This is a genomic window from Sphingobium sp. VMM (genome assembly GCF_056790315.1).
Genome location: NZ_JBXGSI010000008.1, coordinates 110,835 through 166,037 on the forward strand (window position 1 = coordinate 110,835; position 55,203 = coordinate 166,037).

Annotated in this window: 54 protein-coding genes and 1 tRNA gene (2 of these 55 running past the window's edge); 20 read left to right on the plus strand and 35 right to left on the minus strand. The window is 64.3% G+C overall.

Features of this window, described 5'->3' with window-relative positions; all coding sequences use genetic code 11:
* From queF to ACUCV3_RS12205, 4 genes are all read left to right on the plus strand, one after another.
* On the plus strand, positions 1–435 hold the 3' portion of the coding sequence (queF, locus tag ACUCV3_RS12190) for a preQ(1) synthase (protein ID WP_004210067.1). It extends 18 nt beyond the left edge of the window; 435 of the gene's 453 nt are visible here — the last part of the coding sequence; its start codon lies beyond the left edge, outside the window; its stop codon occupies positions 433–435.
* Positions 436–462: 27 nt separating this feature from the next.
* Positions 463–750 (plus strand): hypothetical protein, encoded by a 288-nt coding sequence (locus ACUCV3_RS12195; RefSeq protein ID WP_017499051.1) that lies wholly within the window; start codon positions 463–465, stop codon positions 748–750.
* 163 nt (positions 751–913) lie between these two features.
* The gene (locus ACUCV3_RS12200) at positions 914–3,562 is read left to right on the plus strand and encodes a M1 family metallopeptidase (RefSeq protein WP_279728169.1); all 2,649 of its coding nucleotides are present in this window, start codon (positions 914–916) and stop codon (positions 3,560–3,562) included.
* A gap of 49 nt (positions 3,563–3,611) precedes the next feature.
* Positions 3,612–4,016 (plus strand): NUDIX domain-containing protein, encoded by a 405-nt coding sequence (locus tag ACUCV3_RS12205; RefSeq protein WP_279728171.1) that lies wholly within the window; start codon positions 3,612–3,614, stop codon positions 4,014–4,016.
* 40 nt (positions 4,017–4,056) lie between these two features.
* On the opposite strand, the gene ACUCV3_RS12210 is transcribed toward ACUCV3_RS12205, so the two are convergent.
* The 7 genes from ACUCV3_RS12210 to hspQ form a co-directional block, all read right to left on the minus strand.
* Entirely contained in the window at positions 4,057–5,127 is a 1,071-nt protein-coding gene (locus ACUCV3_RS12210; RefSeq protein ID WP_482240652.1) for a phytase, read from the minus strand.
* An 11-nt stretch (positions 5,128–5,138) separates the two neighbouring features.
* The gene (locus tag ACUCV3_RS12215; RefSeq protein ID WP_482240653.1) at positions 5,139–6,539 is read right to left on the minus strand and encodes a purple acid phosphatase family protein; all 1,401 of its coding nucleotides are present in this window, start codon (positions 6,537–6,539) and stop codon (positions 5,139–5,141) included.
* A 76-nt stretch (positions 6,540–6,615) separates the two neighbouring features.
* Positions 6,616–9,417, minus strand: a complete 2,802-nt coding sequence (locus ACUCV3_RS12220) for a TonB-dependent receptor (RefSeq protein WP_279728174.1) — start codon at positions 9,415–9,417, stop codon at positions 6,616–6,618.
* Positions 9,418–9,549: 132 nt separating this feature from the next.
* Positions 9,550–9,690: a hypothetical protein gene (locus tag ACUCV3_RS12225; protein WP_017499045.1), complete on the minus strand. Its 141-nt coding sequence runs from the start codon at positions 9,688–9,690 to the stop codon at positions 9,550–9,552.
* Between the two features lie 145 nt (positions 9,691–9,835).
* The gene (locus ACUCV3_RS12230; RefSeq protein ID WP_375187069.1) at positions 9,836–11,770 is read right to left on the minus strand and encodes an OPT family oligopeptide transporter; all 1,935 of its coding nucleotides are present in this window, start codon (positions 11,768–11,770) and stop codon (positions 9,836–9,838) included.
* Positions 11,771–11,890: 120 nt separating this feature from the next.
* Positions 11,891–12,679, minus strand: coding sequence for a GDSL-type esterase/lipase family protein (locus ACUCV3_RS12235; protein ID WP_279728175.1), 789 nt, complete (start codon positions 12,677–12,679; stop codon positions 11,891–11,893).
* A complete protein-coding gene (gene hspQ, locus ACUCV3_RS12240) occupies positions 12,636–13,007 on the minus strand; it encodes a heat shock protein HspQ (RefSeq protein ID WP_004210078.1) in 372 nt (123 codons plus the stop codon). The genes ACUCV3_RS12235 and hspQ overlap by 44 nt, the downstream gene beginning before the upstream one ends.
* A gap of 146 nt (positions 13,008–13,153) precedes the next feature.
* On the opposite strand from hspQ, the gene ACUCV3_RS12245 reads away from it, so the two are divergent.
* Both ACUCV3_RS12245 and ACUCV3_RS12250 read left to right on the plus strand, forming a co-directional pair.
* Positions 13,154–13,243: transfer RNA gene (locus ACUCV3_RS12245), tRNA-Ser, on the plus strand.
* 95 nt (positions 13,244–13,338) lie between these two features.
* Complete coding sequence (locus ACUCV3_RS12250; RefSeq protein WP_482240654.1) at positions 13,339–14,544, plus strand: DUF6538 domain-containing protein; 1,206 nt, start codon at positions 13,339–13,341, stop codon at positions 14,542–14,544.
* A 63-nt stretch (positions 14,545–14,607) separates the two neighbouring features.
* On the opposite strand, the gene ACUCV3_RS12255 is transcribed toward ACUCV3_RS12250, so the two are convergent.
* Genes ACUCV3_RS12255 through ACUCV3_RS12265 form a run of 3 tightly spaced genes read right to left on the minus strand, consistent with a single transcriptional unit; the run spans position 14,608 to position 17,966 of the window.
* Positions 14,608–15,501 (minus strand): plasmid partitioning protein RepB C-terminal domain-containing protein, encoded by an 894-nt coding sequence (locus ACUCV3_RS12255; RefSeq protein WP_482240655.1) that lies wholly within the window; start codon positions 15,499–15,501, stop codon positions 14,608–14,610.
* Positions 15,498–16,391: a plasmid partitioning protein RepB C-terminal domain-containing protein gene (locus ACUCV3_RS12260; protein ID WP_482240656.1), complete on the minus strand. Its 894-nt coding sequence runs from the start codon at positions 16,389–16,391 to the stop codon at positions 15,498–15,500. Before ACUCV3_RS12260 ends, ACUCV3_RS12255 begins: the two co-directional genes overlap by 4 nt.
* A gap of 3 nt (positions 16,392–16,394) precedes the next feature.
* A complete protein-coding gene (locus tag ACUCV3_RS12265) occupies positions 16,395–17,966 on the minus strand; it encodes a recombinase family protein (protein WP_482240657.1) in 1,572 nt (523 codons plus the stop codon).
* Positions 17,967–18,043: 77 nt separating this feature from the next.
* Between ACUCV3_RS12265 and ACUCV3_RS12270 the strand changes: the two genes are divergently transcribed.
* Entirely contained in the window at positions 18,044–18,394 is a 351-nt protein-coding gene (locus tag ACUCV3_RS12270; RefSeq protein WP_482240658.1) for a hypothetical protein, read from the plus strand.
* 349 nt (positions 18,395–18,743) lie between these two features.
* Here ACUCV3_RS12270 and ACUCV3_RS12275 read toward each other — a convergent pair whose 3' ends face one another.
* Positions 18,744–18,956 carry a hypothetical protein gene (locus tag ACUCV3_RS12275; RefSeq protein WP_048936326.1) on the minus strand — a complete coding sequence of 71 codons (213 nt, stop codon included), beginning with the start codon at positions 18,954–18,956 and terminating at the stop codon, positions 18,744–18,746.
* On the opposite strand from ACUCV3_RS12275, the gene ACUCV3_RS12280 reads away from it, so the two are divergent.
* A complete protein-coding gene (locus ACUCV3_RS12280) occupies positions 18,957–19,145 on the plus strand; it encodes a hypothetical protein (protein ID WP_048936327.1) in 189 nt (62 codons plus the stop codon).
* 306 nt (positions 19,146–19,451) lie between these two features.
* Here the strand turns inward: ACUCV3_RS12280 and ACUCV3_RS12285 are convergent, their stop codons facing one another.
* The 13 genes from ACUCV3_RS12285 to ACUCV3_RS12345 all read right to left on the minus strand — a co-directional run bounded on the left by ACUCV3_RS12285 (position 19,452) and on the right by ACUCV3_RS12345 (position 30,633).
* A complete protein-coding gene (locus ACUCV3_RS12285) occupies positions 19,452–20,282 on the minus strand; it encodes a 23S rRNA (adenine(2030)-N(6))-methyltransferase RlmJ (protein ID WP_048936328.1) in 831 nt (276 codons plus the stop codon).
* A 311-nt stretch (positions 20,283–20,593) separates the two neighbouring features.
* The gene (locus ACUCV3_RS12290) at positions 20,594–21,844 is read right to left on the minus strand and encodes an NAD(P)/FAD-dependent oxidoreductase (protein WP_279727714.1); all 1,251 of its coding nucleotides are present in this window, start codon (positions 21,842–21,844) and stop codon (positions 20,594–20,596) included.
* A gap of 5 nt (positions 21,845–21,849) precedes the next feature.
* Positions 21,850–23,052, minus strand: coding sequence for a 3-oxoadipyl-CoA thiolase (gene pcaF, locus ACUCV3_RS12295; RefSeq protein ID WP_279727631.1), 1,203 nt, complete (start codon positions 23,050–23,052; stop codon positions 21,850–21,852).
* Between the two features lie 5 nt (positions 23,053–23,057).
* Positions 23,058–23,828: a 3-oxoadipate enol-lactonase gene (gene pcaD / locus ACUCV3_RS12300; RefSeq protein WP_279727632.1), complete on the minus strand. Its 771-nt coding sequence runs from the start codon at positions 23,826–23,828 to the stop codon at positions 23,058–23,060.
* Positions 23,829–23,830: 2 nt separating this feature from the next.
* On the minus strand, positions 23,831–24,148 hold the full coding sequence (locus tag ACUCV3_RS12305) for a 2Fe-2S iron-sulfur cluster-binding protein (RefSeq protein ID WP_279727633.1): 318 nt from the start codon (positions 24,146–24,148) through the stop codon (positions 23,831–23,833).
* 14 nt (positions 24,149–24,162) lie between these two features.
* Positions 24,163–24,810, minus strand: a complete 648-nt coding sequence (locus tag ACUCV3_RS12310) for a 3-oxoacid CoA-transferase subunit B (RefSeq protein WP_279727634.1) — start codon at positions 24,808–24,810, stop codon at positions 24,163–24,165.
* Positions 24,810–25,517: a CoA transferase subunit A gene (locus ACUCV3_RS12315; protein WP_279727635.1), complete on the minus strand. Its 708-nt coding sequence runs from the start codon at positions 25,515–25,517 to the stop codon at positions 24,810–24,812. Before ACUCV3_RS12315 ends, ACUCV3_RS12310 begins: the two co-directional genes overlap by 1 nt.
* A 13-nt stretch (positions 25,518–25,530) precedes the next feature.
* Positions 25,531–26,316 carry a benzoate diol dehydrogenase BenD gene (gene benD, locus ACUCV3_RS12320; protein ID WP_279727636.1) on the minus strand — a complete coding sequence of 262 codons (786 nt, stop codon included), beginning with the start codon at positions 26,314–26,316 and terminating at the stop codon, positions 25,531–25,533.
* A 10-nt stretch (positions 26,317–26,326) separates the two neighbouring features.
* Positions 26,327–26,842 (minus strand): benzoate 1,2-dioxygenase small subunit, encoded by a 516-nt coding sequence (gene benB / locus ACUCV3_RS12325; RefSeq protein WP_069336840.1) that lies wholly within the window; start codon positions 26,840–26,842, stop codon positions 26,327–26,329.
* Positions 26,839–28,188: an SRPBCC family protein gene (locus ACUCV3_RS12330; RefSeq protein ID WP_125985755.1), complete on the minus strand. Its 1,350-nt coding sequence runs from the start codon at positions 28,186–28,188 to the stop codon at positions 26,839–26,841. Before ACUCV3_RS12330 ends, benB begins: the two co-directional genes overlap by 4 nt.
* Before the next feature lie 26 nt (positions 28,189–28,214).
* On the minus strand, positions 28,215–29,141 hold the full coding sequence (locus tag ACUCV3_RS12335) for a dioxygenase family protein (protein ID WP_279727637.1): 927 nt from the start codon (positions 29,139–29,141) through the stop codon (positions 28,215–28,217).
* Between the two features lie 38 nt (positions 29,142–29,179).
* A complete protein-coding gene (gene catC / locus ACUCV3_RS12340) occupies positions 29,180–29,470 on the minus strand; it encodes a muconolactone Delta-isomerase (RefSeq protein ID WP_017499294.1) in 291 nt (96 codons plus the stop codon).
* A gap of 5 nt (positions 29,471–29,475) precedes the next feature.
* Positions 29,476–30,633 carry a muconate/chloromuconate family cycloisomerase gene (locus tag ACUCV3_RS12345; protein WP_279727638.1) on the minus strand — a complete coding sequence of 386 codons (1,158 nt, stop codon included), beginning with the start codon at positions 30,631–30,633 and terminating at the stop codon, positions 29,476–29,478.
* 111 nt (positions 30,634–30,744) lie between these two features.
* Between ACUCV3_RS12345 and ACUCV3_RS12350 the strand changes: the two genes are divergently transcribed.
* The 3 genes from ACUCV3_RS12350 to ACUCV3_RS12360 all read left to right on the plus strand — a co-directional run bounded on the left by ACUCV3_RS12350 (position 30,745) and on the right by ACUCV3_RS12360 (position 35,793).
* Positions 30,745–31,668, plus strand: a complete 924-nt coding sequence (locus tag ACUCV3_RS12350; RefSeq protein WP_010339175.1) for a LysR family transcriptional regulator — start codon at positions 30,745–30,747, stop codon at positions 31,666–31,668.
* A 125-nt stretch (positions 31,669–31,793) separates the two neighbouring features.
* Entirely contained in the window at positions 31,794–33,122 is a 1,329-nt protein-coding gene (locus ACUCV3_RS12355; protein ID WP_279727639.1) for an MFS transporter, read from the plus strand.
* Positions 33,123–33,132: 10 nt separating this feature from the next.
* Positions 33,133–35,793 (plus strand): benzoate/H(+) symporter BenE family transporter, encoded by a 2,661-nt coding sequence (locus ACUCV3_RS12360; protein WP_482240659.1) that lies wholly within the window; start codon positions 33,133–33,135, stop codon positions 35,791–35,793.
* A gap of 67 nt (positions 35,794–35,860) precedes the next feature.
* Here the strand turns inward: ACUCV3_RS12360 and ACUCV3_RS12365 are convergent, their stop codons facing one another.
* The 3 genes from ACUCV3_RS12365 to ACUCV3_RS12375 are packed head-to-tail and all read right to left on the minus strand — an operon-like array spanning position 35,861 to position 37,997.
* Positions 35,861–36,016, minus strand: coding sequence for a hypothetical protein (locus ACUCV3_RS12365; RefSeq protein WP_164546039.1), 156 nt, complete (start codon positions 36,014–36,016; stop codon positions 35,861–35,863).
* 18 nt (positions 36,017–36,034) lie between these two features.
* The gene (locus ACUCV3_RS12370) at positions 36,035–36,745 is read right to left on the minus strand and encodes a hypothetical protein (RefSeq protein ID WP_278394823.1); all 711 of its coding nucleotides are present in this window, start codon (positions 36,743–36,745) and stop codon (positions 36,035–36,037) included.
* 40 nt (positions 36,746–36,785) lie between these two features.
* Positions 36,786–37,997 carry a toxic anion resistance protein gene (locus ACUCV3_RS12375; RefSeq protein WP_125985721.1) on the minus strand — a complete coding sequence of 404 codons (1,212 nt, stop codon included), beginning with the start codon at positions 37,995–37,997 and terminating at the stop codon, positions 36,786–36,788.
* 153 nt (positions 37,998–38,150) lie between these two features.
* Between ACUCV3_RS12375 and ACUCV3_RS12380 the strand changes: the two genes are divergently transcribed.
* The 3 genes from ACUCV3_RS12380 to ACUCV3_RS12390 are packed head-to-tail and all read left to right on the plus strand — an operon-like array spanning position 38,151 to position 40,932.
* Positions 38,151–38,492 carry a DUF485 domain-containing protein gene (locus ACUCV3_RS12380; protein WP_279727643.1) on the plus strand — a complete coding sequence of 114 codons (342 nt, stop codon included), beginning with the start codon at positions 38,151–38,153 and terminating at the stop codon, positions 38,490–38,492.
* A complete protein-coding gene (locus tag ACUCV3_RS12385; RefSeq protein ID WP_279727644.1) occupies positions 38,489–40,189 on the plus strand; it encodes a cation acetate symporter in 1,701 nt (566 codons plus the stop codon). Before ACUCV3_RS12380 ends, ACUCV3_RS12385 begins: the two co-directional genes overlap by 4 nt.
* 44 nt (positions 40,190–40,233) lie before the next feature.
* Positions 40,234–40,932, plus strand: coding sequence for a DUF899 family protein (locus ACUCV3_RS12390; protein WP_279727645.1), 699 nt, complete (start codon positions 40,234–40,236; stop codon positions 40,930–40,932).
* A 110-nt stretch (positions 40,933–41,042) separates the two neighbouring features.
* On the opposite strand, the gene ACUCV3_RS12395 is transcribed toward ACUCV3_RS12390, so the two are convergent.
* Positions 41,043–42,602, minus strand: a complete 1,560-nt coding sequence (locus ACUCV3_RS12395) for a S10 family peptidase (RefSeq protein WP_482240660.1) — start codon at positions 42,600–42,602, stop codon at positions 41,043–41,045.
* Between the two features lie 221 nt (positions 42,603–42,823).
* Here ACUCV3_RS12395 and typA point away from each other — a divergent pair, with 221 nt between their 5' ends.
* From typA to ACUCV3_RS12410, 3 genes are all read left to right on the plus strand, one after another.
* Entirely contained in the window at positions 42,824–44,641 is a 1,818-nt protein-coding gene (typA, locus tag ACUCV3_RS12400) for a translational GTPase TypA (protein WP_004210140.1), read from the plus strand.
* 107 nt (positions 44,642–44,748) lie between these two features.
* A complete protein-coding gene (locus ACUCV3_RS12405) occupies positions 44,749–44,919 on the plus strand; it encodes a hypothetical protein (protein WP_004210141.1) in 171 nt (56 codons plus the stop codon).
* Positions 44,920–45,026: 107 nt separating this feature from the next.
* A complete protein-coding gene (locus ACUCV3_RS12410) occupies positions 45,027–46,202 on the plus strand; it encodes a hypothetical protein (RefSeq protein WP_279727646.1) in 1,176 nt (391 codons plus the stop codon).
* Here ACUCV3_RS12410 and ACUCV3_RS12415 read toward each other — a convergent pair.
* From ACUCV3_RS12415 to ACUCV3_RS12430, 4 genes are all read right to left on the minus strand, one after another.
* Complete coding sequence (locus ACUCV3_RS12415; protein ID WP_279776184.1) at positions 46,199–47,551, minus strand: sensor histidine kinase; 1,353 nt, start codon at positions 47,549–47,551, stop codon at positions 46,199–46,201. The genes ACUCV3_RS12410 and ACUCV3_RS12415 overlap by 4 nt on opposite strands.
* An 8-nt stretch (positions 47,552–47,559) precedes the next feature.
* Entirely contained in the window at positions 47,560–48,321 is a 762-nt protein-coding gene (locus ACUCV3_RS12420; protein WP_004210145.1) for a response regulator, read from the minus strand.
* A 14-nt stretch (positions 48,322–48,335) separates the two neighbouring features.
* The gene (locus tag ACUCV3_RS12425) at positions 48,336–49,238 is read right to left on the minus strand and encodes a dioxygenase family protein (protein WP_069336854.1); all 903 of its coding nucleotides are present in this window, start codon (positions 49,236–49,238) and stop codon (positions 48,336–48,338) included.
* Positions 49,239–49,352: 114 nt separating this feature from the next.
* Positions 49,353–50,633 carry an MFS transporter gene (locus tag ACUCV3_RS12430; protein WP_279727648.1) on the minus strand — a complete coding sequence of 427 codons (1,281 nt, stop codon included), beginning with the start codon at positions 50,631–50,633 and terminating at the stop codon, positions 49,353–49,355.
* Positions 50,634–50,761: 128 nt separating this feature from the next.
* Here ACUCV3_RS12430 and ACUCV3_RS12435 point away from each other — a divergent pair, with 128 nt between their 5' ends.
* The 3 genes from ACUCV3_RS12435 (at position 50,762) to ACUCV3_RS12445 (ending at position 53,991) form a co-directional block, all read left to right on the plus strand.
* Complete coding sequence (locus ACUCV3_RS12435; protein ID WP_004210148.1) at positions 50,762–52,075, plus strand: NupC/NupG family nucleoside CNT transporter; 1,314 nt, start codon at positions 50,762–50,764, stop codon at positions 52,073–52,075.
* A 66-nt stretch (positions 52,076–52,141) separates the two neighbouring features.
* The gene (locus tag ACUCV3_RS12440; protein ID WP_482240661.1) at positions 52,142–53,197 is read left to right on the plus strand and encodes a DUF1176 domain-containing protein; all 1,056 of its coding nucleotides are present in this window, start codon (positions 52,142–52,144) and stop codon (positions 53,195–53,197) included.
* A gap of 83 nt (positions 53,198–53,280) precedes the next feature.
* Positions 53,281–53,991, plus strand: coding sequence for an HAD family hydrolase (locus tag ACUCV3_RS12445; protein ID WP_010339284.1), 711 nt, complete (start codon positions 53,281–53,283; stop codon positions 53,989–53,991).
* Positions 53,992–54,008: 17 nt separating this feature from the next.
* Here the strand turns inward: ACUCV3_RS12445 and ACUCV3_RS12450 are convergent, their stop codons facing one another.
* The 3 genes from ACUCV3_RS12450 to egtD form a co-directional block, all read right to left on the minus strand.
* Complete coding sequence (locus tag ACUCV3_RS12450; protein WP_482240662.1) at positions 54,009–54,314, minus strand: type II toxin-antitoxin system RelE/ParE family toxin; 306 nt, start codon at positions 54,312–54,314, stop codon at positions 54,009–54,011.
* Positions 54,311–54,559, minus strand: coding sequence for a ribbon-helix-helix domain-containing protein (locus tag ACUCV3_RS12455; RefSeq protein ID WP_099231618.1), 249 nt, complete (start codon positions 54,557–54,559; stop codon positions 54,311–54,313). The genes ACUCV3_RS12450 and ACUCV3_RS12455 overlap by 4 nt, the downstream gene beginning before the upstream one ends.
* A gap of 347 nt (positions 54,560–54,906) precedes the next feature.
* Positions 54,907–55,203, minus strand: partial view of an L-histidine N(alpha)-methyltransferase gene (gene egtD, locus ACUCV3_RS12460; RefSeq protein WP_279727651.1) — the final stretch only. The gene runs 660 nt beyond the window's last position; 297 of the gene's 957 nt are visible here — the last part of the coding sequence; its start codon lies off the right edge, out of view; its stop codon occupies positions 54,907–54,909.

A 55,203-nucleotide genomic window follows, 5' to 3' on the forward strand; every position in this document is an offset into this window, starting at 1 on the left:
CATCTCGGCCGCGCCAGCACCCTGCCGCAGCGGCCCGAGGACGCCGTCCTCGACTATGTCCCCAATCCCCGTCCGGGCAAGCCCTATCTGGTGCGCTTCACGGCGCCGGAATTCACCTCGCTCTGCCCGGTGACCGGCCAGCCCGACTTCGCCCATCTGGTGATCGACTATGCGCCCGGCGCGACGATCGTCGAATCCAAGGCGCTCAAGCTGTTCCTGGGCAGCTTCCGCAACCATGCCGGCTTCCACGAGGATTGCACCGTCGGCATCGGCGAGCGGCTGTTCACCGAAATGCAGCCGATCTGGCTGCGCATCGGCGGTTACTGGTATCCGCGCGGCGGCATCCCGATCGACGTCTTCTGGCAGTCGGGCGAACCGCCCGCCGGCCTGTGGCTGCCGCCGCAGGACGTGCCGGGCTATCGCGGCCGCGGCTGAATATCTGATCCATAGGCTGCGCCGATCATGCAGGATGCCGCAAGCCTCATGGCTTTTTATCGCAATCGTCGGGCGGAACTGGACCCGTCCGACGGTTCGCGCTGGCATTTGCTGATCAAGGAAATTCGCCTGCGCGAAGCATGCGGCATAGAAGAAGCCTATGCCATCGCATTGACTGATCCCATTTGGCGGCGTTGGTTCGAGCGCCAGATCAATAGCGATCCTACCTGCCGGAAGGCCGCATTGCGGCACATGCGCGATAACGGCGATCGCTCGCTCATCGCCCAGCGAGACGGAAGGCTTTTCGTCCGATAGCCACTCTGCCCTTGTTGGACGAACGCGCAACAGGCTTCGACCAACGACATTCTCTTGCGTATAGTTCACTTGACCCTCCGCGGGAAAGGGCCGATCCGGTTTGCATGTTGCGCGTGACTATGTCTCATTGCGCCATCCAAGCCGTATCGGAGTTCCTTCCCCCATGCCCTTGTCGAAAATCCTGCCGTTCCTGATGGCGGCCGCGCCGCTGGCGATCGCCGCGCCCGCGCTGGCCCAGACCGCGCCTGCCGGCCCCGCCGCCGGCGTCACCACCCAGCTGCCCCGTGGCGCCGCACCCAGCCATTATGCGATCGAAGTGACGCCCGATGCGGCGAACCTCAAATTCACCGGCAAGGTGACGATCGACGTCACTGTCGCCACCGCCATGCCGGCGCTGGTGCTCAACGCTGCCGACCTGACCGTCTCCAGCGTCACCCTGACCCCAGCCAAGGGCAAGGCGATCACTGGCACTGCCAAGGTCGATGCCGATGCCCAGACCGTCAGCCTCGACTTCGGTAAGCCGGTCCAGCCGGGCAGCTACAAGCTGACCATGGTCTATGCCGGCATCATCAATCAGCAGGCTAATGGCCTGTTCGCGCTCGACTATACCGACAATGCCGGCGCCGCGAAGCGCGCGCTCTTCACCCAGTTCGAGGCGCCCGACGCCCGCCGTTTCGTGCCGAGCTTCGACGAGCCGAGCTACAAGGCGACCTTCGACCTGTCCGCCGCGGTCCCGGCGGACCAGCTGGCGGTCGGCAACATGCCGGTCAAGGCGACCAAGGATATTGGCGGCGGCAAGAAGCTGGTGACCTTCGGCACCAGCCCCAAAATGTCGTCCTACCTGCTCTTCTTCGGCCTGGGCGAACTGGACCGCGCGACCAAGATGGCGGGCAATACCGAAGTCGGCGTCATCACCGGCCGGGGCAATACCGCCAAGGCGCAGCTGGCGCTCGACGCGTCGGCGGCGATCCTGCCTTATTATAACGACTATTTCGGCGTGCCCTTCCCGCTGCCCAAGCTCGACAATGTCGCGGGTCCGGGCCAGAGCCAGTTCTTCAGCGCGATGGAGAATTGGGGCGCGATCTTCACCTTCGAGCGCACTCTGCTGGTCGATCCGCGCTTCACCTCCGAAGAGACCAAGCGCGCCATCTATGAAGTGGCCGCGCATGAAATGGCGCATCAGTGGTTCGGCGATCTCGTCACCATGGCCTGGTGGGACGATCTCTGGCTGAACGAGGGTTTTGCGAGCTGGATGGCGACCAAGGTCACCGACAAGCTGAACCCGGAATGGGAAGCCCTGCTGTCGCGCGTCGATGGCCGCGAGCGGGCGATGAGCCTCGACGCGCTCAAGACCACCCACCCGGTCGTGCAGAAGATCACCACCGTCGATCAGGTGAATCAGGCCTTCGACGCCATCACCTATCAGAAGGGCGAAGCGGTCATCACCATGCTTGAAGGCTATGCCGGCGAGGATGCGTGGAAGGCGGGCATCCAGTCCTACATGAAGCAACATGCCTATGGGAACACCGTCACCGACGATCTTTGGAAGGCGGTCGAGGGCGCGGGTGCCAAGGGCCTGGTCAGCATTGCGCATGATTTCACCAGCCAGCCGGGCATCCCGCTGGTCAAGGTGGAGAGCGCCCAGTGCCAGGGCGGCAACACCATCCTGACGCTGAGCCAGGGCGAGTTCAGCCGCGACGCCAAGGACAAGGCGCCGCTCAAGTGGAATGTGCCGGTGAAGGCGCAGGTGCAGGGCGGCGAGGCGCAGCGCCTGATCCTGCAGGGCAATGGCCAGATCACGCTGCCGGGCTGCGGCGCCTATGTCATCAATGCGGGCCAGACCGGTTATTATCGTTCGCTCTATCCCGCCGCCAATATCCAGGCGCTGGCCAAGGGCTTCAGCCAGCTGTCCAGCATGGACCAGACCGGCCTGATGGCGGACAATTTCCAGCTGGCGCTGGGTGGATACCAGCCGATCGGCCTGGCGCTCGACCTGGTCGACGCGGTGCCGGTCAATGGCAGCCCGGCCGTGCTGGCGGAAGTGCCCGGCTATTTGAAGAGCAGCTATGACATGCTGGAGGGCGATGCCGCCGCCCAGGCGAAGGTCGCGGCCTATGCCTCGGCCAAGCTGACCCCGGCGCTGACGGCGATCGGCTATGATGCCAAGGCCGGCGAAGGGCCGCAGGTGCCGGTGCTGCGCACCAGCCTGGTCGCGACGCTGGGCAGCATGGGTGACAAGGGCGTGGTGGCCGAGGCCAACCGCCGCTTCGCCGCGCTGGCGACCAACCCGGCCGCGCTCGACGGGCCGCTGCGCAATGTCTGGCTGGGCATCATCGCCCAGAATGCCGATCAGGCGACCTGGGACAAGCTGCGCGTGATGGCCAAGGGTGCGCAGAGCGACCTCGAAAAGAGCACGCTCTACGCGCTGCTCGGCAAGGCGAAGGACGAGAAGCTGGGGCAGCAGGCTCTGGATCTCGCCCTAACCGATGAGCCGGGCAAGACCACCAGCGCGGCGATCATCGGCCAGGTGGGCGTCGCCCATCCGATGTTGGCGGTCGACTATGTGCTGGCGCACAAGGCGCAATATGAGGCGCTGATCGACGTGTCGGCCCGCAGTCAGGCGCTGGCCCGTCTGGGCGGCGGATCGGCCGACCCGGCGATGGTGACCAAGCTGGACGCCTATGCGACCCAGTATCTGACGCCGGAATCGCGCAAGGTGGTCGATCGCTCGATCGCCGCGATCAAGACCCGGATCGAGACGCGCAGCCGCCTCAAGGCACCGACCGCGGCCTGGTTCGCGGGCAAGAAGTAAGGGCATGGGGCGGCGGAGCGATCCGCCGCCCTTTCCAAATGGGAAGAGCATGAATCAGACGAAACCACGGGTCGGATGCGGCGCGGCGATCTTGCGCGATGGCAGGTTGCTGCTGGTGCAGCGGCGGCGCGAGCCGGAGGCGGGGCATTGGGGCCTGCCGGGCGGCAAGGTCGACCTGTTCGAGGCGATGGCGGCGGCGGCCGAGCGCGAGATTTTCGAGGAGCTGGGCCTGACGATCAGGGCGCGTGAATTGCTGTGCCTGACGGACCAGATCGATGAAGCGCGCGGCACCCATTGGGTCGCGCCAGTCTATCTGGTCGAGGACGCGCAGGGCGATCCGGTGGTGCGGGAGCCGGAGGCGCTGGCGGCATGCGGCTGGTTCGCGCTGGATGCGCTGCCGCAGCCACTGACCCTGTCGACACGGGCGGCGCTGGCCGCCTTGCAGGCGCGATAACAAGGAAGGGCGGCATCGCGGCCGCCCTTTCCGGTTTCGGTCAGTTCGGCAGGCCCAATGCCCTGGCGATGTCGTCCCAGGCGACCAGCTTGAAATTCTGCGCCGCCGCCGCGTTATGGCCATCCTGCGCAATGAACAGCCCACTGGGATAGGCCGGGCCGAAATCGCCCAGCATCAGCTCGATGCCGTCGGTTTCCTCCGACCCGCCAATGGCGCCATCGACGACGCGGAAGCGACCGACATAGGCGTCGTCGGACAGGCGATAGGCGACATAGGCATTGTCGCCCTGGCTGGAGACGAGGACATAGCCGTCCTTCGCGCCGATTTGGGCGATGGCGACGCCTTCGGCATCCATGACCAGATTCTTGCCGTCGGCCGCCGCGATTTTCGTGGGCGTGGTGGCGCCAGATGCGCGCGCGTCGAAGCGCCACAGGCCGACATCTTCCTCCGCGACATAGAGGATCCCGGTGCGGTCATCCACGGCGCAGCCTTCCGACTGGGTGCCAAGCTTCATGCTGCGGACGATCCTGCCGGTCGGCGTGGCGCCGGACGCATCGAGCGCGACCTGGTTGATCGTCCCGTCCTTCAGCACGATGAAGGCGTAGGTCGCCTCCGGCGCCTTGTACAGGCAGATGCCATAAGCCTCTCCCTTGCCGGCATCGACCTTGCCCAGGGCTGTCAGTTTCGCTGTCGCGCTGTCGAGGCGGAACAGGGCGAGCTTGGCGTTGGCGACATCGTTGCGGTCCGACGCCACGACCAGGATTCCGGTCCGGCCGTTCACCGCTACGCCGTCGCGCAGATCGACATTGTTGACCCGGCCGGCGTCCAGGAAATCGCGCGTCTTGCCGTCCAGGCCATAGACATAGAGGCCGGCCTTCTTGTCGGTGCCGACGATCAGGCTCGCGGCCGGATTGGCGGCATTGCGCCAGATCGCCGGATCATCCGCCGCGTCGGCATTGGGCGTGCCGACCGGCGTGGTTTCGCCGCGCGCCGTGACATTCACGGCCGGCGTGGCGTTGGCGATGCGCGTTGCGACCGGCACTTCCGTCTCGGCGGTGGTGCAGGCGGCCAGCGCGAGCAGGCTGGTGAGCGACAGGACGAAGGGCTTCATCACGATATTCCTCATTTGCCGCGCGCGACGCATTTGCCGCCATCGGGGCCGATAGTGCCGGTACAGGTGCGCACGGCGATGGTGGGTTCGCTGGTGTCGGTCAGGTGATTGCCATCCGCGCCCTTTGTGAGGTCGAAACCGTCATAGAGCTTGCCCGACGCGGTATAGGTGCGGAATTTCAGGCGATCGCCGTCCACGTCCACGACCTGATAGAGTTCGGTCGCCTCCGCCGTCTTGTCCGGCTGGGTGCGGGCACGGTCATTGAGGCCATACATCTTGGAGCCGGTGACCGAGACGAGATAGACCGGCCCCTGGATCGCGCCATTCTTGCGTGCCTGTGCCGACGCCTCGCGCCCCGCTTCGGAGGTCAGGCGGCTGTAGCAATGGTCATGGCCCTGCAGCACCAGATCGACCTTGCGCTTGTCGAACACCGGCTTCCACGCGGCCTTGACCTCGGACGTGTCCTGCTGTCGGGCACAGGTGAAGACGGGCTGGTGGAACAGCACGACATTCCATTTCGCCTTGCTGGACGCCAGGGTGGCGTCGAGCCATGCGGTCTGCTGCGCCATGGTGCCGAGGTCGATTGCCGACGTGCCGTCCAGCACGATGAAGCGCACCCCCTGATAATCGATAAAATAGGTGGTCTTGAGGCCCGGCACGCCATTGTCGGGCAGCGCAAACTGCAGCGGGAAATAGGGGCCGAGCGTGCGGCTCTCGCTGCCGTCGGGCTTCACCACATCGACATATTCATGATTGCCGGTCGCGGGCAGTTGCGGAACGATCGACCAGTTATAGCCGCCGGCCTGGTTGAACTCGCCCCATTCGTCATCATGGTCGAGGTCGTCGCGCTGCGCGGCAAGATCGCCGGCATGGGCGACCAGCTCGATCCCGCCATTGGCATGGAAAGCTTGGCGGATGACGCGGCTGGCATAGGTCAGGATACCGTTCTGGATGTCGCCCAGATAGAGGAAGCGGAACGGCCTGGCCTGCGCCGCCGCCGTGCGGAATTGTAGCCACTCGCTCCAGCCCGCGCTGCCCTTCAGCCGATAGGCATAGACGGTATCAGGCGTCAGATTGTCGAAGCGGATCTGGTGATAGAGCGCCGGGCCATTGGCGCTGTCCTTGGCCGTGCCGGCGGGACCGGTCACGGTCCTTGCCTCCTCCTCCAGCGTCGGGCCGTCGACGGAGATGGCGATCTGCGCTTCGCTGGCGGTCTGGGCGGCATCGGTGCGCCAGGCGACCGCCATGCCGCGCGAAGGGTCGGCGGCGGGCGTCAGCATGATCCGGTCGGGCAGGGTGCGCGCCGCATAGGGCGTGCCGGTGGAGCGGGGCACGGGCGGGCTGGCGGCGGTCTGGGCGGAGAGCGGCGCGGCGCTCGCCATCAGCAGCATGGTCAGGAACAGTCGGGACATGGGCGTCCTTTCCGGGAAAACGGGACTTGCCGGCCGCGCAAGGGCGCGACCGGCAAGCAGGGGAAATCGAACGGGATCAGAAGCTGGCGGAAATACCGAACTTCGCGGTCCAGTTATATTCCTCATATTGGAGCAGGCGCTTGCTGCCCTCGAAATTCTGATAGGCGAAATATTTGGCGTTGTTGACGTTGACCCAGTCGGCGAACAGGCGGACGCCGGGCAGGATCTTGTACTTCGCGCTCAGGTCGAGCTGGAAGTGGTTGTCGACAATACGGTCGGTGTCCGGACCATCGCCGATCTCGTCCAGATATTTGCTGCGATAGGTGCCGGCGGCGCGCAGCGAGATCGGACCCTTTTCATAGCCCAGCACCGCATTGAAGGTGTGGCGCGAAGCATTGGGCAGGCCGATCTTGCGGGTATAGGCGTTGTCGTCCCGGTCGTAGCTGGTGATCTTTCCGTCGGCGTCGGTGAAGGTGTAGTTGAGGTTCACCAGGAAGCCATCGAGCGGCGCCGGCAGGAAGTTCAGCACCTGGCTGAACGAGAGTTCGACGCCCTTCACCTTGGCGGTGTCGCCATTCACATAATAGGATGCCTCGCTATAGGCGACGCCATTATAGACGCCGTCATCAAAGTCGCGGACCTGCGCGCTATAGTCTTTGATCGACTTATAGAAGAGGCCGGCGCTCAGTGCGCCATTGTTCGAGAAATACCATTCGGCCGAGGCATCGAAGTTCCAGGCGCGATAGGGCTTCAGGTTCGGATTGCCGAACTCGGCAGCATAATCCTCGTCGAGGATAAAGCGCGGTGCGAGCTGCGACAGCTTGGGACGGACCAGGCTCTTGTAGGCGGCGGCGCGGAACACCAGGCCCTGGCTCGGTTCGAAGCGGGCGGTCAGGCTGGGCAGCCAGTCGGTATAATGTTTGGTGAAGACATTAGGCGTCGAGATGACGCCAGTGGTTTCGCCTTCGTCATCCAGTTCATATTCGGTGACATTGCCGCGCAGCACGTTGCGGGTCTGCTCCATGCGGACGCCGCCGATGATGCGGACCTTCTCACTATCCCAACGGCCCAGCAGATAGGTGGCGAGGATATCTTCCTTCGCGCTGTAATCCTGCGCTGCCGATTCATAGGCGCTGGTGATCGGATCGAGTTCGAACTCACCGATATTGTTGTAGAAATAATCGGTAGCTTGGCCCTTGCCGGGCAGCGGGCCGAGATCGGACAGGCGATAGGTCTGGGCGCCCAGCACATCGGCCAGGTCCAGATCGGCATCGCCATAATAGTTCATGTTGAAATTATAGCTCTTCTTGCGCCAGCGGGCTTTCATGCCGGCTTGCACGGTGAAGGTGCCGCCGTCGGTGGCGAAGGCGCGCGATACATCGCCTTTCAGCGCATATTCGCGGTCGCGCGAGTCCGACAGGGCAGTCTGCTCGACGCGGTTGAAGCTATATTCCGACGGGTCGTTGAACAGGTCGGCGCCGCTGGTGACATTGAAGGTCGGCACGCGCGGATCGGCATAGTTGAAGCCGACATCGACGCCATCGCCGTCGAACCGGGCGCGCCAGCGGATCGGGTCGATCGACCCCTTTTCCTTCTCGGTCGATTCCGACCAGCTACCCGAATAGGTCAGCTTCCACGGGCCGGTTTCGGTGGTGCCGCCCAGCACCAGCGACTTGATGCGCTGACGCTCGAAACGGTCCTTGAGATCGCGGCGCACTTCGATGCGGCCATCCTCGTCGGTGAAGTTGGCGCTGTCCGCATCGCCCGAAGCGGGCTGCTCATCCAGGACGAAGGTCAGGCGGCGACGATATTCATGGTCTTCAAACTGGTTGTAGATGCCGCGGGCATAAAGCTTGGTGGTGTCGGACGGCTTCCAGTCCAGGTTCAGCGTGCCGCCGATGCGCTTACGCTGAACGTCATAATCGCGATATTCCAGCGTTTCTGCATAGGCGATGCCGTCGTCGCTGGTGGTCCAGTCCGCAGCTTCGATATTGTCGGTCTCGAACTTGCGCTTGTAATAGCTGAAGCCGCCCGAGATGCCGAAATTGTCGCTGAGGCGGGTGGCAAAATCGACGCTGCCCTTGGGCGTTACGGCGTCGGCATAGTCGTTATAGCTGCCTTCCAGCTTGACCGAATAGAGATCCTTCTTGCGGTCGAAGGCGCTGGTGGTGTTGATCTCGATCGAGGCGCCGATCGTGTCGGCGTCCATGTCCGGGGTCAGCGACTTCTTCACTTCGATCGATTCGATCAATTCCGAAGGCACGACGTCCAGCGCGACCGAGCGAACATCGCTTTCCGGGGCGGGCAGGCGGGCACCGTTGACCGATGCGGCGTTGAGTTCCGGGTCGAGGCCGCGAACCGAGACGAAGCGGCCTTCGCCTTGGTCGTTCATGATGTTGACGCCGGGCAGGCGGCGCAGCGATTCGGCGACATTCTGGTCGGGGAACTGGCCGATCGCGTCGCGGGTCAGGACGCTTTCGACACCGTCGGCCGCGCGCTGGCGCGACAGGGCCGATGCCTGGTTGGCGACCTGGCCGACGACGATGATCGACGCATCGACGTTCGAGCCGATACGGATGTCGGCATCGACATCGCCGGTGGCGGGCACGACGACGGTGGTGCGCACCGGGTCGGCACCGGTGTAGCGGGCTTCGATCGTGTAGGTGCCCGGCGCGACGTCGGGGAAGCGGTAGGAGCCGTCACGGCCGGCTTCGGCAATGCGGCCATTTTCGACGATGCGCAGCTGGGTCGACTGCAGCGCACGGGTGCCGGTGCCGTCGGACACGGTGCCGCTGATTGTGCCGGCTAGGGCGGCGACGGGCATGGTGGTGGCAAGGATGATCGCGGCGCGGCTCGCGCCACGGAACAAGGTCTTCATGGTGAATGCTCCCCTTCGGTTGGGGAGGCCATTGGCGATGAGTCCTTACGGCTTCATGGCAATATGATTGCAGTTAAAAGTCTGAAAAATGTAACTTATGTGACGTGATGCAGGGGCCACATTATAGGGCGCTCAGTCGCGCCGCCGGCCGCTGCGCCGGGACAGGCCGCCACGATGGTGCAGCCGGCCGCCTTTTTCGAGCCGCGCCATATGGTCGATGAAAAAGACGGCGCCGATACACAAGATGATGGCAATCAGGAATTCGGGTGGCATGTGGGCTCTCCAGCCTTTGGGTGATGCTGAAGAATTAAACCGCCGGACATAGGGTTTCGAGCCGCAGGTCGGCCCATATCCATTCTATTGTCGTAGGATTTTGAAGAATGGGGCGACCTGGCGTCGGTCGCCCCATCTCATCTCGTCAGGCGAGCGGCGCGGTCGCCCAGTGGCGCAGGCGCGCATAAAGGGCGGCGATCACGCCGGCGAAGATCAGCACCGACAGCGGCACCGCCCAATGGCTTTCGGCCACGAGCGCCAGTGGCGCGTCGCTGTCGGTCGAGGCGACGATGCCGGCAAAGGCGACGCCGAACAGGCTTTCGCCGACGATGAAGCCGGTGGCCATCAGCACGCCCATGCGCTCGGCAAATTCCGGGTTCGCCTGGCGCAGCGACCAGCGATTGTAGAAATGGCCGATCACCGCGCCGACCGGGATCAGCAAGGTCAGTGCCATTGGCAGATAGATGCCCATGCCGACCGCGAGCGGGGGCAGGCGCATCTTGCCGGTCTTGCCGAGCAGTTCGTCCAGCGCGACCACGACCACGCCGATGCCAGCGCCAAAGCCGATCAGGCCCCAGTCGAGATCGCCGCCCAGCACGCCCTTGGCGAGCGCGGAAATGAGCGCGGCCTGCGGCGCGGGCAGGGCGGTCGCCTTGGCGCCGGGCGCGCCGGCAAAGCCGAAGGCGCTGTTCAGGAGGTCAAGCACCGGCGGGATCACCAGCGCGCCGAACAATACGCCCAGCACCAGCGCGATCTGCTGCTTCCACGGCGTCGCGCCGACCAGCTGGCCGGTTTTCAGATCCTGCAGATTGTCGTTGGAAATGGTGGCGACGCCGAAGACGATGGCGGTGGTGAACAGCGCATAGGCGATCAGCGCCTGGCTCTGTTCGGGATGGCCCGAGCCATAGATGGCGGCGAGGATCAGCGACGCGCCCAGCACGGCGAGGATGCCGACGCCCGAGATCGGGCTGTTCGACGCGCCGATGAGGCCCGCCATATAGCCGCAGACCGAGGCGATGACGATGCCGGCGACCAGGATATAGGCCAGTGTCAGGCCGATGATCGGCACGGGGTTGGCGGCGATCGGCCCGCCCTGGGCAAAGATCCACAGCAGGACGGCGATTGGCACCAGCGAGGCGAGGATGGTGCCGAAGACGATGCCGATCGGCAGGTCGCGCTCGGTGATGTCCAGCGTGCCGGCATCGCCCGACTTGCGCACCTTGGCGGCGTTGAGGGCGGAGCGGATGCCGCTGATGATCGGGCCGAGAATCTTGAGCAGGGTCCAGATCGCGGCGATGCCGATCGTGCCGGCGCCGATGAAGCGGGCCTTCATGCGGAAGGTGGTGCCGACCAGATCGGCCAGGTCCGCGCCGGCGGGCAGCGGGCTGGTGAGATAGGGGACGATGCCGACCCAGCTGATGAGCAGGCCGACGAACATGGCGGCGCCGACGGAGATGCCGACCAGATGGCCGACGCCGATCAGCGCCATCGAGAAGCTGGTCGAGACCGAGCTGGCGCCCGCGCCCAGCTTGAAGAAGGTGGCGGCTTCCTCGGCCAGGATCTTGGTCTTGGCGATGATCGAGAAGCCGGCGGCGGCGATCGAACTCATGACGATGGCGGCCAGGCCGCGCTTATTCTCTTCCAGGCCCTCGCGCGAGCCGGCGCCGACTTTCAGCACTTCGGCGGCAGCGACACCCTCGGGATAGGGCAGGTCCGATCCGGTGACGAGCGCGCGGCGCAGCGGGACCGAATACATGACGCCCAATATGCCGCCCAGCGCGATGGTGCAGGCCGACAGCCAATAGGGGAAGCCCTGCCACCAGCCGATGATGACCAGGCCCGGCAGCACAAAGATGATCGCCGAGAGCGTGCCGGCGGCCGATGCGATGGTCTGGACGATGTTGTTTTCCAGGATCGTGCCGGTCGCGAACAGGCGCAGCACCGCCATGGAGATGACGGCGGCGGGGATCGAGGTGGCGAAGGTCAGGCCGATCTTGAGGCCCAGATAGACGTTCGCGGCGGTGAACAGCAGGGTGATGAGCGCGCCCAATATGACGCCGCGTAGCGTCAGCTCCGCCATCGGCACGGCCTTGGCCGAATCGGTTGTCACTGCTCTTTTCCCTTCGCCAGTCGATCGATCAAGCGGCTGGTAATAATGTTGCTGGCGCTTGGATCAATCTTAAACTGGCCGGCAGGACGGTCAGGAATCGCGGCCGGCGCTCGCATCCGCCAGCACGGCATGGTCCAGATAGGCATCGACCAGCCTGGTCCAGCGCTCGTAACCGCGCAGATTCATGTGCAAACCATCGGCGCGGAACAGCGATGCATCGGGCAGGCCGTCGGTGGCGAGCAAGGGGCGGCCGACATCGAGATAATCGAACTTCATCGCCTTGCTGCGCGCCGAAACGGTCATGTTGACCGCCGCCATCTGGGGCCAGAGCGTCCAGCGGATCGGGCTGGGCTTGAGCGAGAGATAGGCGATATGCGCCCTGGGATAGTCGGCGCGAAGCTGGCGCAGCAGGGTCAGCACGTCGGTAGCGACCTTGTCCGGCGTGGCGCCGGCGGCCAGGTCATTCTCGCCGACATAGACGATGATCGAGCGTGGCTTGGCCTTGGGCAGCAGCCGCTTGTAATAATGCAGCACGTCGGGCGTGGTCGCGCCGCCAAAGCCGCGATTGACCGTACCGATATCGGTGAAGCTGCCCTTGATGTCCCACAGGCGGATGCTGGAACTGCCCAGGAACAGCGTGGCGTCGGCGACTGGCGGGCCGGCCGCTTCCGCTTTCGCAAAGGCGGCGATCTCGTTGGAGAAGGGGAAGGTCGGGTCGGCATTGGGAACCGCGACCTTGTCCGGCGCCGGGGCCTGCGTCGGCAACGGGGCAGCCTGCAACGGCCCGGCCGCGGCGAGCAGCAGGGCAAGGCCCAGCGCCGCCCGCCGGTGCGGCTCAGTGCCGGTGGCGCGGGCGCAGCTGATATTTGCCATCCGCATAATCGCCGAACAGGCCGGTGATCGCGGGGTGATCGACCGGCTCCTCGCTGTCGTCGGCCACCAGATTCTGCTGGCTGACATAGGCGACATAGCTGTTCTCGCCATTTTCGGCGAGCAGGTGGTAGAAGGGCTGCTGCTTGTCGGGGCGGGCATGTTCGGGGATCGATTCATACCATTCCTCGCTGTTGGCGAAGACCGGGTCGATGTCGAACACCACGCCGCGAAAGCCGAAGCTGCGATGCTTGAGGACATCGCCGATGCTGAAGCGGGCATGGACGACCGGCGGGGCGGTGATGCCGGTACCGATATTCTGAATCGTGACTTTCATATGACCAATTTAGGGTGCCCGCGCAGGGAGACAAGAAAAATACCGAAAAGGGTGCTTGGCAAGGATGGAATCATTCGCTAATGGGCGCCCCTCGACCCGATCGGGGCGGCATTTTTCCTTGTGGTTCAATGCTTCCGGTCTTCTGCGGAGAGGTGGCAGAGTGGTCGAATGCACCGCACTCGAAATGCGGCGTGCCCGTGAGGGTACCGAGGGTTCGAATCCCTCCCTCTCCGCCAATCTTCCCGTAAGATTGTGAGATAAAACGATTTCTTTCTGATTCACGGCTGCCGAGCGTTCAACCGCTACACAACGGTGCTACAGAATGAGATCGATGACATATCTCCGGGCGACCACAGATGGTGGTTTCGAGGTCCGCATGACCGTCCCGAAAACGCTTCAGTCGATCATCGGAAAATCCAATCTCACTCAACGATTGGGACGAGTGTCTCGATCAGAGGCTAATCGTCGGGCCGCTTCGGTGATCGTCAGGTTTCAATCTCGGATCGAGGCTGCGCGTGAGGGGCGGCTTGACGAAGATGATGCGCCACCGTCGAAGCCGGTAATGATCTCTCAGGCTCGTCTGATCGATCCAGCGCCAGCACCCAAAAAGGTGCCATTCGAGGCAATCATCAACGGCTATCTGCTCGAACGGAAACCTGCTGCTTCGACGATCAAGCGCTGGAGGCCTGTATTCGCTCATTTCAAGAGATGGGTCGGCCATGATGACGCGGCGAGGGTGTCGGCGGATGATATCGTCCGTTGGAAGGAGGAGTTACTTCGATCTGGTATCTCCGGCCGCAGCGTGCGGGAGGTCTATCTAGCGGGCCTCAAGGTTGTGTATGGATGGGCTATAGAAAACCGGAAAATATCGGCGAACCCGGTGACCGGCATTTCGGTGCGGGTGGCGAAGCCCGCACGTTTGCGTGAGCGAGGATTCACGGACGTTGAGGCAAAAACGATCCTCCGGGCAGCGCTCGCCGGAGATCATGGAAATGTCTCTGAAGCCCACCGGCGCGCTCGGCGTTGGGTGCCCTTTCTGTGCGCGTATACGGGGGCACGTGTGGGCGAGATTGCGCAGCTTCGGGGGTGTGATTTCATCCATCGGGACGGGGTGTGGGCAATTTGCATCACGCCAGAAGCGGGAACAACGAAATCGGGTTCCGCTAGGCTCGTGCCTCTGCATCCTCATTTGATTGAGCAGGGGGTGGTGGAAATGGCGCGTGCCTATGGAGACGGGCCGGTCTTCTTTAACCGGTCGTTGGGTCGAGGCGGTGATCCTGCTCATCCGCATCACAAGAAGGTGGGGGAACGATTGGCGAGGTGGGTTCGTGAACTTGGCGTCGATGATCCACAGATTCAGCCAAATCATGCTTGGCGGCATTTATTCAAAACCTCGGCTCGGCGAGTTGGTATCGATCCAGAAATCCGAGACGTGCTTCAAGGACATGCCCCACGCTCGATCGGAGAGCAGTATGGAGATTGGCCGCTTGAGACGCTTGCTGCGGCGATCGATCGGATGCCTAGAATTGAGTTGTAATATTTGGCGTTACCTGCCTCGAAGGATCGCTCAATTGAGGAATGCTGACCGCGCACAAGACGGCTATGCCGCGTCACGAAGTTGCACGATCCGTTGGAACTCCGCCAATAATTCCGGATGGTAGCGGGCAAGATGATGAACGACGCGCACGCACCCAGTCAGGCGAGCAAGATAGCCAGTCGCTAACACCAAATCGAGATGATCCATGCCGTAGCTCTGTTCGATCATCCGAAACTCGCGATCGACGTTGGTTGCCTCCCGCTCCATATGCTCGATCTGCTCCTCATTAAGACCTCGCACGACTTTCTGTTTTTCGCTGGTCAACAGGTGCAGCGGCGTGGCGGCGACGAGCGATTTGGCGTAAGGCCATGAAAATCTGTTCATGGCGATCATAGTTTCGGCCACTTCGATTTGCCGCATTGGACGCAGCTTCTTCATTTCACGAAACGTGTTGAGCGGCACCATCCGGTCTTGCAGCAGTTTCGTCACTTCATCGCAAATGCCATCCAGCAAGCTTCGTTTGCTGCGAATGCTAGATATGTTGACGTTGAGTGCGCGTGCAAGCCGTTCCTCTGAAACGCCCTTTTCAAGTGCCTTCAGGATCATTTTGTGCTCCTGAACGATCGCCATTCGGCTGATGCGCTTGTTGTAAGTGATGGCCTCGTCGGCGGTGGCCACAATGCAGACAACATCCTTGTCCCCACGCGCTTTCAGAACGTCGATACGGATGTGACCATCAAGCAGCCGGTAGCGCTCCTCTTTTCCCGGCACGAGGATGACGACGGGCGGCTCGATAATGCCGACCTCGCGGATGGAGGCGGCGATCTGGCCATATTTGGGCGACTTCCTCGTTGTCTCCGGCATCGCGCGCAGAAGCTGGATTTCGCCGAGCGGAATCCGCAAGCTGGTCGGTTCAAAGGCCAGTTTGATTTTGCGCGGCCGATCACCATGGGTCATTGCACGCTGATCCTGACTTTCTGAATCCGATCCGCAAGGCTTGTTGGTATTGTCGACAAACCTTCATCTTCGAGAAGCGCGACGAACCCTTCGTCGTTCGACAATTGGCTCAGCGCCTCGACAATAAAGACAAGGCGGTTGCGAGTGGCCTCCGTCTTGCGGATCATCATGCGTTTGCGTTCGGTATCCTCCTGAAAGGCTTTCACCAGCCCTTCGGGCGTCGTTGCCGCGCTCTTGCCAACCAGCTTGTCAAGCTTGGCCGCCTTGCCGGAGCGTTTACGCACTTCAACCAAGCGCCGCGCCGCAATGAGCGCCCGACCGCGCAGGAGATTTTCTTCGTATGCCTTATGAAGTGCGGCCTGCACGCCCTGATCGTCGGCTTCGCAGATTTCCAGCGCGACGGATATAGGGAGATAGCCCGCCTCTACGGCGGCGACGAGTCGCCGCTCGCCGCGTTCCAACAGCCGTCCCACGATGTAAACATAGTTGGTGGACAGCCCGGTCATGGCGGCGATCTCGTTGTCGGAATGACCGCGCTCGCGCATCCCGAGTATGTCTTGCAGCAGGTCTACGGCCTGATGCTGGCGGCGGGCGCAGTTCTCGACGAGGCTTGCAACTAAGCAATCTTCCTGATCGGCGGTTACGATTAGCGCGGGCACCTCGCTCTGACCGAGTTGCCGGAAGGCTTCAAGGCGGCCCTGCCCGCATACGAGATCGTAGAGCGGGCCGTCCTCGCCATGACGGCTGGTGACGGTGATCGGACGCTTGAGGCCCACTTCGGCGATGTTCTCTACGATCCCCTTGAATACCTTTTTGTTGCGAAGGCGCGGGTTGACGACGGTGACCCGGTCAATCGGGATCATCTCGACACGCTGGGCCGGGAGTGCCACGGTCTATGCTGCTTGCGGGAACGGCACACGTTCCGCTAAGGCGAAAAAGCCGTTCAGTGTGTCGAAGCGGAAAGCGTCGAGCGACAGCCCGTTGTGATCGGCCATCCGTAGTATGCCTTCGGCGAGTGTCATGCGCGGCAGTATGTAGAAGTCGTGCGCGTTCATATTGTCCTCGTTCATCCTGACGCAGATTGTGAGGTCCGGGCGCAAGCTCTCATCGAGCCGGATTCTCCAGCGACGGAAGCCCCCGCGTGTCAGCTTGCACCGCGCGATGACGATGGACGCGGTGATCTCATCGTTGATTAGCAGCATGTCATCTTCAAGGTTCTGGATCGCGGTGCCGCCTTCGGCGCGCACGCCCTCGATCACGTTCCTGACAATCGACGGGTGCATTCGGCGCAGGGCGCGGTTGATCTCGATGTAGCGATAATCGTGGTCGGGGTTGAATCCCACCAGAGAATAGGCGCGCAACAGACTGCCAAAACGGGCCTGAAAGGCGCTGCTGGACGGCCCGTTCTCGAATTCGTCGATGATAAGGCCGGAAAGATAGCCGTTCTTCTTCAGGATTTCGGACAGCAATGCGAGCATTTCATCGTCTGTCAGGCGCTTGGACCGTTCCTCAATTATAAGCCGGGCCTGATCGAACAGCGCCTGCGGCACGATGGCGGGAAAGGCGCGGTCGTGCCTGATCCAGTCCGATGGATCGTTGCGGACGTGGCGGGCTTTCAGCTTGAAGGATGTGCGGCCCCAGACATTGTGACCAGCATATTTGTCGTTGATAAGGATTTGATGGACAGCGCTACGGGTCCACGCGCGTCCGAGGTCGGACAGGATGCCTTGGGCATTGAGCCAATCGGCAATCTGCCGTTCCGTTCTGCCGTCCTCAACAAACTGCCGGTAAATGTCGTGCACGATGGCGACTTCTTCCACCGGTCCCTGCACCAGCACGATCCGATCCGTGGCGATGCTCTTGTGCTCGCCCCGATCAAGCACGCCTTTGTGCTGGCCGCGCTCATCGACGAGCATCCGCCGCAACCCGAAGCCCGGTGCGCCACCTTGCCGATAGCCAAGGCTGATAAGGCGGCATTGGCCCGCGAACACCTTGACCGACAATTCCCGGCTATACTCTCCGGCCATTGCCCGCTTTACGGTTTTGATGATTGACGAACCGATGGTGCCGTCATTTTCGAATTGCTCGGCAATATAGTGAACGGTGATCCCGGCGCGTTTGCAGCGCAGTTCGTAATATGCGGCTTCGTCGGGGTCTTGGAAACGGCCCCAGCGGCTCACATCGTAAACAAGTATAGCCTCGAAATCGACCTTACCGCCGTCAATGTCGGCGAGAAGCTGTTGGAGGGAATCGCGTCCGCCAATTTGCAGGCCGCTTTTGCCTTCGTCGGCATAGGTGCGGACAATCTCGAATCCCCGTCTCTCGGCATAGGCGCGAATTGCGGCCGCCTGATTGTCAGTCGAGTATTGCTGATGATCGGTAGACATGCGGACATATTCAGCGGCCCGTTTTGGCGGTGGGCCATCTGATCGGGCATCATTGGCTATCTTCCACTCAATGACCATCGTGCTCGCGCCTCGATGTTGCCTGCATACACCTTCGTTAGGTGCTCTTACGTCCCTAACAGCAAAGGGACGGCAACATGTTTCCAAAGAAGGGAAGGCCTTTTCCAGTCGGCCGTGACACGCTGACGGATAGTGAGTTCGCGAAGGTGATCGCCTCGGCTCTCAAGGTCGAGTTTGGATCGGCGCGCAACGGCCCGAAGATGATTATGAAGTGGACGGGCGTAAGTGATCGCACGGCGAAAAACTGGCTGAATGGCACCAATGCTCCCAGCAGCGTGCATCTGATCCTTCTGGCGCGAGAGTCCAATGCGGTGCTAAAAGCGATGATGTTGATGGCGGAAAGGCCGGAAATGTCGCTTGGTGCAAGTTTGATATCGCTTAGGCGTGCACTGGCGGAAACAATTGCTGCGCTTGATCAGGTCATGTGATTTGATTTCGTGGTGACGAGAATGCGGAGCGACGAAATCAATGGGTGGCGTCAACATCGACTAGCACCGTTGTGTAGCGGTTGAACGCTCGGCAGCCGTGAATCAGAAAGAAATCGTTTTATCTCACAATCTTACGGGAAGATTGGCGGAGAGGGAGGGAGGCTTTGAGCCTACCGCGATTTCGCGTGATTCGCGCCTGTCGATAACAGCATCGCTATCAGGCTGTAGCGCGCGGGTGTAGCCCCAGTTCGACGGACGCGCTCGGCTTCGAACTATTCGCCGCTGAGCATCAACCGGCATGATCACGCGAGATTTCATCACGCCGGAGGATCGAGCGTCATGATGGAGATCAAGGCGATGCGAGGCAGGTGGAGCGGGTGGCGGGGGTCCGTCGGGTGGTTCTGGAGGGCTGCGGTGAACCAGCGTCCTCGGCCATCATTTCCTCGCCATCGTCCCCGGCGTCGCTATCGATATGTTCGATGATCCCGGCGACGCTCTCCCCCTGATCATGGGCAGCAGCATGGGTGGCCGACGTTGCCTTCGGCTTCGAACGTGATGCCATATGCTGATCTCCATGATGTCGCTGACGGTCGCCCAGAGCATGGGCGGTGATGGTCGGCGGATGACGATGTGGCCTGACGATGTCGGGTCGACGATCGGGCGAGATGATCCCGGCCTGATGCTGGTAACGACCGTCGGCGGTGAAGACGGGGGTCCGGAGGATGCCGATCAGTCAGCCAGTGCCGGATAGACCGATGCCCGACCGATCCCCATGGTCTTGGCGATCGCGGCAGCACCCATGCCGGCTCCATTAGCGGAATGCGGAGCGGATGAGGTGTCGGAATGCTCAACCAAGCGCGGTTGTGCGCTGCACAATTCCGGGAAGGGATGGGCTGTTGGAGGCGCATCATCTCTGCCGCCTCCTTATGCCTGCGGGCTGCGGCTTTGGCGATATGATCGGCGAACTTCGTGTTGAAGCGATCAGCCCGATCCAGTCTGCCTGCAATCTGGAGCGCGGCAATGCTCGCTCTGGAGGAAGAGTGGGCTTGGGCTTATCCTAGTCGCTCAACCAATCGGCGAGAATCTCGCCCCGATGCCCTTCGGGGGCCAACGCCGTGCGAAAGGCCTCCAACATGGGCGGTAATGCCTGCGTGAAAGCGTAGGGCGGATTGACGATGAAAAGGCCCGCACCGTTATAGATGCCGGGTTGCTCGCTATCATATAGCCAATGCTCCACGCACAGAAATTTCGGGATGCCGAGCTTGCGCAACTGCGCCTTCCACCGCGCATGCGTGGCGTAGTCTTTCAGCGGAAACCAGATTACCGTCACGCCATGCGCCCATTTACGCTGCGCGGCGGCGAGGGTGGCGGTGATGCGGGCGCGTTCGTCCGTCTGCTCATAGGGCGGGTCGACCACCACCACGCCGCGCGCGGTGCGGGGCGGCACCATGGCCAGCCACAATTCGTAGGCGTCGCGTTCATGCACGGCAGCGCTGGTCCCGCGCATCACGCCGCGCAGGGTGTAAGCGTCTTCCGGGTGCTTCTCGTTGAGGATCAGGACATCCTGCGGGCGCAAAAGCTGTGCCAGAAACCGCGGCGAGCCGGGGTAAAGCTGCGGCTCGTCCCCTACATTCACCGCCCGCACGGCGGCGCGATAGTCGTCCAGCAAGGGGTTTTGGTCGGCAAAGGCCCGCAGCACGCCCTGCGTCGCCTCGCCGGTGCGTTGAGCGGCATCGCCGCCAAGGTCGTACAGGCCGCAACCGGCATGGGTGTCGATCAGCGTGAGCGCGCCCGGCTTGTGCTGCAAGGCCCGTATCAGGGCGATCAACAGGCTGTGCTTGACCACATCGGCGCTGTTGCCCGCATGGAAGGAATGGCGATAATTCATTGTGTTTCAGATCCTGACGGCCTGCCTTTAGACGAGCTGCCGGACCTTCTGCAAAGCGAAGTTGTGGCCGGGCCGATATTATCGGGCGCACAAACCGAATGCGAGGTGATTGAAGCAACCAATCCGGTGCCCGCATAGGGGCGAGCGGAGACCTGTAACTGGCTTCGGAACCAGGTCAGGCTCGCCCTATGTCGTGGATTGATAAGGGCGTGGCCACAGCCGCATCGGGTGCCGTGGCCACGCCCTTGGCATGGTCATGATCGGCCCGTGAGCGACCGCCGCCGCCATGGGAGCACGGCGATCGCCTGCACTTAGTCGACGGCAGCCGGTGTCGCGCGGACGGTGTCCTTGAGCGCGACACTGCTATCCGAAAGCCGGTCGATATCGATCTGCACGTCATTCTCGACCAGCTTGCGGCCCTGCACATAGTCCTTCACGCTGTTCACGCAGTCGAGCGCGATGACCTTGCCGTCCCTGAGATAGACGATCGAGAAGGCGCCGTCGGCGGGCGTGCCGCGCATCACCGTCTGGTCGAAGCCCGCGTTGATCCCGGCGGTCTGGAGCTTGAGATCATATTGGTTCGACCAGAACCAGGGGAAGGCGCGATAGGGCCGTTCGTCGCCACAGATCGCCTTCGCCACGCAGGTCGCCATGTCATTGGCATTCTGGACCGATTCCACCCGCATCACTTGCCCACCGGCAAAGTCACAGGCAAAGGCGGCGCAGTCGCCAATGGCGTAAATATCGGGCAGCGAGGTGCGGCACCCGGCATCGACATCGACGCCATTGCCGCCCTTGGCCCCGGCACGGATCAGCGGCTCGACCGCCGGGATGATGCCAATGCCCACGATCACCGCCTGCGCGGGAATGCGCTCGCCATCCGCCAGCCGCGCCGCCGTCACCTGACCGTCCGCCCCCTCCAGGCAATCGACCCTGGCATCCAGGCGCAGGTCGACGCCATGGTCGCGATGGACCTGCTGGTAGAAGGCGGACAATTCTTCGCCTGCCACCCGCGCCAGCACGCGCGGCAACGCTTCCAGCAGAGTGACCTTGAGGCCCATCTTGCTCAGCACTGCGGCCGCCTCAAGCCCGATATAGCCGCCGCCAATGACCACGATCTCGCGCTTGCCGGCATCGATTTCCGCCATCAGCGCGTCGCAGTCAGCGCGCGTCCGCACTGCATGCACGCCGGCCAGATCGGCGCCCGCGCAGGTCAGCCGGCGCGGATCGCCGCCGGTCGCCCAAATGAGCTTGCCATAGCCAAGGCTGCGTCCGTCCGAGAGCGTCAGTTGCTTGCCCGCCGGATCGACCACCGTCACTTCGGTGCCGAGCAGGAAGTTTACATCCTTTTCAGCCCAGAAGGCGGGCGGCCGGATCAGCAGCCGCTCGAATGCCTTTTCGCGCGCGAAATAATCCTTCGACAGCGGCGGCCGCTCATAGGGATATTCCGGCTCGCGGCCGACGACCATGATGGTCCCGGCAAAGCCGTTCTGGCGCAGCGCGATCGCGCATTGCGCCCCGCCATGGCCGGCCCCGACGATGACGATATCGGCGCGGTCCATCATCATCACACCCGCTCCAGCAGCACGGCGAGGCCTTGGCCGACGCCGATGCACATGAAGGCCAGCGCATGGCGCCCGCCGGTCCGATGCAGTTCCTCGACCGCCGACAGCGCGATGCGCGCGCCCGACATGCCGAGCGGATGGCCGAGCGCGATCGCCCCGCCACTGGGATTGACGCGCGGGTCGAACGGATCGACGGCGAGGTCGCGCAGCGTTGCGATCGCCTGGCTGGCAAAGGCTTCATTGAGTTCGATCACATCCAGTTGATCGACGGTCATGTCGTTACGGGCGAGCAGCTTGCGCGCCGCCTCAATCGGGCCGGCCCCCATGATCCGGGGCGCAATGCCGGCCGCTGCCATGCCGATCACCCGAGCACGCGGTGTCAAGCCGTGCGTCACCGCAGCCGCTTCCGACGCGACCAGCATCGCCGCCGCGCCGTCGTTGAGACCAGACGCATTGCCCGCCGTCACCGTGCCGTCGGCTTTCACCACCGGCTTTAGCTTCGCCAGCGCCTCCAGGCTGGTGGCACGCAGATGCTCGTCCGCCTCGAACAGCAGCGGATCGCCCTTCTTCTGCGGGATCGCAACGGGCACGATTTCGGCGGCGAAGCGCCCGCTTGCCTGCGCGCGCGCCGCCTTTTCCTGGCTGGCCAGCGCAAAGCGATCCTGTTCCTCGCGGCTGATGCCCCATTGTTCGGCGACATTCTCGCCGGTCTGGGGCATGGTATCGACGCCATAGGCGGCCTTCATCGCGGGGTTGATGAAGCGCCAGCCGAGCGTCGTATCCTCGATCTTCTGGTCGCGGCCGAAGGCACTGCCGGCCTTGCCCAGCACATAGGGCGCGCGGGTCATGCTCTCGGCACCGCCGGCGATCAGGAAATCGGCGTCGTCGCTGCGGATCGCCTGCGCCGCCATGCCCAGCGCGTTGAGGCCCGAGCTGCAAAGCCGATTGACGGTCACGCCCGGCACGGCCTCACCCATGCCCGCCAGCAGCACCGCCATGCGCGCGACATTGCGATTATCCTCGCCCGCCTGGTTGGCGCAGCCCAGGATCACATCGTCGAGGGCCGACCAGTCGGCGCCTCCATTGCGCGCCGTCAGGGCCTTGAGCGGCAGCGCCGCCAGATCGTCGGCGCGAATGGTCGCCAGCGATCCGTTGAGCTTGCCGATCGGGGTGCGGACGGCGTCGCAGATGAAGGCCTGTGCCATATGTCTCAGCTTTCCAGGAAAGAGGTGATAGCGCCCGCCAGCGCTTCGGGCGCTTCGAGCGGGGCCAGATGCGCGGCTTCCAGCGCCACATGCGCCGCGCCGGGGATGCGGGCGATCAGATGCTCGCCATGCCCCGCATAGGGTGTCGATGTGTCGCGGGTGCCGGTCACGACCAAGGTCGGGCAGGCGATGCCGCCGATCCGGTCGGCCAGGTCCATGTCGCGGATCGCCGCGCCGCAGCCGGCATAGCCCTGCGCATCCATCGCCAGCAACTGACGGCGCACCGCTTCATAAATGGCCGGCTCGGCGGCGTCGGAGAGGAAACGGCCCATGGCGAGGTCGGCGATGGCGGCCATGCCCTCGCCCCGCACCTTGGCGATACGGTCGTTCCAGGACGCGCTGTCCATCGTCGCGGAGGTGCAGATCGGCAGCAGCTTCTCGACCCGCCCCGGCGCCCGCAGCGCCAGTTCCATGCCGATCATGCCGCCCAGCGAGACACCGGCCACAGAGAAGCGATCGAACCCGGCCGCATCGGCCGCCGCCAGCACATCGTCGGCCAGCATCGCGAGCGCATAATCACCCGGTTCGGCGATCGACGCGCCATGGCCGCGCGCATCGATCCGCAACAGGGCAAAGCGATCGCGCAGATGCGGCAGCACGCCGTCCCACAAATCCATGTCGGTGCCGATGCTGTTCAGCAGCACGAGCGCGGGCGCATCCTCCCGCCCATCGCGCTTCCAGTAGAGAGTGGCGCCATTGCGCTGGATGAAGGTCATGCTCAATCCTCCGGCGCGATGGCGACGCGCAGCCCATCCAGCGCGGATGTCATCATGATCTGGCAGGACAGGCGCGACCGATCGCCGCGATGGTCGGAGGAATCGAGCAGGTCATCCTCGTCGCCGCTGGCCGCGCCGACCGCGCCGGTCCAGGCATCATCCACGAATACGTGGCAGGTGGCGCAGGAACAGCAGCCACCGCACAGCGCCAGCAGTTCGTCAAAGCCATTGTCGCGAATGGCCTCCATCACGGAGACGCCCTCACGGGCATCGATATTGGTTTCGTCCCCCGCGCGGTTGACGACGATCAGATTGGGCACGGTAAATTCCAGTCTTATGCGTTTTCGAGGATCGCCAGCGGCGCGCCGGTCTTCTCGACCACTTCGGCTTCGGTGACGCCGGGGGCCAGCTCCACCAGGGTGAGGCCGCCCTTCGCCCGATCGACGGCGATCACGGCGAGGTCGGTGATGATGAGGTCGACCACCGCCTTGCCGGTGAGCGGCAGGGTGCAAGCCTCGAGGATCTTGGGGCTGCCATTTTTCGACACATGGTCCATCACCACGACCACGCGCTTGACGCCGGCGACCAGATCCATGGCGCCGCCCATGCCCTTCACCATCTTGCCGGGAATGGTCCAGTTGGCGAGGTCGCCATTGGCGGCCACCTCCATCGCGCCCAGCACCGCCATGTCGATATGGCCGCCCCGGATCATCGCGAAACTGTCCGCCGAGGAGAAGAAGCTGCTGGTCGGCAGCGCGGTGATCGTCTGCTTGCCGGCGTTGATCAGGTCCGGGTCCGCCTCGCCTTCAAACGGGAAAGGACCGATGCCGAGCATCCCATTCTCGCTCTGGAGCGTGACATTCACGCCCTGCGGCACATGGTTCGCCACCAGGGTCGGGATGCCTATGCCGAGGTTCACATAATAGCCGTCGCGCAGTTCCTTCGCGGCGCGCGCCGCCATCTCGTCGCGGGTCCAGCTCATTATGCGATCTCCCTTTCACGAACCGTCAGCTTCTCGATCCGCTTCTCGTTGATGGTGGAAAGGACGATGCGGTCGACATAGATGCCCGGCGTGTGGATGCAGTCGGGGTCGAAGCTGCCCTCAGGCACGATTTCCTCGACCTCCACCACTGTCACCTTGCCGGCCGTCGCCATGTTCGGGTTGAAGTTGCGCGCGGTCTTGCGGAACATCAGGTTCCCGGCCGGGTCGGCCCGCCACGCCTTGATGATCGACAGATCAGCGCGCAGCCAGGTTTCGCGGACATAATCCTCGCCCTCGAAATTCTCGACCGGCTTGCCCTCGGCCACCACCGTGCCGACGCCGGTCTTGGTGTAGAAGGCCGGGATGCCGGCGCCACCGGCACGGATACGTTCGGCCAGCGTCCCCTGCGGGTTCAGCTCCAATTCCAGCTCGCCCGACAGATACTGGCTTTCGAACAGCTTGTTCTCGCCCACATAGGAAGAGGTCATCTTTTTGACCTGCCGGCTTTCCAGCAGCATCCACAGGCCAAAGCCGTCGGCGCCGGCATTGTTGGAAATGACGGTCAGATCCTTCACGCCGCTCGCGCGGATTTCCGGGATCAGGCTTTCGGGGTTGCCCGACAGGCCGAAGCCGCCCGACATGATCGTCATCCCGTCGAACAACAGGCCATCAAGGGCCTGCGCCGGGCTGTCGTAGATTTTCTGCATGTCTTCAGTCCCTTCAGCCGATATCGCCGCCCGCAACGGGCAAGACCGATCCGGTCACATAACTGGCCTCGTCGGAGGCGAGGAAAAGAATGGGCGCGATCTGCTCGTCCAGCGTGCCGTAGCGCTTCATGAAGGCCGACGACGTCACCTGTTCCACCGCCTCGGCCATCCAGGCCTGTTCTTGGCGGTTGTCGCCCTCGGCATTGCGCGGCACGCGGCGCGGCGGCGCGCTGGTGCCGCCCGGCGCGGTTGCGACGACACGGATGCCTGCCTCCGCATATTCCATCGCCAGTGCCTGGGTCAGGCCGTTGATCCCGCCCTTCGCCGCCGAATAGGGCACGCGGCGGATGCCGCGCGTGGCGTTGGATGACAGGTTGACGATCGTCCCCGCGCCCTGCTCCAGCATCGCCGGCAGGACCGCATGGCAGCAATAGAGGGTCGGCATCAGCGAACGGCGGATTTCCGCGTCGATCTGTTCCGGCTCGAACTGCGCATAGGGCCGCATGCGGATTGCGCCGCCGACATTGTTAATGAGGATGTCGATGCGCCCGAACGCCGCGATCGCCGCCGCCATCGCCTGTGCCGCGCCCTCATAGGTTTCAAGGTCGCAGGTGACGGATATGGCCTTGCCGCCGGCCGCGACGATCGCCTGCTCGACATCGGCCACGAAGTCCGCCCGGTCGACCAGCACGAGGCTGGCGCCCTCGGCCGCGGCACGGGTGGCGACACCGGCACCGATGCCCTGCGCCGCGCCGGTCACGACCATCACCTTGCCGGCGAAGCGTCCCTGGAAGATCATCGCCCGCCCCTCAGATATGATAGACGTCGATGACCTGATGAATATAGTCGTCCTTGAGGACGATCGTCTTCTTCAGGATCTTCGGCGCCGCGCCGCTGATGTCCAGCGTGACGAAGCTGGTTCCGAAAAACTGCTGCGTCTTCTGGTAGCGATGGCTCATCGTGTGCCAGTTGTAGCGCAGGTCGATCGCATCGCTCCGTGTCTCGATCACCTCGATATTCGCCAGGAAGTGCGAGGTGCGCGCCTCCGGCGTACTCGCCGAGGACCGTTCGGTCTTCAAGCGATAGACGCGATCCTCCAGCCCCTTGCGGTTGCCATAATAGATGAGCGAGATTTCGCTGTGCGGATCGGTGGTCAGCGCATCATCGTCGGTCCAGGCCGGCATCCAATATTCGCACTGTTCCGAATAGCATTCCAGCCATGCGTCCAGTTCGCGATCGTCGAGCAGCCGTGCCTCGCGATAGAGAAAGGCGCAGATATCCTGATAGGAGAGCGCCGCGCGCTCCGTGTCGAGCACCAGTGTCATTCTGCGGCCTCCATCATCGGCGCACCGGCTTCGCGAGCCATGCCGTCGAGCATGATCTGCGCCCAGAATTCATGCTGGCGCACGAACAGCCCTTCATCCTCGCTGCGCTCGCTCGACAGCAGCGGGTACATGCCCATGGCGGTGGCATTGCTGTCCGGCCCGGCGATCCAGCGGGTCGCACCACGGCTCAAGTCATTCCACAATTCACCCGCGCCTTCATAGGCCGATTGGCAACTGCGGAATTCCTCCAGATCGTCGGGCGTACCCATGCCGGTGACGTTGAAGAAGTCCTCATATTGGCGGATGCGATGCGCCCGGTCTTCCGCGCTCTCGCCCTTGGGGGCGTAGCAATAGATGGTGACTTCGGTCGTATGCACGTCGATCGGGCGAACGACGCGGATCTGGGTCGAAAACTGGTCCATCAGGAAGACATTGGGGTAGAGCGCCAGATTGCGCGTCTGCTCCAGGATGAAGCGGGCCTTGTCCTCGCCCAGCCGCTCGACCAGCTGGTCCTTATAGTTCCAGACCGGCCGGACCTCGGGGTTCAGCACCTGGGTCCAGAGCAGGATATGACCATGCTCGAAGCCATAGACGCCGCTTGCCGGTGCCTTCGACCAGCCATTGGCGTCGACCGCCTTGGTCCCGCCCTCGGCGCGGCGGCCCATGGTCGACTGGTAATTTTCATGGACCGAGCTGACATGATAGCCGTCGCAGCCATTTTCCATCTGCATCTTCCAATTGCCATGGAAGGTGTAGGTGGAATTGCCGGTCAGCACTTCCAGGCCCTCGGGCGCCTGATCGACCATCTGGTCGATGATGACCTTGGCCTCGCCCAGATGATCCTCCAGCGGCAGGACATCATGATTGAGCGACCCGAAGATGAAGCCGCGATAGCTTTCGACCCGCACCTTGGTCAGGTCGTGCGACCCTTCATGATCGAAACTGTCGGGATAGGCGCCGGTGCTGGCATCCTTGGCGCGCAGCAGCTTGCCGTCGGTCTTGAAGCTCCAGCCATGGAAGGGGCAGACGAACAAGGGCTGGTTGCCACGCTTGCGGCGGCACAGCTTGGCGCCGCGATGGGCGCAGGCATTGACCACGCAATTGAGGCCGCCATCCTTGGCCCGCGTCAGGATCACCGGCGTATGGCCGATCCAGGTGGTGAAATAATCGTTCTTCTTCTCGACCTGGCTCTCATGGGCCAGATAGACCCAGTTGCTCTCGAAGATATATTTCATCTCCAGATCGAACAGTTCCGGGTCCGTGAAGACGTCGCGGCGGCAGCGGAAGATGCCGGTTTCCGGATCGTCCACGACCGCAGTTTCAACACGGTCGCGCAGGAAAGCCATGGGGCTGGTCATGATCCTCTCTCCTCTCAGGCCGGCTCTGTGACCGGTTCGACGGCATCCACCACCAGGCGCTTGCGGGTCGAAAAGGCCTCGTCGCCCTCATCGTCCGCGCGCTGCAGATGGAAATCGAAGGCGATATGGGCGCTGTCGCCCTGGCGGTTGGGCACCGGCAACAGCCCTTCGCGGGTGCCGAAGGCGAAATCGTCGGCAGCGAACGGATCGTCGCCAAAGTTGATCTGCGTGGTCAGGCGGCGATAGCCCGGCGCCTCGATGAAGAAATGCACATGGGCGGGGCGATTGCCGTGCCGGCCAAGCGCCTTCATCAGCGTGTCGGATGCGCCGCCCGGCGGCACCGAATAGCCGTTCGGCATCTTCGAGGAGAAGGCATAGGTGCCATCGGCCGCGATCCTGAGGCGACGACGATTGTTGAACGGCGTCTGTTCATGGGTCGGGTCGAAATGCGAATAGAAGCCGTGCGAGTCCGCATGCCAGACATGGACCAGGCCGTCCGTCACCGCCTCGCCATCCGGGCCGATGATGCGGCCGGTCATGTAGAGCGTGTCGGTATCGTCGGCATCATCGGTCAGATAGGCGCCGCTCTCGACGATCGGCGCGCCCTCGACATAGAGCGGCCCTTCAATCGTGCGCGGGGTGCCGCCCGACTTGCCGGCCTCGGCATCCTTGGCATCCATGTAGAGATCGATGAAATGTTCCAGGCCGACGCCCGGCATCAGCAGGCCCAGTTCGCCAGCACCCGCCGCGCCCTGCAGGAAGTTGACGGCGTTCCACACCTCATCCTCGCTGACATCATAGCGGGCGATGACGGTCATGCAGGACTCGATCAGGTCACGAACGATGCCCTTCATGCGGGCGTTGCCACCGTCGCAGTCCAGCCCCGCGACACGGTCGAGCAGGTTCTGGATTTCCGGTGTTTCTACGAAGCTGGTACCCATATTTTTCTCTCCTAAGCTTTGCGGTCTGTGTCGGACGATCAGCGATCATCCTCATGGATCGAGGACGGATGGCGGCAGAGCGGCGTGATCTTCATCGTCATGAAGGGGTAGAGCGGCAGCGCCATCAGCGTGTCGTGCAGGGCGGCATTGCTCTCGACATCGAAGATCGAGACGTTGGAATAGAGGCCGACCTTGCGCCAGATATGGCGCCAGGTGCCGGCGGCCTGCAGCGTTTGGAAATAGGCCTTTTCCGCCGCCTTGATCCGGGTGGCTTCCGCTGCATCGAAATCCAGCGGGATGTTGACGTCCATTTCGACCATGAACAGCATGGGTTTCAGGCTCCTGCGGTAACGGCGTGAAGGATCGGCGACGTGCGATCGCGCCGGAAGAAGGCGAGCTTGTCCTCGTCAAAGGCGATGCCCAGGCCCGGCCCGGTCGGCACGGCGAGCGAGAAGTCGGCATAGCCGAGCGGATCGCGCAATATGTCCTCGGTCTGGAGCAATGGACCGAACAATTCGGTGCCCCAGGCGAGGTCCGGCAGGGTGGCGAAGACATGGGCCGACGCGACCGTGCCGACACCGCCCTCCAGCATCGTGCCGCCATAAAGGCCGATGCCGGCCGCCGTGCCGATCGCGGCCACGTCGGCCGCTGCGAACAGGCCGCCCGACTGGGCGATCTTGAGCGCGAAGACGCCGGCGGCATGGGCCGAGGCGATACGCATCGCACTGCGCGGACCATTCAATGCCTCGTCCGCCATCAGCGGCACCGGCTGGTTCTTCGACAGGCGCGCCATCGCGGCGATCGCGTCGCCGGCGATCGGCTGTTCGACCAGGTCGCAGCCGACATCATGCAGCATGGCCATGCCGATCTTGGCCTGCGCCTCCGACCAGTTCTGGTTGACGTCGACGCGCACGCTGGCGCGGTCGCCCAGCGCCTTGCAGATGGCGCCGACATGGGCGACGTCGTCGCGCACTTCGCGCTTGCCGATCTTCAACTTGAAGATGCGATGGCGCCGGCGGTCGAGCATCTCCTCGCCCTCGGCAATGTCGCGCGCAGTGTCGCCACTGGCCAGCGTCCAGGCGACGGGCAGACTGTCGCGCACCCGGCCGCCGCCGATCAGTTCGGACACGGCGATGCCCAGCCGCTTGCCCGCCATGTCGAGCAGCGCGGTTTCGACCGCGCATTTGGCGAAATGATTGCCGCGCACGCAGCGGGCGACTTTGGCCATGGTGGCGCCGACCTGCGCCAGGTCGCAGGTTTCCAGGACCGGGATGATATAGGTGTCGATCGCCGACTTGATGCTTTCGGGGCTTTCCTCGCCATAGCTGAGGCCGCCGATCGTGGTGCCTTCGCCAATCCCCTCGATACCGTCGGCATCGGTCAGGCGGACGATCACCATCGATTGGGCGTGCATGGTCGCCATGGCCAGCACATGCGGGCGGATCGTCGGCACATCGACGATGAAGGTATCGGCGTGGCTCAATCCAGCCATTGCGGCGACTCTCCCAAATGCTTACGTTTCATGGGATAGCTATGCCTCGTCCGCACCGGTTTCAAAGATCAATGCGGTCAAGGGGTCATACTCTGGAGGTATAAGTCAGTGATGGACCTGCGCCTCTTGCGCTATTTCGTGGCGGTGGCCGACGAAGGCAATTTCAACCGCGCCGCCGACCGGCTGCATATTGCCCAGCCGCCTTTGTCCCGTGCGATCCAGCAACTGGAGGCGCATGTGGGCGCGCCTTTGCTCGACCGCGCCAGCCGCCCGCTGCGGCTCACCGATGTCGGACGCCTGCTCCATGCCCAGGCGCTGCAGTTGCTGGCGCGGATGGAGGATGTCGAGACGATGGTGAAGACCGCCGCCACCAGCCAGCGCCGCCGGCTGGTGATCGGCTTCGTCGCCTCGACCATCTATGCCCGCCTGCCCGAACTGATCCGCGAATTTCGCAAGGTCGCCGACAATGTCGAGCTGGTGATGGTGGAAAGCACCACGCTGGAACAGATTGCAGCATTGAAGGACGGACGCATCGATGTCGGCTTCGGCCGCATCCGGTTCGAGGATCCTGCCGTCCGTCGCATCATCCTGCGCAATGAGAAGATGGTCGCCGCCTTCCCGATGGACCACCCGCTGGCCCGTGGCGAAGGACCGATCTCGATCCGCGACCTGGCCGAAGAACCACAGATCATCTATCCACGCGCGCCGCGCCCCAGCTATGCCGACCAGGTCATATCGCTGTTCCGCGACCATGCGATCGAACCGCGCATCGTCCATGAAGCGCGTGAACTGCAGATCGCCATCGGCCTGGTCGCGGCGCAGGAGGGGATGGCGATCGTCCCCGAATCGGTCCATCGCGCCCGCAGCCACGATGTCGCCTTTCGCGACCTGATCGAGCCGGCCACCTCCCCTATCATCATGAGCCACCGCCCCGGCGACCGTTCACCCGAACTGGCACTGATGGCGTCGGTGATCGCGCGCCAATATGCACAATGGGGCTATGAGGTGCCGGCCGCCCTGACCGAGGAGCTTTGAAGCCACCCAACCGCCCGCCATACCCGTAGCGTATTTCAACGGGACTTAATTGGTATTTGGCGCCGCCCTGCATGTCATTCACTTTCCGGGGAAATCATACCCATCAATAAGGGAGAGGAATCGATATGCAGGGTATCGATATAAATCGTCACATCGACGAAGCCAGGTTTGGAAACCTACATCTCAAGATCATCATTGCTTGCGCCATCCTGCTTATAGTCGATGGCTATGACGTCTTCATTTACGGCGTCGTCCTTCCACAGTTGATGGACCAATGGGGACTTAGCGCCCCGCAGGCCGGGTCGCTCGCCAGCTGGGCCTTGTTCGGCATGATGTCCGGCGCCCTCTTCTTCGGTCCTCTGGGCGACCGGATCGGCCGCAAGACCTGCATCACCATCTGCTTCGCGCTGTTCAGCGCCGTCACCTTCATCAACGGCTTCGCCACCACGCCGACCATGTTCGGCGCGCTGCGCTTTCTCGCCGGCCTCGGCTGTGGCGGGCTGATGCCCAATGCGGTGGCGCTGACCAATGAATATGCGCCAAAGCGGATGCGCAGCACCCTCGTCGCGCTGATGTTCAGCGGCTATGCCGTGGGTGGCATGGCGGCGGCGGGCTTGGGCATCTGGCTGCTGCCGCTGTTCGGCTGGCAGGCGATGTTCTTTGCCGCTGCCGTGCCGCTCGTCCTCCTGCCGCTCGTCCTGCGCGGCCTGCCGGAATCGGCCGGCTTCCTCGTCCGGCAGGGGCGCCAGGAACAGGCCCGCGCCATCCTTCAGCGGCTGTCGCCCGGCGAGCGCCTCGACGGCCCGCTGCTCCAGCCGCAGGGTATCGCCGCCAAGACCAGCATTGCCGCGCTTTTCCAGCACAATCGCACGCTCGGCACGCTGTCGATGTGGCTCTGCTTCTTCTGCTGCCTGCTGATGGTCTATGCGCTCGGCTCCTGGCTGCCACAACTGATGCGCAGCGCCGGATACAGTCTGGGGTCCAGCCTGTCCTTCCTGCTGGCACTCAATTTCGGCGGCATGTTCGGCGCGATCGCCGGCGGACGCCTGGCCGACCGGTTCGGCCTGCCCCAGGTGGTCATCGCCTATTTCCTGCTCGGCGCGATCTGCATCAGCCTGCTCGGCCTCAACGGACCGATGCCGATCCTCTATCTGCTGATCTTCGTCGCCGGCGCCGGCACCACCGGCACGCAGATATTGCTCTATGCCAGCGTCGCCGATTTCTATGACCTGTCGGTCCGCTCGACCGGCCTGGGCTGGGCATCGGGCATGGGCCGGGTCGGTGCGATTGTCGGACCGATGCTGGGCGGCGTACTGCTCGCGGCGCAACTGCCGATGACGCTCAACTTCGTCGCCTTCGCCATTCCGGGCCTCGTCTCGGTGCTGGCCACCCTGGTCTTCATGCTGAGCCGTCGCCAGCAGGTTGCCCGAGAAAACTACGCCCTGGCGGCGTGATCGGACCATCATGACTGCAAGCCAGACGGGCTGGATCCCGGCGATCATCGCCGGGATCATCGCCACCACCATATCCTATGCCGGCCCGCTGGTGATCATCTTTCAGGCAGCGCAGGGCCTTGAACCCGCCCTCGTCGCCTCCTGGATCTGGGCGATCTCGATCGGCAGCGGCCTGTTGGGCATATTGCTCAGCTGGCGCTGGCGCGTGCCGATCGTCATCGCCTGGTCGGCGCCGGGATCGGCGCTGCTGGTGACGATGCTGCCGCAGACTGATTTCGCGACCGCGATCGGCGCCTATATCGTCGCCAATCTCGCGGTCCTGCTGGTCGGCCTGTCGGGCGCCTTCGACCAGTTGATGCAGCGGCTGCCCGCCGCGATCACCGCCGCGATGCTGGCCGGCATATTGTTTCGTTTCGTTATCGATATGATTGGTGCCGTGCCGTCCGCGCCGGTGATGCTGATCGCGATGATCGCCGCCTTCTTCGCCGGCCGCGTGATCGCCCCCCGATACGCCGTGGTCGCGGTGCTGGTGACGGGTGTCGCGATCACCGCGTTCAGCGGCGGCCTGTCGGGATCGATCGGCACGCCGCACCTCACCATGCCGGTCTGGACGACGCCGCGCTTCGACTGGGCCGCGACCGCCAGCATCGCCGTGCCGCTGGCGGTGGTCGCGCTGACCGGTCAGTTCCTGCCCGGCATCGCCGTGCTGCGCGCCGCCGGTTACGACCAGCCCGCCGCCCGGCCGATCGTCTCGACCAGCGCCATCGCCTCGATCGCGCTTGCGCCGTTCGGCTGCCACGGCCTCAACCTCGCCGCCTTCACCGCCGCCATCTGCCTTGGCCCCGACGCCCATCCCGATCCCGCCCGCCGCTACATGGCCGGCATCGCGGGCGGCGTCACCTATCTCGTCTTCGGCGCCTTTGCCGCCACCGTTCTGGCGCTGTTCGCCACCCTGCCCAAGACGCTGATCGCCGCGCTAGCGGGCCTCGCCTTGTTTCCGGTCGTCGCCAATTCGCTCAGCACCGCATTGCGCGCCGAGCAGGGACGCGACGCCGCCCTTGTCACTTTCGCTGTCAGCGCATCGGGCATGACGCTGGCCGGGCTCGGCTCCGCCTTCTGGGGCCTGATCTCGGCCTCGCCGTCCACCTGCTCCAGAGCCTCGTCGCAAAACGGCCCGAACGGGCCACCGCATAACCAGAAAAACCATATCCGGAGAGTATGCATGTTCGATCTTCTGGCGCCCGTCCTGGCCGCCTCCGCGGCACAAGCCACCCCCGCCCCGCCGCCCGCTCCTGTCGAAGTCGCGCAGAAGGAGGCGACGCCGGCCGAGGCACAACTGCCGCCATCACAGACCAGCGAGCGGCCCAAGGCGCCCAAGCCGGCCTTCCGCCCGATCAACCATGACGAGGATTATTCCGGCTTCCGCGACGTGCGCGACGCGAACCTGTGGACCCGCCTCAAATATCTGCCGATCGTCGGCAACACCTATGCCACGCTAGGCGGTGAACTGCGCCTGCGCCCCGAACTGCGATTGGGCGAACGCTGGGGCCGCGGCCCGCAGGATGATGATGGCAATTTCCAGCAGCGCAGCCGCATCTGGGGCGATCTCCAGGTCGAAGGTCTGTTCCGCGCCTTCGTCGATCTCGAACATGCAACCAGCACTGGCCTCGATTCCGTCGTCGCCCCGATCGAGGAAGGCCGGCTGGACTTCAACCAGGCCTTTGTCGAGGCGCATGTCCCGGTCGGCAAGGGTCGGATCGTCGCGCGCCTCGGTCGCCAGGAAATCGGTATCGGCAACCAGACCGTGTTCGACATGCGCGAAGGCGCCAATACTCGCCGCTCGCTCGACCTGCTGCGCGTCATGGCGACCCAGGGACCATGGGATGGCGGCTTCCTCACCGGTCATGCCGTGCTGGAAAAGCTCGGCACCTTCGATGACGAAACCAACCATGATTATGATCTGACCGGCTTTCATGCCGGCCGCAGCTTCGGCGCCGGCGCCCGCACCGGCCGCGCCGAAGCACTGTTCGTCTCGTCCGACCGCGCCAGCCTTGCCTTCGACAGCGAAGCCGCCGCCCGCGACCAGCGCCGCACCCTGTCGCTGCGCTATGCCGGCAAGCGCGACGCCTGGAGCATCGATGTCGAGGGCATCCGCCAATGGGGCTCGTTCGGCGATCTCGACATCGACGCCTATTATGTCACGGGCACCGCCGCCTATGGCTGGCAGGGCGGATGGAAGCCCAAGCTGGCCTTGCGCGTCGATGTCGGCTCGGGCGATAAGAACCCCAATGACGGCAAGATCGGCACCTATGCGCCGCTCTTCCCCAAGCCGCTTACCTATAATGGCGACCTTGGCCCGCATAACCTGACGATCATCCAGCCGCAGTTGTCGATCCAGCCGACCGCGAAGCTGAAGCTCGATTTCTCGGCGGCGGGCCTGTGGCGCACCTCCACCAAGGACGGCGTCTACTCACTCGGGGGTCAGGTGCTGCGGCGCGGCGACGAAAGCGACAGCCGCTTCTTCGGCAAGCGCGCGACGGCGGCCGGCCAATATGCGCTCAACCCGTTCATGACGCTGGGCTTCTACACCATCTATGGCGACGTCTCGGAAAAGTTCAAACCCGGCCGCGACCTCTATTATGCCGCCACCTACCTGACCTTTCGCTTCTAGATCAGGCAGTGTGGATGTGCCGGAGGCAGGCGGGATCGCCGGTCTCCTCCGGCACAGGCAGCGGCTGTCAGCCCCGCCGTCGCCAGCGCCGGAACAGCGATACCCCCAGTACCCCGCCGCCCACCACGGCCGCGATCGCGCCGCCAGCCGAGGCCAGCGCCCAGGCCCCGGCGGCCAGCAGGCCCGTCAGGAAATCGACGATGATGAGGGTGAGGTGAATCATGCCGGAAGGAAGACGGCGCTAGGCGCCAAGTTCCTTCGCCTCCTGATATTTCAGCTCCAGAAAGCGGTTCTGGGTCGCCAGCTTGTCGAGATCGCCGCTCGCCAGTTGCTCGCTCATCCGGCCGATCTCGGCATCGATCACCGACAGCCCTTCGATCAGCTGCTTTTCGGGCACGCGGCCATTGCGTTCCTCGCGCCGCAGCGGCGCGGGGATCGACTGATAGCCGGTGACCAGTTCGGGCAGATGATCGGCCAGCAGCTTGCGAATCTCGTGCGCGGCGGGATCCTGCTCGCCCAGTCGTTCGAGCTGCGGCGCCAGCGTCTCCAGCTTGACGCCGATGCTGTCGACCAGGGTGACCGCCGGCGCGGGCAAGGCCTTGCGCTGATTTTCCAGCCAGATTTCGGTCTTCAGCGGCAGGGCGGTCAGCGCCGTGTCCGCCAGCTTGTCAGGACTGACCGCCCGTTCACCCGGCAGCAGCGCGAAGAACAGCGTGGTGACCAGCAGCAGGCCGAGCACGATCATCACGCCACTGGTACCCAGCGGCATGAACCAGCCCGCGACCATGGCCGCTATGATGATCGCGAAGGCGGCGCCGGCGATCCGACCCAGCCGCCGCATGATCGATGCGTTGCGCCGTTCGCGCGCACGGCTGGTCAGGCTCTTGCCGCGCTCGCTATGGCGGCGCAGCACCGCCTCGGCATCGGCCAACACGCGGTCGGACCGGCTCATGCCATCAACTCCAGGAAAAGGGGCAGGGTGGGGCGCATCCTTATCCCTCGATCGCGCTCAGCAGCGGGTTTTCCGCGCGCGCTTCCTTGGCGGCCTGGGCCTGGCCCTCGGACCGGGCGATATAGCCCTTGGACTTTTCCACCTCGTTCGACAGCACAGTGACCGTCGTCTTCATGTTTTCGAGCGCCTTGAGCTTGAACGTGTCGATATTGTCCATCGTGTCGTAGATATTCTGGAAGGCGCGCTGCAGCGTTTCGATCGGGATCGTGCTGCTGGCGGCCTGCTCATGAATCTGCGCGGTCTGGCTCTTGAGCAGTTCGCCGGTCGAATCGATGATATTGGCGGTGGTGGTGTTGAGCGCGGTGATCTGTTCCAGCACCAGCCGCTGGCCGACCAGCGCCTGCGCCACGGTGACGGCGGTGCGCAGCGCGGCGACGGTGGTGGTGCTGGCGCGGTCCACGCCCTTCACCAGCTCGACATTATTCTTCTTCACCAGGTCCAGCGCCAGATAGCCCTGCACCGTGACCGCCATCTGGGTCAGCAGATCCTGGGTGCGCTGGCGGATGTAGAAGAGCGCGCTCTCGCGGATCGCCTTGGCCTTGGTCGGATCGGTCGAATCCAGCTCCAGCGCCTTGGCTTCCAGCCGGGCGTCCATGGTCTTGCTGATGTGGATCATCTGTTCCAGCTTGCCCATGGTCTGCCACATATTCTGGCGTTCCACGTCGATCGCGGCATTATCCTTGATCAGCACATCCTTGCCGCTGGCGAGCGATCCCAGGATCGAATTGATATGCGTCTGGCTCGACTTGTAGCTGTCGAAATAGTCGCGCATCTTGTTGCCGAACGGGATGATGCCGAACAGCTTCTTGGGCGCGGTCAGGCTGCCGCGCTTGCCGGGGTCCAGATCCTCGACCGTGCGGCGCAGTTCGGCCAGATCGGCCCCGACCTTGTTGTCGCTGTCCATCGCGCGCACCGGCCGATCGAGGAAGCGGTTGCTGTGCCCGGCGGCCTCGGCGATTTCCTTGCGACCCATATTGGTCAGCTGGTCGACGCGCTGGCCGAAGGCGGGCGAATTGGCGTCCTGCGCCACCAGATCGTCGATGAAGGCGTCGACCTTCTCGTCCAGCTTGGATCGCTTGTCGTCGTCGATCGGCACCAGTCCCGCCGCCTTTTCGGGCGCGACCACCGGCACCGGATCGGGCGGCGTCAGGTTCAGCGTATCAGCGGTCGCGGTCGGCGCGGTCGAAGCCATGTCATCTCCCAGGGGCCAGATCGGCCTGACTGTCATATGTGCATAAAACAGTAAGGCTGCAAGTCTCTCTCCGTGCAGATATAGGCGCTCGGGCCATGCCATTGCAATCGGGGGACGTCTGGTTAGCATGGCGCAAAGACCAGAGGAGAGTGAATGACGCAGCAGGAAGGGCATGCCCCGGCCGATCCCCAGGCCGCGATGATCGCGGCGGTGGCGGCCGATCCCCGTTATGGTGAACTGGTGGCGCGGCGGGCGCGGCTGGGCTGGTGGCTGTCGGCGATGATCTTCACCGCCTTTGTCGGCTATCTGGTGCTAATCGCCTTCGACAAGGCGCTGCTGGGCATGCCGATCGGCGATGGCGTCACCTCGATCGGCATTCCGATCGGCCTTGGCCTCATCCTGCTCGCGATCGCGCTGACCGGCCTCTATGTCGCCTATGCCAACCGCCATCATGACGCGCAGATGGCCGCCATCCTCAAGGATCATGGCGCATGAGGGCGCGGCTTGTCGGCGCGCTCGCTCTTGCTCTGCTCCCCACTCCCGCCTTCGCCGCCGCACTGGAGGGGGAGGCGCAGCGTCAGCCGATCAACTGGGTGGCGATCGCGATGTTCGTCGCCTTTGTCGGCCTGACCCTGTGGATAACCAAGGCGGCGGCCGCGCGCACCCGCACCGCGTCGGACTTCTACACGGCGGGCGGCGGCATCAGTGGCTTTCAGAACGGCCTCGCCATGGCGGGCGACTATATGTCCGCCGCCTCCTTCCTCGGCATATCGGCGCAGATATTCACCGACGGCTATGATGGCCTCATCTATTCCACCGGCTTCCTCGTCGGCTGGCCGATCCTGCTGTTCCTGATGGCGGAGCGGCTGCGCAACCTTGGTCGCTTCACCTTTGCCGATGTCGCTTCCTACCGTTTCGCCCAGCCGCCGGTGCGCAGCTTCGCGGCGGTCTCCACCCTGCTGGTGGTCAGCTTCTACCTGATTGCCCAGATGGTCGGCGCGGGGCAGCTCATCAAATTGCTGTTCGGCCTGCCCTATGCGGTGGCGGTGGTGATCGTCGGCGCGCTGATGATGCTCTATGTCCTGTTCGGCGGCATGCGCGCGACCACCTGGGTACAGATCATCAAGGCGGTGCTGCTGCTGGGCGGCGCCAGCTTCATGGCGCTGATGGTGCTGGCCCAGTTCGGCTTCTCGCTCGAAGCCCTGTTCGCCCGCGCAGTCGAGGTGAAGAGCGCAGCAGCGCAGGCGGCTGGCGCGTCGCCGGCCGAAGCCGCGGCGAAGGGCAGGGCGATCATGGCGCCGGGCGGCTTCATCAAGGATCCGGTTTCGGCCATCTCCTTCGGCCTCGCGCTGATGCTCGGCACAGCCGGCCTGCCGCACATATTGATGCGCTTCTTCACCGTCCCCGATGCCAAGGAAGCGCGCAAGTCGGTGTTGTGGGCGACCGGCTGGATCGGCTATTTCTATATCCTCACCTTCATCATCGGCTTCGGCGCGATCATCCTGGTCGGCACCGATGCCGGCTACAAGATGGCCGACGGCACGCTGCGCGGCGGCGGCAATATGGCGGCGATCCATCTCGCCCATGCGGTCGGCGGCAATGCCTTCCTGGGCTTCATCTCGGCGGTCGCCTTCGCGACCATCCTGGCGGTGGTGGCGGGGCTCACCTTGTCGGCCGCCTCGGCGGTCAGCCATGACCTTTATGCCACGGTGCTGAAACAGGGACGGGCCAACTCCGCCGACGAACTGCGCGTCTCGCGAATCACCACCCTGGCGCTGGGCGCGCTGGCGGTGCTGCTGGGGCTGGTTTTCGAGAAACAGAATGTCGCCTTCATGGTCAGCCTCGCCTTCGCGCTCGCCGCGTCGGGCAATTTCCCGGTGCTGATCCTGTCGCTGCTGTGGAGCGGCTGCACCACCCGTGGCGCGGCCTGGGGCGGCACGATCGGGCTGCTGACGGCCTTCGTCCTGACGCTGCTGTCGCCGGCGGTGTGGACCACCACCTTCGGCCTCGGCCCGGCGCCTTTCCCTTATAGCTCGGCGGCGATCTTCTCGGTCCCGGCCGGCTTCATCGCCATCTGGCTTATCTCCCGGCTCGACCGATCGCCCCGCGCGGCCGTCGACAAGGCCGGCTATCCGGCGCAGCGGGTGCGGGCGGAAACCGGCATCGGCGCCTTCGCCGCCAGCGACCATTGAACCTTCTCCTCCCGCGCCGCGTTCGGCGCGGGAGGAGAGAAGCCATGGACGAACAATTGACAGCGGCCGCCGACATGGCGGCGCATCGCCAGCCGGCATTCCCCGGCGAAAGCGCGGACTATGCGAAGGCGCGGCAGGATCTGCTGGCGGCGGAAATCGAATTTCGTCGCCACATGACGCGCCTGACCGCCCAGCGCCAGGCGCTGCCGCCCGGCCCGTTGATCACGAAGGATTATCGCTTCAAGGACGAACAGGGCTTCGAGGTCGGCCTGGTCGACCTGTTCGGCGACAAGGACGTGCTGGTCAGTTACTATTGGATGTATGGGCCGGAACGTGAACGGCCCTGCCCGATGTGTACCAACTGGATCGGCGCGGTCGATGGCAATGCCGCCGACATCAAGCAGCGCGTTGCCTACAAGATATTGAGCCGCAGCCCGGTCGAACGGCAATTCGCCTTCGCGCAGGAGCGGGGCTGGCGCAACACCGACTTCATCCAGACGATCGGCGACGATTATGCCCGCGATCTCGACCTGCTCCAGCCGGACGGCGAATATCCCGCGCTGATCGTCTATCGCCGCGACGGCGATCAGGTGCGGCTCTTCTGGATGAGCGAAATGGGACGCGAAATGGCCGATCCGGGCCAGGATCCCCGCGACGCGCCCGACATCGCCGCGCTCTGGTCGATCCTCGACCTGACGCCCGAAGGGCGGCCGGCCGACTGGTATCCGAAGTTGCGCTATTGACCCTCGCCGTCATCCCCGCGGAAGCGGGGATCCATCTCCCGACGATGCAATTATGCGCCAAGTCAGGAGATGGGTTCCCGCTTCCGCGGGAATGACGACGGGAAATCAGGTCAGCGCGCGCCCTCGGCGTAATAGCGCTCCATGTCGAGGCGCATCCGGTGCAGTGCTTCCGGGTTCAGATAGACCATGTGGCCCGCCGGATAATATTTGAACTGCAGGTTCGGCCGCAGCGCCGGCTCCAGCATCATGTGCTTCAGGTCGCGCTCGGTCGAGAAGAAGGGCGTCGCCATGTCATAATAGCCATTGAGCGACAGCACGCGCAGATGCGGGTTGATGCGCATCGCGGTGCTGAGGTCGGCGGTGACGTCGGCGACATTCTGCTTGCGGCCCGACGGCGGCTCATGGCTCCAGTCCCAGTTGAAGGCGCCACCTTCGCGTGCGCTCAGCCGATAGCTGAGGTCGGTCTGATAGCCGAGCTTGTTGGTCAATTGATCCAGGAAGCTGCCGACATAGAGGCCGCTGATAGCGGTGTCCGACGGATCATATTCGGGATCCTCGCCCGCCGCATCCTCGTCGATCCCCTTGTAGCGGCTGTCGAACCGGCCCAGCGTTTCGCGCCCGTCGCGCAGCAATTCCTTGCGGAAGCGGCTGAGGCTGACGCGCAGATTGGCGCGCTTGAGATAATCGACTGACAGGCCGGTGAAGCGGCTCATCTGCTGGGCGACGGCGTCCTCTTCCTGGGCGCTGATGTCCTGGCCCTTCAGCAGCGCGGCGGCATAGGGGCCGTTGGCGAACTGGCGCGCTTCCTCGACAAAGGCTTCCAGGCTGGCCGGGCGGCCGCCGGGTACCCGGTTATGATACCAGGCGGTCGCCGCATAGCTGGGCAGATAGCCGATATGGATGGTGTCGAAGCCCGACTGGCGGATGCCATAATTCATGATCGAGGACAGCAGGATGACGCCGTTCAGCGCCATGCCGCGATCTTCCAGTTGATAGGCCAGCGCGCCCGATCGGGTGGTGCCATAGCTTTCGCCGAAAATATATTTGGGGTCGCCCCAGCGGCCATTCTTGGTGGTGTAGCGCAGGATCGCCTTGGCAAAGGCATCGACATCCTGGTCAACGCCATAGAAATCGGCGCCCTTGGCATCGCCCAGCGGCCGCGAATAGCCCGATCCCACCGCGTCCAGGAACACCATATCGGTGCTGCCGATCAGGCTGTCGGGATTGGGGCCGACATCGAAGGGCGCGGGCGCGACCGCCTCGGGATTGCCGGTGCGGACATGATCGGGCGCAAAGCTGCCCATGCGCAGCCACAGCGAGGCCGATCCGGGACCGCCATTGTAGAAGAAGGTCAGCGGCCGATGCTTACCCGGCGCGGTATAGGCGGTGTAGAATACGCTGGCGGTCGGCTTGCCCTGGGCGTCGCGGATGGTCAGCGTGCCGGCGGTCGCGGTGTAGGCGATCGACTTGCCGTCGACGCTGGCCGTGCCCTTGCTGGTCTTGGTCACTTCCTCGACCGGGGCGCTGGCCCAGTTCTTGGCGATCTCGTCCGCCGTCTGCTCGGCATGCTGCTTGGCCGCGTCGGGCGCGCCATCCTTCTGGGCGAGGGCAGGGTGGGACAGGGAAAGGGCGAGGAGGGAAGCAAAGCCAAGGGTGGCGGTCAGCCGCATGGGGTGTCCTTTTCTTTTCAGGGTGCGAACCTGACGCGGTGTCATAGGCGGCTGCCACAGCGGGGCAAGGGAAACATCATAACATGACAGGATATTCATCTGCGCTTCGGCCGATCCTTCCGCTGCCCTTGCCGCATCGCGTCATTTCCTGTAGGGGCGCGCCCGAAGCCTCTGCGCGGCCTTGTGTCGGCCAGGGGAGCCCCATATCCCAAAGGCAAGACATGTCCCTGCGTAATATCGCGATCATCGCGCACGTCGACCATGGCAAGACCACGCTCGTCGACCAGCTTTTCCGCCAGTCCGGCACCTTCCGCGACAACCAGCGCGTCGAAGAGCGCGCCATGGACTCGAACGACCTGGAAAAGGAACGCGGCATCACCATTCTGGCGAAGCCCACCTCGGTCGAATGGAACGGCACCCGCATCAACATCGTCGATACGCCCGGCCACGCTGACTTCGGCGGCGAAGTGGAGCGCATCCTCTCGATGGTCGACGGCGTGATCCTGCTGGTCGACTCGTCGGAAGGCGCGATGCCGCAGACCAAGTTCGTGACCGGCAAGGCCCTTGCTCTCGGCCTGAAGCCCATCGTCGTCGTCAACAAGGTCGACCGTCCCGACGAGCGCATCCAGGAAGTGCTGGACGAAGTGTTCGACCTGTTCGTGACGCTCGACGCCACCGACGAACAGCTCGACTTCCCCGTCCTCTACGCCTCGGGCCGCAACGGCTATGCCAGCGAGGATTCGCAGCGCCGTGAAGGCACGCTGGAGCCGCTGTTCCAGAAGATCGTCGACCATGTCCCGCCGCCGTCGCTGGACCAGGACGCGCCGTTCAGCTTCCTCGTGACGCTGCTCGATCGCGACAACTTCCTGGGTCGTATCCTGACCGGCCGCGTCCAGTCGGGCACGGTCAAGGTGAACCAGCCGATCCACGCGCTCGACGCTGAAGGCAATGTGATCGAAACCGGCCGTGCGTCGAAGATCATGTCGTTCCAGGGCCTGGACCGTGTGCCGGTCGAAGAAGCCAAGGCAGGCGACATCATCTCGCTCGCCGGCCTCACTGTCGCGACCGTCGCCAACACCATTTCCGACCCGCAGGTCAGCACCCCGATCAAGGCACAGCCGATCGATCCGCCGACCCTGTCGATGCGCTTTGCCGTGAACGATTCGCCGATGGCGGGCCGTGAAGGCAGCAAGGTGACGAGCCGCATGATCCGCGACCGTCTGGCCCGCGAAGCCGAATCCAACGTCGCCATCAAGGTGACGGAATCGGACGACAAGGACAGCTTCGAAGTCGCTGGCCGTGGCGAACTGCAGCTGGGCGTCCTCATCGAAACCATGCGCCGCGAAGGCTTTGAACTCGGCATCTCGCGTCCGCGCGTGCTGTTCGGCGAAGACGAAAATGGCGGCAAGACCGAGCCTTACGAAACCGTCGTCATCGACGTGGACGACGAATTCTCGGGCACGGTCGTCGACAAGATGAACATCCGCAAGGCCGAGATGACCGACATGCGTCCCTCGGGCGGTGGCAAGACCCGCATCACCTTCTCCGCGCCCTCGCGCGGCCTGATCGGCTATCATGGCGAATTCCTGTCCGACACGCGCGGCACCGGCATCATGAACCGCCTGTTCGAGAAGTACGGCCCCCACAAGGGCAAGATCGAAGGCCGCAAGAATGGCGTCCTGATCTCGAACGGCGCCGGCGAAGCCAATGCCTATGCGCTGGGTCCGCTGGAAGATCGCGGCATCCTGTTCGTCGGCGTGGGTGAAGCCCTCTATGAAGGCATGATCATCGGCGAAAACGCCAAGCCGGAAGACCTTGAAGTCAACCCGATGAAGTCGAAGGCGTTGACCAACTTCCGCGCCAGCGGCAAGGACGACGCCGTCCGCCTGACCCCGCCCAAGAAGATGACGCTGGAACAGGCGATCGCTTACATCGACGACGATGAAATGGTCGAAGTCACGCCCAAGACCATCCGTCTGCGCAAGCGCTACCTCGATCCGAACGAGCGCAAGCGCATGAGCCGCTCGAAGGCCGCCTGATGTTTCAGGGCGGCCCATATGCAGGCCGCCTGATTTTCGGCTAGACAAGATATGAAAGGGCCGGTGTCGCGAGGCGCCGGCCCTTTTCCTTTATCCAGGAGGCTGCAATGGCCGATCTCTATCTCAAGGCGCTGGAATCCGAGCGGCGCAAATTATGGGCCGAATGCCGCCTCAAGGGCCTGCCCAAGGGCACGCCGGAACGCGAGCGGATCGTCGAGATCGACGCGTTGCTCAAGGCGCACAAGGCCAAGAAGGACGGCAAGTCCGCCAACCCGTGACGGCCGCTATTTTCCGGTTGGCTCAGCATAAATCCCGATAGGCGGGAAGGGCATGCTTCCTATCGTCGCGGTTCTCATGAGCCGAGGCGAAGCGGAAGGGCGTGCAAGTGACCAACGAAGCGGATGCGGAGGGGCACGACCTGTTCGAATGGGGTCCGCCGCGCGGGCTGCCCGGCCTTGTCCGCCTGTCGGTGCCGGCCCTGCCCACGGTGCGCGTCCGCGCCCTGCTTGCGCTGGCGGTCGGCTGGTTGCCGCTCCTGCTGCTCATCCTCGTCCTGCCGGGCCATGACCGGGCCGGCGATCTGCGCCATTTCCTGCGCGACATCGGGGCGCATGCCCGCTTCGCCTTTGCCGTGCCGCTCCTGCTGGTCGCCCATGTCGAAACCGCGCGGCGGCTGGGCGCGGTGGTGCGCCATTTCGCCATTTCCGGGCTGATCCCGCCTGATGCCGGGGACGGATTGAAGGCTGAACTGGCCAGGGCGCGCGCGGCGGTGCGTGCGCCGGTCGCCGAACTGCTGGTGCTGCTCGCCGCCTATGCGATCATCCTGTGGCTGTTCGCGACCGGTATTTCGAACCATGGCCTGCCGGCCTGGACCATCGCCGGGCCGGGGCGGCTATCGGCGGCCGGCTGGTGGCATATGCTGGTCAGCCTGCCGCTGTTGCTGACGCTGCTCATGGGCTGGCTCTGGCGCATCCTCGTGTGGACGCGGCTGCTGCACAAGGTCGCGGCCATGGACCTGCGGCTGGTCGTCGCCCATCCCGACAATGCCGGCGGCCTGGGCTTTCTGGCCCAGTCGGTCCGGGCCTTCGGCACCTTTGCGCTGGGGATCGGCTGCATCACCGCAGGCCGTTTCGCCAATGTCCATCTCCAGGGTGCAGCGACGCCGATGACCGGCGGCTTCCTGATCGGTGGCACGGTGGCGCTGGTGCTGCTGCTGTGCGTTGCGCCGCTGGGCGTGTTCCGCCCGGTCATGGCGCGGGCCTGGCGGCGCAACGCGATGCATTATGGTGCGCTGGCGGTGGCGCTGGGCCGGTCGTTCGAGGATCGCTGGTTCGATGGCAGCGCGAAGGAACAGTCCGATCTTCTCTCCGCGCCGGATTTTTCGGCGGCGGCCGACCTCTATGGCGTGGTGTCCAACGTCTATGCCATGCGTTTCCTGCCGGTCGACCTGCGCAGCCTGCTGATCCTGATCGCGGCGACGCTGGCACCTTTTCTGGTGGCGATGTTCCTGTCGATGCCGACCGCGATGGTGTTGCAGGAACTGAAGGGGATGATGCTTTAGCGATCGAGCGGCAGGATCACCGTCGCCCGCAATCCGCCCTCGGCCCGGTTGGCAAAGCCGATGCTGCCCTCATGCCCTTCGGCAATGGTGCGGGCGATCGACAGGCCGAGGCCCACGCCACCGGTCTCGCGATTGCGCGAGGCTTCGCCGCGATAGAAAGGCTCGCACAGCCGGTCGAGAATCTCGGGCGGAACGCCGGGGCCGGAATCGACCACATCGACGATCGCCCGGTGGCCCTCGACGCGCAGGCAGACCCGCGCCGATCCGCCATAGCGCACCGCATTCTCGACCATGTTGCCGATGCAGCGGCGCAGTGCGAGCGCGTCGCCCTCTATCACCGCGCGCTGGCTGGCGGTGACGGCGACGTCATGGCCCATGTCGGCCAGGTCGTCGGCCAGCGTCTCGACGATCGCCGACAGGTCGATGCGGGCGCGCTGGCGCCCTTCGGTCCCTTCGCGCATGAAGTCGAGCAGGTCGGTGACCATCGCCCGCATTTCCTGCACGTCGGCCTGTGCCTTGGCGCGCGGGCCGTCGGGCAATTGTTCCAGGCGGAAGGACAGGCGCGTCATCGGCGTGCGCAGGTCATGGGCGATCGCCACCAGCATGGCGGTCCGTTCCGACACATAATCGGCGATCCGCGCGCGCATGTGATTATAGGCGATGCCCATGGCGCGCACCTCGGGCGGGCCACCGATCGGCAGCGGCTCTGCGCGTTCGGGGCGCTCGCGCGCGGCGCCTTCGGCCAGCAGGCGGATCGGCTGGGTGATGCGCCGCGCCACCCAATAGGCCGGCAGCAGCAGCAGGATGAAGATGCCCGCCATCAGCGACAGGGTGATCGCATACCAGCGCCAGTTCGGCCCTTGCCGCCCCAGCAGCACCGACCAGTTCCTGCCATCCTCGCGCACGGCCAGGGCAAAGTTGCCGCGCAGCATCATCCGGCCGGGGTCGAACTCCATCCCCATGTCGGGCCGGGGCTCGATCTCCGGTCCGGGACGCGGCATGCCGATCGGCGGTCGTTCCTGGATCAACGCCACCGCATTGGCGGGCACGCCCAGCAGGCCGGCAATGCGCTCGGCTCCCGCACGGTTGCTTTCCTGCCCCGCGTCGGGCGCGGGGGCGCGATCGGATTGATAGCGGCTGATCTGCCAGCTTCCGGGCGGCTGGGTGCCGCCGCGCAGCAGGCCGGTCGCCTCCACCAGCATCATCGGCCGGGCATGGGGCGGGGGGCCGCGAAAGGCGACCAGCATCATCGCGCCCAGCGCCAGCAACAGGGTGGCGGCGACCAGAAAGACGATCCGGGTCAGGATCGAGGGATTGTAGCGTCCCGGCTCGCCGGCGCCCGGCAGCATCGCCGGGCTCACGCCGGGCGGACCTCGGCGGTGAACATATAGCCTTCGTTGCGGATCGTGCGGACCAGTTCGTCGCCCATCTCGCCACGTTCCAGCTTGCGGCGCAGGCGGCTGACCTGGACATCGATCGCCCGGTCATAGCTTTCCGCGTCGCTGCCGGCCGAATAGTCGAGCAACTGGTCGCGGCTCAGCACCCGGCGCGGATGTTCGATGAAGGCGCGCAGCAGGCGGAACTCGCCATCGGTCAAGGTGACGACGACATTGTCAGGGTCGGTCAGCAGGCGCACGCCCATGTCGACCTGCCAGCCGGCAAAGCGCAGCCGCTGCCCGGCGGGCACCTGCGGTTCCGATGTCTGGCGGCGATTGCGGCGCAGCACGGTGCGGACGCGGGCGAGCAGTTCGCGCGGATTGCACGGCTTGGGCAGATAATCCTCCGCCCCCATTTCCAGCCCGACGATGCGGTCGATATCGCCGCCGATCGCCGACAGCATGATGATCGGCAGGTCGCCGCTCGCGGCCAGCCGCCGCAGGATCGACAGCCCGTCCTCGCCGGGCATCATCACGTCCAGCACGGCAATGTCGAACGTCTGCGCCGCCAGCGCCTGATCCATCGCCACGCCGTCCGCGACCGCGGTCACGGCAAAGCCATGCTGCTCCAGAAAATCCGACAACAGGATGCGGATGTCCGCATCATCGTCGACCACCAATATGCGCGATCCGTCCATATTGGCGGTCAGCATATCGATTGAAGGCGATCCCTGCAAAGTCATCCGCATAATTCCTGTCAGATGGCGATGCCGACCGTCACCGTGCCGGTGAAGCCATTGGTCGTATCGCCGGTCATGGTGGGCGTCATCGCCGCGACCTGGGCCGACGTGTTGTCGCCGAACACATTGTCGCTGCTGGTGGTGATCTTGGCGAAATTGGTCTTGCTGCTGGAATAGCCGCTGGTCGCATAGACCGTGTTGCAGGCATCCGTCGGCATCGCGAACTGCGACGTCAGCACGCGATTGGCATAGCTGGTCGCCTTGGCCAGGCTGGGATAGACCTCGAAATGGATATGCGGGAAGCGCCCGTCATAGCAGCCGGGGAAGATGCTGGTGAAGGTCACCTGGCCATTGGCATCGGTCACCCCCACGCCGCGCAGGTAATTTTCGCCCGGCACGGTGTAGAGCGAATAGAGGCCGTCGCGGGTGCAATGCCAGATATAGACGGCATAGCCCTCCAGCGGCGCGCAGCTGCCATTGACGTTCACCACCGTGATGGTGAGCTGCATATAGATGCCCTCGGCGGTGCCGCTCGAGGATCCGAAGCTCGACCGGATGTCGGTGCGCACGATGCCGGTATCGTCCAGCACATTGACGACGCTGCCATTGCTGCTGTTGGACCCGTCCGCCGGATAGGGGCCGTTGGTTTCCTCCGGATCGGCGATGCAACTGCTCGACGTCGGGGTCGGCGTGGGTGTTGGCGTCGGGGTAGGGGTGGGCGTCGGCGTGGCGGTCGATGTGTCAGTGTCGCTGTCACTGCCGCCACCACCACAGGCGGTGATCAGCGCGGCGCTGCCGGCCGAAAAGAGCAGGCGCAACGTGCGGCGGCGGCCCATCGCCTCGCCGGCCAGCTTGCGCATCTGCGCCAGGTCATCGGCCAGGCCATGGCCATGGTCGTCATGCGCGCCATCCTGCATCATCTCGCTCTACCCTTCTGTCGTCTGTGGACTGTCAGAAGGGCAGGACTAGGCGCGCCATATATCCTCGCGATGTCTCGACGTGGCGGCTTTGTAGCGCTTTATGTCAATGCCCCCTCAATGGCCGCGCGGCCGGGCAAAGGCCGGGCGCGGCAGGCTGGCAAGCGCGAGGCTGCTACCGACCATCAGGACAAGCGTTATCCACAGGAAGGGCGCGTAATTGCCGAAGCGGTCGAAAATCGCCGACGCGCCCAATGGCCCGGTGGCGGTGCCGACCGATAGTGCCATCAGCAGCCCGCCATAAAGGCCGCCAAAGGTCTTGAGGCCGAAATGCTGGGTGGTGAGATAGACGATCACGTCGACCTCCGCGCCCAGTGTCAGGCCGATCAGCGCGGCCGCCGCGATCAGCAGCGCGACATTGTTTCCGGCGCCCAGCAATAGCAGGCTGGCAGCCGCCGGCAGCAGGAAGACGCCGGCACCGACCAGCGATCCACGGAACCGGTCGAGCAGCAGGCCGGTCGCCAGCCGGCCGATGATCGAACAGAGGCCCACGACCGAGGCTATGCCGGCCGCCCGCATCGGGTCCGCGCCGCGATCGGTCAGGATCGGCACGAAATGCACGACCAGGGCGATGATGGTGAAGGTGAAGAGCAGGCTGGCGAGCAGCAGGCGATGATAGATGGAGGAGCGCACCCCCTCCGCCAGCGTGGCACCGATCGCGGGCACTGCGGCATTGGCCGTCTCGGCCTCGCCGCGCCGCCGATCTCGCGCGCCACGAAAGAAGAGGCAGATCAGCGGAAAGCTGCACGCGGCCCAGATCGCCGCCTGGATCGGCGCGGCGCGTTGCCAGCCATATTGGCCGATCAGCCAGCTGCCCATCAGCGGAAAGATGGCGACCGCGATCGATGCGCCGCACAGGGTGATGGCAAAGGCCAGGCCGCGCGACGCCTCGAACCGGGTGGCGACGGCGCTGGTCCAGATCGTCGCCTGCACCGGCAGGGTGGCGAGCGCCAGCAGCGCCCAGAGCAGATACCATTGGCCGGGGCTGCCGGTCGCCGTGCCCAGCAGGGCAAAGGCGCCACAGGTCAGCAGCACGCCGACCAGTCCGAAGAGGCGCGGCCCCAACCGGTCGACCATCAGGCCGATCGGCACGGAAAAGACGGCCTGGACCAGGGTGGACAGGGTCAGGCCCACCGTCACCTGCGTCCGCGTCCAGCCGAACTGGTCGCTGATCGGCTGGATATAGGGGCCAAGCCCATAGATATGGATGACGCTGGTGGCATAGCCGAGCGCGGCCGCGATCGGCAGCATATAATGACGCCGCCATTCCGTAGCGGCACCGGGCTTGTCGGTTTCCATCAGCATCGCCTCTCCCCATCGCATCTTCTGTGTCGTCATGGTTCTGATCGATTTGTCGATAAAAAGCGAGGCTATCTCATTTATATCGCGGGGCGGGATTCCCTGCTGGTTTCCGCGCGCTGGCCCTGTATAGTCGCGCGGTTTGCCCATTCCCGCGAAAGCGCTTCATGCATCTTCTTATCGGCCTCGCCGGCATATTGCTGATTCTTGCCATTGCCTTTGCCCTCTCTTCCAACCGCCGCGCGATCCGGCTGCGCGTGGTCGGCGCGGCCTTCCTGCTGCAGGCGGGGATCGCGCTGCTGGTGCTCTATGTGCCGGCCGGACGCGCCATCATCGCGGGCATGTCGCACGGCGTCGCCAATCTGCTGGGCTATGCGCAGGCGGGGACCAATTTCATCTTCGGCCCGCTGGCCAAGCCCGAAATCGGCGGCGCCAGCTTCGCCATCGCCGCGCTGCCGGTGATCATCTTCTTCGCCAGCCTGGTGTCGATCCTCTATTATCTGGGCATCATGCAGTTCATCGTCCGCTGGGTCGGCGGCGCGATCGAGAAGGTGACGGGCGTGTCGAAGGTGGAAAGCCTGTGCGCCGCCGCCAACATCTTCGTCGGCCAGAGCGAAAGCCCACTGGTGATCCGTCCCTATCTCGCCGGCCTCAACGGGCCGCAACTGTTCGCGGTGATGACCAGCGGCATGGCGGGCGTCGCCGGCACCATCCTGGCGGCCTATGCCTCGATGGGGATCAAGATCGACTATCTGCTCGCGGCCAGCTTCATGGCGGCACCCGGCGGCCTGCTGATGGCCAAGATCATGATGCCCGACGAGCCGGAATGCGAACCGGAACTGCCGCTGGAGGATGATATCCACCTGCCCGAAACGCGCCGTGCGGCTGCGGTCGCGGCGGTGCTGAATGCGGAAACCACGCCGGGCGAACCCATGCCGGTCGCTACCCATGACGAGGAAAAGCCCGCCAACATCATCATGGCGGCGGCGCAGGGCGCCCAGACCGGCGTCAAGCTGGCCGTCGCCGTCGGCGCCATGGTGCTGGCCTTCGTTGCGCTGGTGGCACTCGCCAACGGCATCCTTGGCGGTATTGGCGGCATCTTCGGCTATCCCGAACTCAGCTTCCAGCAGCTGCTCGGCTATGTCTTCTCGCCGGTCATGTATCTGCTCAACATCCCCTGGAACGAAGCGCAGGTGGCTGGCGGCCTGTTCGGTACCAAGGTCGTGCTCAACGAATTCGTCGCCTATATCAATCTCGGCCAGGTGCAGGACGGCCTGTCGCCCTCGACCATCGCCATCATCACCTTTGCGCTGTGCGGCTTTGCCAATTTCAGCTCGATCGCGATCCAGATGGCGGTGACCGGCAATCTCGCCCCCAATCAGCGGCCGATGATCGCCAAGCTGGGGCTGAAGGCGCTGGTCGCCGGCAGTCTGGCCAATCTGATGAGCGCGGCGCTGGCCGGGTTGATGTTAAGCCTTTAACCAAATCATTTCGATTACTTAACAGAGGCCCTACCCCCGGCTTAACAAATCGGTTATGGTTAACCGATGGGGGAACTTAGATTTTTCGCGGTCGTCTTAACGGCCATCGGCACCATTGGCATGGCAACGGCGCAGACCAACGCGCCCGCGCCCAAGCCTGGCATGCTTGAAACCTACAAGGACTGGACCATCGGTTGCGACAATCGCAACTGGTGCGAGGCGGTGTCGCTGCTGCCCGGCGGCGACTGGCCCGACAATCCGGTGATGGTCGGCGTCGCCCGTTCGGCCGGTCCCGATGCCGCGGCCGAAGTCTGGGTCAGCCGCGATGCCAAGGGTTCCTCCGACGTCAGCTTCCTGGTCGACGGCCGCAAGGTCGCGACAGTGACCGCGCGCGATGGCGACGCCACCTTGCGCGGGCCGCAGGCGTCGGCGCTGGCGATCGCGATGGCGCGCGGCAGCACGATGGAAGTGCGCACCGGCAACCGGTTGCTCGGTCGTCCCTCGCTCGCGGGCGCGGGCGCGGCAATCCGCTACATGGATGCGCGCCAGGGCCGGGCCGGCACCACCACCGCGCTGGTCGCGACCGGGCCGCTCGGTCCGCTCGCGGTGCGGGTCGCGCCGCCGACGCCGGCGATCCATCGCGCGGTCATCGCGACGGGCGATGCGCCGGCCGCATTGTGGCGCGAGGAGCGGACCGCGCTCGGCAAGTTCACCGGCTGCACCGACGAGATGGCCAATGGCCAGTCCGAACTGCATCGCCTGTCGAAGAATGACACGCTGATCCTGGTTCCCTGTGGCTCTGGCGCCTATAATTTCACCACCGTGCCGGTGATCGCCAGCGGCATTCCGGGCCGCCGCAGCTTCCGCTTCGCGCCGTTCGACTATGCGCCCGGCTGGGGCACGGAGGAGATCGGCCATCCCACCCTGGTGAATGCCGGCTGGGCGCCCGAAAAGTCGCTGCTGCAAAGCTTCGCCAAGGGGCGCGGCATCGGCGATTGCGGCACCAGCCAGACCTATGTCTGGGATGGCAGCCGCTTCCGCCTGACCGAAGCGACCAGCATGGGGGAATGCCGTGGCGCCTGGCGCTGGATCCCCGTCTGGACCGCGCAGGTCGTCGAATAGGACGCAGCTGCAATAGGAAAATTGCAGGCCCAATGCTGCGCTTTGCAATGGAAATATTGCACCGCACACCCCATATGAGGGGCATGGCAAGCACCGCATCCCTTTCCGACGCGCCGCCGCAAGCCGCCGCAGCGCTGCCCAACCCGATCCGCGCCGTCATCTTCGACATGGACGGCACGCTGCTGGATACGGAGGCCGCGCATCGCGATGCCTTCGCCCGCACCGGCGCGGCGATGGGCTGGCCGATGTCGGACGAGATGCTGCTGTCGATGGTCGGCATCCATCGCGACGAGAATCTGCGGATGCTGGCCGACCGCATGGGGCCGGACTTCCCGGTCGATCAATTCTATGCCGACAGTGACGCGCTGTTCGTCGCCGCGCTGGAGGCAGGCATTCCGCTGCGGCCGGGTGCTGAGGTGATATTGGATCATCTGGCCAGGGCCGGCATCCCGATGGCGATCGCGACTTCGACCATGGCCCCCTATGCTCAGCAGCGGCTGGAGAAGGCCGGGCTGCTTCCTTATTTCCAGACCGTCGTCACCCGCAATGACGTCGACCGCCCCAAGCCCGACCCGCAGCCCTATCTGCTGGCGGCCGAGCGGCTGGGCGTCGATCCGGCCGATTGCGTCGCGGTGGAGGACAGCCATGCCGGCGTCCGCGCCGGCGTGGCGGCGGGCATGGCGACGGTGATGGTTCCCGACCTCCTGCCGCCGACCGAGGAACTGGTGCTTGCGGCCAGCGCGGTCCTGCCCAGCCTGCACGACCTGCGCGACCTGCTGCTCGCGACGGAATAAGCGGATTGGCACCGGCTTCAGACTGTCTGAAGCATCGGCCCCAGATCGCGCACCGCATGGATGACGCGCTGAACGGTGACCATCTCTCCGTCCACATGATAGGCGATCAATAGCCGGCGCTCGAAGGTCAACGTCCTCAGGCCCGTGATCAGATCATCGCGTGGAGATCCGCGATCGGGGAGGTCGGACAGTGCGGCAACGCGCTCCTCGATCCGGGCCAGATAGCGGTCGGCCGTGGCGAGGTCGGCCTCCACACGCACCCAATGGTGAATCGCAACCAGATCCTCGATCGCCAATGCCGACAATCGGACATGATGGCTCATGCCTTGTCGATCGCGGCCCTGACCTGCGCAAATGCCTTGTCAAGCGGCATCGGGGGACGCGGATCGGCCAGCGCTTCTGCCACGCGGACGCGCACCAGTTCGTCCAGGACAGCCTCTTCCCGATCCAGCGCACGCAGGCCAGCGCGCATGACTTCACTCATGGATGCATAGCGGCCGGATGCCAGATGGCGCTCGGCATGGGATGTCATTTCGCCCAGCGTCACGGTGATTGCTTTCGCGGCCATGCCTGCCTCCATTCCGATATGATTTTATCATATCGCATCTTCGGTTTCGATGCCAGTTGCCGGGCCGCGGCAAGAGTTTCACCCTCGCTTTCCTACTCGGCCTTTCTCTGATCTATCCTGGGCGATGGAAGCCGCGCTCCATTCCCACCCCGCACCATGGCGTTTCAGCCGCCCAGTGTCGCTTCACTGTCGCCTCGCTGTCGCGTCCGTGTCGCGTCGCCATGACCCGATTGTCGCGCAACTGTCGTTTCACCGGCGCGTGGCAGGCGCATAGCCGGTGCATTTGGCCGAAATCAGCCCTACGACACTGTGAACTTCGACTGTCGCGTAAAATTTCCGGGCAGATTCTATCCCGCCTTCGCCAGCACCAGCGCGAACAGGCCGTCCGGGTCGATCCATTCGGCCATGGGTTCCCACCCGCCCGCGCGCAGCAGCAGGCGCTCGTCGCGCGCGCCATATTTATGGCTGCTCTCGGTATGGATGGTCTCGCCCGCTGCCATGTGGAAACATTGGCCGGCGACATGGAAATGCAGCGGCTCGGTCGCTTCCAGGTGCATCTCGATCCGCGCCTTCTCGTCATTCCAGATGGCGCGATGGGCAAAGGCATCGACCGGCAGGTCACCCTCCAGCTCGCGGTTGATCCG

What these genes read in the sequence shown, in the direction of transcription:
- ACUCV3_RS12195 (WP_017499051.1), top strand. Translation starts at nt 463, where the DNA reads ATGCAGGATGCCGCAAGCCTCATGGCTTTTTATCGCAATCGTCGGGCG.
- ACUCV3_RS12200 (WP_279728169.1), top strand. Translation starts at nt 914, where the DNA reads ATGCCCTTGTCGAAAATCCTGCCGTTCCTGATGGCGGCCGCGCCGCTG.
- ACUCV3_RS12205 (WP_279728171.1), top strand. Translation starts at nt 3,612, where the DNA reads ATGAATCAGACGAAACCACGGGTCGGATGCGGCGCGGCGATCTTGCGC.
- ACUCV3_RS12210 (WP_482240652.1), bottom strand. Translation starts at nt 5,127, where the DNA reads ATGAAGCCCTTCGTCCTGTCGCTCACCAGCCTGCTCGCGCTGGCCGCC.
- ACUCV3_RS12215 (WP_482240653.1), bottom strand. Translation starts at nt 6,539, where the DNA reads ATGTCCCGACTGTTCCTGACCATGCTGCTGATGGCGAGCGCCGCGCCG.
- ACUCV3_RS12220 (WP_279728174.1), bottom strand. Translation starts at nt 9,417, where the DNA reads ATGAAGACCTTGTTCCGTGGCGCGAGCCGCGCCGCGATCATCCTTGCC.
- ACUCV3_RS12225 (WP_017499045.1), bottom strand. Translation starts at nt 9,690, where the DNA reads ATGCCACCCGAATTCCTGATTGCCATCATCTTGTGTATCGGCGCCGTC.
- ACUCV3_RS12230 (WP_375187069.1), bottom strand. Translation starts at nt 11,770, where the DNA reads ATGGCGGAGCTGACGCTACGCGGCGTCATATTGGGCGCGCTCATCACC.
- ACUCV3_RS12235 (WP_279728175.1), bottom strand. Translation starts at nt 12,679, where the DNA reads ATGCGGATGGCAAATATCAGCTGCGCCCGCGCCACCGGCACTGAGCCG.
- hspQ (WP_004210078.1), bottom strand. Translation starts at nt 13,007, where the DNA reads ATGAAAGTCACGATTCAGAATATCGGTACCGGCATCACCGCCCCGCCG.
- ACUCV3_RS12250 (WP_482240654.1), top strand. Translation starts at nt 13,339, where the DNA reads ATGACATATCTCCGGGCGACCACAGATGGTGGTTTCGAGGTCCGCATG.
- ACUCV3_RS12255 (WP_482240655.1), bottom strand. Translation starts at nt 15,501, where the DNA reads ATGACCCATGGTGATCGGCCGCGCAAAATCAAACTGGCCTTTGAACCG.
- ACUCV3_RS12265 (WP_482240657.1), bottom strand. Translation starts at nt 17,966, where the DNA reads ATGGTCATTGAGTGGAAGATAGCCAATGATGCCCGATCAGATGGCCCA.
- ACUCV3_RS12270 (WP_482240658.1), top strand. Translation starts at nt 18,044, where the DNA reads ATGTTTCCAAAGAAGGGAAGGCCTTTTCCAGTCGGCCGTGACACGCTG.
- ACUCV3_RS12275 (WP_048936326.1), bottom strand. Translation starts at nt 18,956, where the DNA reads ATGGCATCACGTTCGAAGCCGAAGGCAACGTCGGCCACCCATGCTGCT.
- ACUCV3_RS12280 (WP_048936327.1), top strand. Translation starts at nt 18,957, where the DNA reads ATGCTGATCTCCATGATGTCGCTGACGGTCGCCCAGAGCATGGGCGGT.
- ACUCV3_RS12285 (WP_048936328.1), bottom strand. Translation starts at nt 20,282, where the DNA reads ATGAATTATCGCCATTCCTTCCATGCGGGCAACAGCGCCGATGTGGTC.
- ACUCV3_RS12290 (WP_279727714.1), bottom strand. Translation starts at nt 21,844, where the DNA reads ATGGACCGCGCCGATATCGTCATCGTCGGGGCCGGCCATGGCGGGGCG.
- pcaF (WP_279727631.1), bottom strand. Translation starts at nt 23,052, where the DNA reads ATGGCACAGGCCTTCATCTGCGACGCCGTCCGCACCCCGATCGGCAAG.
- pcaD (WP_279727632.1), bottom strand. Translation starts at nt 23,828, where the DNA reads ATGACCTTCATCCAGCGCAATGGCGCCACTCTCTACTGGAAGCGCGAT.
- ACUCV3_RS12310 (WP_279727634.1), bottom strand. Translation starts at nt 24,810, where the DNA reads ATGAGCTGGACCCGCGACGAGATGGCGGCGCGCGCCGCGAAGGAACTG.
- ACUCV3_RS12315 (WP_279727635.1), bottom strand. Translation starts at nt 25,517, where the DNA reads ATGCAGAAAATCTACGACAGCCCGGCGCAGGCCCTTGATGGCCTGTTG.
- benD (WP_279727636.1), bottom strand. Translation starts at nt 26,316, where the DNA reads ATGATCTTCCAGGGACGCTTCGCCGGCAAGGTGATGGTCGTGACCGGC.
- benB (WP_069336840.1), bottom strand. Translation starts at nt 26,842, where the DNA reads ATGACACTGGTGCTCGACACGGAGCGCGCGGCGCTCTCCTATCAGGAT.
- ACUCV3_RS12330 (WP_125985755.1), bottom strand. Translation starts at nt 28,188, where the DNA reads ATGGCTTTCCTGCGCGACCGTGTTGAAACTGCGGTCGTGGACGATCCG.
- ACUCV3_RS12335 (WP_279727637.1), bottom strand. Translation starts at nt 29,141, where the DNA reads ATGGGTACCAGCTTCGTAGAAACACCGGAAATCCAGAACCTGCTCGAC.
- catC (WP_017499294.1), bottom strand. Translation starts at nt 29,470, where the DNA reads ATGCTGTTCATGGTCGAAATGGACGTCAACATCCCGCTGGATTTCGAT.
- ACUCV3_RS12345 (WP_279727638.1), bottom strand. Translation starts at nt 30,633, where the DNA reads ATGGCTGGATTGAGCCACGCCGATACCTTCATCGTCGATGTGCCGACG.
- ACUCV3_RS12350 (WP_010339175.1), top strand. Translation starts at nt 30,745, where the DNA reads ATGGACCTGCGCCTCTTGCGCTATTTCGTGGCGGTGGCCGACGAAGGC.
- ACUCV3_RS12355 (WP_279727639.1), top strand. Translation starts at nt 31,794, where the DNA reads ATGCAGGGTATCGATATAAATCGTCACATCGACGAAGCCAGGTTTGGA.
- ACUCV3_RS12360 (WP_482240659.1), top strand. Translation starts at nt 33,133, where the DNA reads ATGACTGCAAGCCAGACGGGCTGGATCCCGGCGATCATCGCCGGGATC.
- ACUCV3_RS12365 (WP_164546039.1), bottom strand. Translation starts at nt 36,016, where the DNA reads ATGATTCACCTCACCCTCATCATCGTCGATTTCCTGACGGGCCTGCTG.
- ACUCV3_RS12370 (WP_278394823.1), bottom strand. Translation starts at nt 36,745, where the DNA reads ATGAGCCGGTCCGACCGCGTGTTGGCCGATGCCGAGGCGGTGCTGCGC.
- ACUCV3_RS12375 (WP_125985721.1), bottom strand. Translation starts at nt 37,997, where the DNA reads ATGGCTTCGACCGCGCCGACCGCGACCGCTGATACGCTGAACCTGACG.
- ACUCV3_RS12380 (WP_279727643.1), top strand. Translation starts at nt 38,151, where the DNA reads ATGACGCAGCAGGAAGGGCATGCCCCGGCCGATCCCCAGGCCGCGATG.
- ACUCV3_RS12385 (WP_279727644.1), top strand. Translation starts at nt 38,489, where the DNA reads ATGAGGGCGCGGCTTGTCGGCGCGCTCGCTCTTGCTCTGCTCCCCACT.
- ACUCV3_RS12390 (WP_279727645.1), top strand. Translation starts at nt 40,234, where the DNA reads ATGGACGAACAATTGACAGCGGCCGCCGACATGGCGGCGCATCGCCAG.
- ACUCV3_RS12395 (WP_482240660.1), bottom strand. Translation starts at nt 42,602, where the DNA reads ATGCGGCTGACCGCCACCCTTGGCTTTGCTTCCCTCCTCGCCCTTTCC.
- typA (WP_004210140.1), top strand. Translation starts at nt 42,824, where the DNA reads ATGTCCCTGCGTAATATCGCGATCATCGCGCACGTCGACCATGGCAAG.
- ACUCV3_RS12405 (WP_004210141.1), top strand. Translation starts at nt 44,749, where the DNA reads ATGGCCGATCTCTATCTCAAGGCGCTGGAATCCGAGCGGCGCAAATTA.
- ACUCV3_RS12415 (WP_279776184.1), bottom strand. Translation starts at nt 47,551, where the DNA reads ATGCTGCCGGGCGCCGGCGAGCCGGGACGCTACAATCCCTCGATCCTG.
- ACUCV3_RS12420 (WP_004210145.1), bottom strand. Translation starts at nt 48,321, where the DNA reads ATGACTTTGCAGGGATCGCCTTCAATCGATATGCTGACCGCCAATATG.
- ACUCV3_RS12425 (WP_069336854.1), bottom strand. Translation starts at nt 49,238, where the DNA reads ATGATGCAGGATGGCGCGCATGACGACCATGGCCATGGCCTGGCCGAT.
- ACUCV3_RS12430 (WP_279727648.1), bottom strand. Translation starts at nt 50,633, where the DNA reads ATGACGACACAGAAGATGCGATGGGGAGAGGCGATGCTGATGGAAACC.
- ACUCV3_RS12435 (WP_004210148.1), top strand. Translation starts at nt 50,762, where the DNA reads ATGCATCTTCTTATCGGCCTCGCCGGCATATTGCTGATTCTTGCCATT.
- ACUCV3_RS12440 (WP_482240661.1), top strand. Translation starts at nt 52,142, where the DNA reads ATGGGGGAACTTAGATTTTTCGCGGTCGTCTTAACGGCCATCGGCACC.
- ACUCV3_RS12445 (WP_010339284.1), top strand. Translation starts at nt 53,281, where the DNA reads ATGGCAAGCACCGCATCCCTTTCCGACGCGCCGCCGCAAGCCGCCGCA.
- ACUCV3_RS12450 (WP_482240662.1), bottom strand. Translation starts at nt 54,314, where the DNA reads ATGAGCCATCATGTCCGATTGTCGGCATTGGCGATCGAGGATCTGGTT.
- ACUCV3_RS12455 (WP_099231618.1), bottom strand. Translation starts at nt 54,559, where the DNA reads ATGGCCGCGAAAGCAATCACCGTGACGCTGGGCGAAATGACATCCCAT.